Annotated in this window: 48 protein-coding genes and 2 tRNA genes (1 of these 50 cut by a window edge); 28 read left to right on the top strand and 22 right to left on the bottom strand. The window is 62.0% G+C overall.

Translation table 11 applies throughout. The features are described 5' to 3' along the window. Positions 1-493, bottom strand: the 5' portion of a protein-coding gene (locus B7L72_RS04025; RefSeq protein ID WP_016916141.1) for an acyl-CoA thioesterase. 329 nt of this gene lie to the left of the window's left edge; the window shows 493 of its 822 coding nt (coding positions 1-493); the start codon lies at positions 491-493; the stop codon falls past the left edge of the window. A gap of 109 nt (positions 494-602) precedes the next feature. Between B7L72_RS04025 and tadA the strand changes: the two genes are divergently transcribed. Then, positions 603-1,055: a tRNA adenosine(34) deaminase TadA gene (gene tadA, locus B7L72_RS04020; RefSeq protein ID WP_217806039.1), complete on the top strand. Its 453-nt coding sequence runs from the start codon at positions 603-605 to the stop codon at positions 1,053-1,055. Positions 1,056-1,068: 13 nt separating this feature from the next. Here the strand turns inward: tadA and mltF are convergent, their stop codons facing one another. Continuing rightward, positions 1,069-2,535, bottom strand: a complete 1,467-nt coding sequence (mltF, locus tag B7L72_RS04015; protein ID WP_081192684.1) for a membrane-bound lytic murein transglycosylase MltF — start codon at positions 2,533-2,535, stop codon at positions 1,069-1,071. A 175-nt stretch (positions 2,536-2,710) separates the two neighbouring features. On the opposite strand from mltF, the gene purL reads away from it, so the two are divergent. The 8 genes from purL to nadA all read left to right on the top strand — a co-directional run bounded on the left by purL (position 2,711) and on the right by nadA (position 12,837). Then, positions 2,711-6,637, top strand: a complete 3,927-nt coding sequence (gene purL / locus B7L72_RS04010) for a phosphoribosylformylglycinamidine synthase (RefSeq protein ID WP_081192682.1) — start codon at positions 2,711-2,713, stop codon at positions 6,635-6,637. Between the two features lie 30 nt (positions 6,638-6,667). Next, positions 6,668-8,485 (top strand): DEAD/DEAH box helicase, encoded by a 1,818-nt coding sequence (locus B7L72_RS04005; protein WP_081192680.1) that lies wholly within the window; start codon positions 6,668-6,670, stop codon positions 8,483-8,485. A gap of 48 nt (positions 8,486-8,533) precedes the next feature. After that, positions 8,534-9,478: a segregation and condensation protein A gene (locus tag B7L72_RS04000; protein ID WP_081192678.1), complete on the top strand. Its 945-nt coding sequence runs from the start codon at positions 8,534-8,536 to the stop codon at positions 9,476-9,478. Beyond that, positions 9,475-10,263 (top strand): SMC-Scp complex subunit ScpB, encoded by a 789-nt coding sequence (gene scpB / locus B7L72_RS03995; protein ID WP_081192676.1) that lies wholly within the window; start codon positions 9,475-9,477, stop codon positions 10,261-10,263. The genes B7L72_RS04000 and scpB overlap by 4 nt, the downstream gene beginning before the upstream one ends. Further along, positions 10,250-11,119 carry a 23S rRNA pseudouridine(2605) synthase RluB gene (rluB, locus tag B7L72_RS03990; protein ID WP_016916149.1) on the top strand — a complete coding sequence of 290 codons (870 nt, stop codon included), beginning with the start codon at positions 10,250-10,252 and terminating at the stop codon, positions 11,117-11,119. Before scpB ends, rluB begins: the two co-directional genes overlap by 14 nt. 115 nt (positions 11,120-11,234) lie before the next feature. After that, positions 11,235-11,310 (top strand) — tRNA-Lys (locus B7L72_RS03985). 85 nt (positions 11,311-11,395) lie between these two features. Then, positions 11,396-11,471, top strand: a tRNA-Lys gene (locus tag B7L72_RS03980). A 337-nt stretch (positions 11,472-11,808) separates the two neighbouring features. Continuing rightward, entirely contained in the window at positions 11,809-12,837 is a 1,029-nt protein-coding gene (nadA, locus tag B7L72_RS03975) for a quinolinate synthase NadA (protein WP_016916150.1), read from the top strand. Between the two features lie 87 nt (positions 12,838-12,924). On the opposite strand, the gene B7L72_RS03970 is transcribed toward nadA, so the two are convergent. Then, positions 12,925-14,385, bottom strand: a complete 1,461-nt coding sequence (locus B7L72_RS03970) for a M48 family metalloprotease (protein ID WP_081192674.1) — start codon at positions 14,383-14,385, stop codon at positions 12,925-12,927. Between the two features lie 198 nt (positions 14,386-14,583). Here B7L72_RS03970 and B7L72_RS03965 point away from each other — a divergent pair, with 198 nt between their 5' ends. Together B7L72_RS03965 and B7L72_RS03960 are read left to right on the top strand one after the other, a co-directional pair. Beyond that, a complete protein-coding gene (locus tag B7L72_RS03965) occupies positions 14,584-14,862 on the top strand; it encodes a sulfurtransferase TusA family protein (protein ID WP_016916152.1) in 279 nt (92 codons plus the stop codon). Then, positions 14,859-15,959, top strand: coding sequence for an AI-2E family transporter (locus B7L72_RS03960; protein WP_081192672.1), 1,101 nt, complete (start codon positions 14,859-14,861; stop codon positions 15,957-15,959). Before B7L72_RS03965 ends, B7L72_RS03960 begins: the two co-directional genes overlap by 4 nt. 66 nt (positions 15,960-16,025) lie before the next feature. Here the strand turns inward: B7L72_RS03960 and B7L72_RS03955 are convergent, their stop codons facing one another. After that, positions 16,026-16,499: a peroxiredoxin gene (locus B7L72_RS03955; protein ID WP_081192670.1), complete on the bottom strand. Its 474-nt coding sequence runs from the start codon at positions 16,497-16,499 to the stop codon at positions 16,026-16,028. Between the two features lie 271 nt (positions 16,500-16,770). Between B7L72_RS03955 and dapA the strand changes: the two genes are divergently transcribed. The 3 genes from dapA to purC all read left to right on the top strand — a co-directional run bounded on the left by dapA (position 16,771) and on the right by purC (position 19,466). After that, complete coding sequence (dapA, locus tag B7L72_RS03950; protein ID WP_081192668.1) at positions 16,771-17,655, top strand: 4-hydroxy-tetrahydrodipicolinate synthase; 885 nt, start codon at positions 16,771-16,773, stop codon at positions 17,653-17,655. An 82-nt stretch (positions 17,656-17,737) separates the two neighbouring features. Then, positions 17,738-18,718 carry an outer membrane protein assembly factor BamC gene (locus B7L72_RS03945; RefSeq protein ID WP_081192666.1) on the top strand — a complete coding sequence of 327 codons (981 nt, stop codon included), beginning with the start codon at positions 17,738-17,740 and terminating at the stop codon, positions 18,716-18,718. A 31-nt stretch (positions 18,719-18,749) separates the two neighbouring features. Next, positions 18,750-19,466, top strand: coding sequence for a phosphoribosylaminoimidazolesuccinocarboxamide synthase (gene purC, locus B7L72_RS03940; RefSeq protein ID WP_016916157.1), 717 nt, complete (start codon positions 18,750-18,752; stop codon positions 19,464-19,466). Between the two features lie 40 nt (positions 19,467-19,506). Here the strand turns inward: purC and tsaA are convergent, their stop codons facing one another. Further along, positions 19,507-20,247 carry a tRNA (N6-threonylcarbamoyladenosine(37)-N6)-methyltransferase TrmO gene (gene tsaA / locus B7L72_RS03935; RefSeq protein WP_016916158.1) on the bottom strand — a complete coding sequence of 247 codons (741 nt, stop codon included), beginning with the start codon at positions 20,245-20,247 and terminating at the stop codon, positions 19,507-19,509. 174 nt (positions 20,248-20,421) lie between these two features. Here tsaA and B7L72_RS03930 point away from each other — a divergent pair, with 174 nt between their 5' ends. Next, positions 20,422-20,952 (top strand): GNAT family N-acetyltransferase, encoded by a 531-nt coding sequence (locus tag B7L72_RS03930; protein ID WP_081136324.1) that lies wholly within the window; start codon positions 20,422-20,424, stop codon positions 20,950-20,952. A gap of 3 nt (positions 20,953-20,955) precedes the next feature. Here the strand turns inward: B7L72_RS03930 and nadC are convergent, their stop codons facing one another. Next, positions 20,956-21,810 (bottom strand): carboxylating nicotinate-nucleotide diphosphorylase, encoded by an 855-nt coding sequence (gene nadC / locus B7L72_RS03925; RefSeq protein WP_081192664.1) that lies wholly within the window; start codon positions 21,808-21,810, stop codon positions 20,956-20,958. An 83-nt stretch (positions 21,811-21,893) separates the two neighbouring features. On the opposite strand from nadC, the gene ampD reads away from it, so the two are divergent. The 7 genes from ampD (at position 21,894) to B7L72_RS03890 (ending at position 31,191) form a co-directional block, all read left to right on the top strand. Then, entirely contained in the window at positions 21,894-22,493 is a 600-nt protein-coding gene (gene ampD, locus B7L72_RS03920) for a 1,6-anhydro-N-acetylmuramyl-L-alanine amidase AmpD (protein WP_081192662.1), read from the top strand. A gap of 387 nt (positions 22,494-22,880) precedes the next feature. Next, positions 22,881-25,553 (top strand): pyruvate dehydrogenase (acetyl-transferring), homodimeric type, encoded by a 2,673-nt coding sequence (gene aceE / locus B7L72_RS03915; protein WP_081192660.1) that lies wholly within the window; start codon positions 22,881-22,883, stop codon positions 25,551-25,553. 58 nt (positions 25,554-25,611) lie between these two features. Continuing rightward, the gene (gene aceF / locus B7L72_RS03910) at positions 25,612-27,606 is read left to right on the top strand and encodes a pyruvate dehydrogenase complex dihydrolipoyllysine-residue acetyltransferase (protein ID WP_081192658.1); all 1,995 of its coding nucleotides are present in this window, start codon (positions 25,612-25,614) and stop codon (positions 27,604-27,606) included. A gap of 247 nt (positions 27,607-27,853) precedes the next feature. Then, on the top strand, positions 27,854-28,507 hold the full coding sequence (adk, locus tag B7L72_RS03905) for an adenylate kinase (protein ID WP_081136315.1): 654 nt from the start codon (positions 27,854-27,856) through the stop codon (positions 28,505-28,507). Positions 28,508-28,620: 113 nt separating this feature from the next. Beyond that, a complete protein-coding gene (tsaB, locus tag B7L72_RS03900) occupies positions 28,621-29,325 on the top strand; it encodes a tRNA (adenosine(37)-N6)-threonylcarbamoyltransferase complex dimerization subunit type 1 TsaB (RefSeq protein ID WP_081192656.1) in 705 nt (234 codons plus the stop codon). Further along, positions 29,322-30,032: a class I SAM-dependent methyltransferase gene (locus B7L72_RS03895; RefSeq protein ID WP_081136312.1), complete on the top strand. Its 711-nt coding sequence runs from the start codon at positions 29,322-29,324 to the stop codon at positions 30,030-30,032. The genes tsaB and B7L72_RS03895 overlap by 4 nt, the downstream gene beginning before the upstream one ends. Positions 30,033-30,069: 37 nt before the next feature. Next, positions 30,070-31,191, top strand: a complete 1,122-nt coding sequence (locus B7L72_RS03890; RefSeq protein WP_081192654.1) for a phospholipase D-like domain-containing protein — start codon at positions 30,070-30,072, stop codon at positions 31,189-31,191. Between the two features lie 3 nt (positions 31,192-31,194). Here B7L72_RS03890 and B7L72_RS03885 read toward each other — a convergent pair whose 3' ends face one another. Beyond that, the gene (locus tag B7L72_RS03885; RefSeq protein WP_081136309.1) at positions 31,195-31,869 is read right to left on the bottom strand and encodes a YecA/YgfB family protein; all 675 of its coding nucleotides are present in this window, start codon (positions 31,867-31,869) and stop codon (positions 31,195-31,197) included. A gap of 58 nt (positions 31,870-31,927) precedes the next feature. On the opposite strand from B7L72_RS03885, the gene B7L72_RS03880 reads away from it, so the two are divergent. The 3 genes from B7L72_RS03880 (at position 31,928) to B7L72_RS03870 (ending at position 35,528) form a co-directional block, all read left to right on the top strand. After that, positions 31,928-32,464, top strand: coding sequence for a SprT family zinc-dependent metalloprotease (locus B7L72_RS03880; protein WP_081136307.1), 537 nt, complete (start codon positions 31,928-31,930; stop codon positions 32,462-32,464). A gap of 181 nt (positions 32,465-32,645) precedes the next feature. Then, the gene (gene acs / locus B7L72_RS03875) at positions 32,646-34,595 is read left to right on the top strand and encodes an acetate--CoA ligase (RefSeq protein WP_081192652.1); all 1,950 of its coding nucleotides are present in this window, start codon (positions 32,646-32,648) and stop codon (positions 34,593-34,595) included. Between the two features lie 270 nt (positions 34,596-34,865). Beyond that, positions 34,866-35,528, top strand: a complete 663-nt coding sequence (locus tag B7L72_RS03870; RefSeq protein WP_016916171.1) for a LuxR C-terminal-related transcriptional regulator — start codon at positions 34,866-34,868, stop codon at positions 35,526-35,528. An 84-nt stretch (positions 35,529-35,612) separates the two neighbouring features. Here the strand turns inward: B7L72_RS03870 and B7L72_RS03865 are convergent, their stop codons facing one another. From B7L72_RS03865 to B7L72_RS03850, 4 genes are all read right to left on the bottom strand, one after another. Beyond that, positions 35,613-39,554 carry a NahK/ErcS family hybrid sensor histidine kinase/response regulator gene (locus B7L72_RS03865; RefSeq protein ID WP_081192650.1) on the bottom strand — a complete coding sequence of 1,314 codons (3,942 nt, stop codon included), beginning with the start codon at positions 39,552-39,554 and terminating at the stop codon, positions 35,613-35,615. 90 nt (positions 39,555-39,644) lie between these two features. Then, on the bottom strand, positions 39,645-40,172 hold the full coding sequence (locus B7L72_RS03860) for a hypothetical protein (RefSeq protein ID WP_081192648.1): 528 nt from the start codon (positions 40,170-40,172) through the stop codon (positions 39,645-39,647). A gap of 97 nt (positions 40,173-40,269) precedes the next feature. After that, the gene (locus tag B7L72_RS03855; protein WP_081192646.1) at positions 40,270-42,066 is read right to left on the bottom strand and encodes a sodium:solute symporter family protein; all 1,797 of its coding nucleotides are present in this window, start codon (positions 42,064-42,066) and stop codon (positions 40,270-40,272) included. Positions 42,067-42,072: 6 nt separating this feature from the next. After that, complete coding sequence (locus B7L72_RS03850) at positions 42,073-42,333, bottom strand: DUF4212 domain-containing protein (RefSeq protein ID WP_081136299.1); 261 nt, start codon at positions 42,331-42,333, stop codon at positions 42,073-42,075. 620 nt (positions 42,334-42,953) lie between these two features. Here B7L72_RS03850 and B7L72_RS03845 point away from each other — a divergent pair. The 3 genes from B7L72_RS03845 (at position 42,954) to ttcA (ending at position 46,448) form a co-directional block, all read left to right on the top strand. Further along, on the top strand, positions 42,954-44,789 hold the full coding sequence (locus tag B7L72_RS03845; RefSeq protein WP_081192644.1) for a DUF294 nucleotidyltransferase-like domain-containing protein: 1,836 nt from the start codon (positions 42,954-42,956) through the stop codon (positions 44,787-44,789). A 26-nt stretch (positions 44,790-44,815) separates the two neighbouring features. Beyond that, entirely contained in the window at positions 44,816-45,421 is a 606-nt protein-coding gene (locus tag B7L72_RS03840) for a DNA polymerase III subunit epsilon (protein ID WP_446718539.1), read from the top strand. Between the two features lie 115 nt (positions 45,422-45,536). After that, the gene (gene ttcA / locus B7L72_RS03835; RefSeq protein WP_081192640.1) at positions 45,537-46,448 is read left to right on the top strand and encodes a tRNA 2-thiocytidine(32) synthetase TtcA; all 912 of its coding nucleotides are present in this window, start codon (positions 45,537-45,539) and stop codon (positions 46,446-46,448) included. Here ttcA and fnr read toward each other — a convergent pair. From fnr to ccoN, 11 genes are all read right to left on the bottom strand, one after another. After that, complete coding sequence (fnr, locus tag B7L72_RS03830) at positions 46,435-47,187, bottom strand: fumarate/nitrate reduction transcriptional regulator Fnr (RefSeq protein ID WP_016916179.1); 753 nt, start codon at positions 47,185-47,187, stop codon at positions 46,435-46,437. The two genes, ttcA and fnr, sit on opposite strands and share 14 nt — an antisense overlap. 60 nt (positions 47,188-47,247) lie before the next feature. Next, entirely contained in the window at positions 47,248-48,672 is a 1,425-nt protein-coding gene (gene hemN / locus B7L72_RS03825) for an oxygen-independent coproporphyrinogen III oxidase (protein ID WP_081192638.1), read from the bottom strand. Between the two features lie 110 nt (positions 48,673-48,782). Further along, complete coding sequence (locus B7L72_RS03820; protein ID WP_081136290.1) at positions 48,783-49,481, bottom strand: sulfite exporter TauE/SafE family protein; 699 nt, start codon at positions 49,479-49,481, stop codon at positions 48,783-48,785. Continuing rightward, the gene (gene ccoS, locus B7L72_RS03815) at positions 49,478-49,696 is read right to left on the bottom strand and encodes a cbb3-type cytochrome oxidase assembly protein CcoS (RefSeq protein ID WP_016916182.1); all 219 of its coding nucleotides are present in this window, start codon (positions 49,694-49,696) and stop codon (positions 49,478-49,480) included. Before ccoS ends, B7L72_RS03820 begins: the two co-directional genes overlap by 4 nt. Further along, the gene (locus tag B7L72_RS03810; RefSeq protein WP_081192636.1) at positions 49,693-52,146 is read right to left on the bottom strand and encodes a heavy metal translocating P-type ATPase; all 2,454 of its coding nucleotides are present in this window, start codon (positions 52,144-52,146) and stop codon (positions 49,693-49,695) included. Before B7L72_RS03810 ends, ccoS begins: the two co-directional genes overlap by 4 nt. Next, entirely contained in the window at positions 52,143-52,664 is a 522-nt protein-coding gene (locus tag B7L72_RS03805; RefSeq protein WP_081136287.1) for a FixH family protein, read from the bottom strand. The genes B7L72_RS03810 and B7L72_RS03805 overlap by 4 nt, the downstream gene beginning before the upstream one ends. A 6-nt stretch (positions 52,665-52,670) precedes the next feature. Then, a complete protein-coding gene (gene ccoG, locus B7L72_RS03800; protein WP_081192634.1) occupies positions 52,671-54,107 on the bottom strand; it encodes a cytochrome c oxidase accessory protein CcoG in 1,437 nt (478 codons plus the stop codon). Between the two features lie 223 nt (positions 54,108-54,330). Continuing rightward, positions 54,331-55,260, bottom strand: a complete 930-nt coding sequence (gene ccoP / locus B7L72_RS03795) for a cytochrome-c oxidase, cbb3-type subunit III (RefSeq protein WP_081136284.1) — start codon at positions 55,258-55,260, stop codon at positions 54,331-54,333. Further along, positions 55,257-55,481 carry a CcoQ/FixQ family Cbb3-type cytochrome c oxidase assembly chaperone gene (locus B7L72_RS03790; protein WP_039181513.1) on the bottom strand — a complete coding sequence of 75 codons (225 nt, stop codon included), beginning with the start codon at positions 55,479-55,481 and terminating at the stop codon, positions 55,257-55,259. Before B7L72_RS03790 ends, ccoP begins: the two co-directional genes overlap by 4 nt. 3 nt (positions 55,482-55,484) lie before the next feature. Next, a complete protein-coding gene (gene ccoO / locus B7L72_RS03785) occupies positions 55,485-56,093 on the bottom strand; it encodes a cytochrome-c oxidase, cbb3-type subunit II (RefSeq protein ID WP_016916188.1) in 609 nt (202 codons plus the stop codon). A 19-nt stretch (positions 56,094-56,112) separates the two neighbouring features. Beyond that, a complete protein-coding gene (gene ccoN, locus B7L72_RS03780; protein WP_081136282.1) occupies positions 56,113-57,537 on the bottom strand; it encodes a cytochrome-c oxidase, cbb3-type subunit I in 1,425 nt (474 codons plus the stop codon). Positions 57,538-57,671: the final 134 nt, after the last annotated feature.

Raw genomic sequence — 57,671 nt, 5'->3', positions numbered from 1 at the left:
GGCACTGCCCGGCAGGCGAGGCGCTGTCCGGATTGTTCTTCAGGTGCAGGAACTCGATGGGGTGGCCTGGGAAACGAGCATGTTTGGCGTCACCGCTCTCCAGCAGCGCTTCGGGCGTGGGCACGTCAGGCATGGCGCGCTGATGGCTGATGCTCTCTTCAGGGCTTTGAAACGAGGCGCTGCAGAAGAAGATGGGCCGCCCCTTTTGAATGGCGGTGACCCGGCGGGTGGTGAAACTGCCGCCGTCGCGAATGGTATCGACCTGGTAAACCACCGGGCGATGGGGGTCGCCGGGGCGTAGAAAGTAGCCGTGCTGGGAGTGAGGGCGACGCTCCTCGGGGACGGTGCGGGCGGCGGCGGCCAGCGCCTGGCCAAGTACCTGCCCACCGTACAGCTGGGGAAACCCGAGGTCCTGGCTTTGGCCGCGAAACAGCGTCTCTTCCAGGGGTTCCAGCTCCAGCAAGCTAACCAGTGACTTCAGCGCATCGTTCATTCTCGGTATCCTTGGTGCTGTCTGCTTGATCACTGAGGAGGCCGCCCTCAGCGTTTGGCGATCACGCCATTGAAACGATCGTTTCGCTACCTTAACGGAGTTCGTCTTGATACGCAGCGATGAATTTTACATGCACCGCGCGCTGGACCAGGCGCACCTGGCGATGGCCGCCGGAGAGGTACCGGTGGGGGCCGTGGTGGTGGACGCCGGGGGGGAGATCGTCGGGGTGGGCCACAATGCGCCGCTGTCCAGCTGCGACCCCAGTGGTCATGCGGAAGTGCGTGCGCTGCGCGATGCCGGGCAGCGGCTGGGCAACTACCGTCTGGAGGGCTGTACGCTCTACGTGACCCTGGAGCCTTGCATGATGTGCACCGGCACCATGGTGCATGCCCGCATTCAGCGGCTGGTGTACGCTGCCGCCGAGCCACGGGCAGGAATGGTGGAATCAAAGGCCAATCTGCTCGCCCAGCCCTGGTTCAATCACCATATCGACGTCACCGGCGGGGTGCTGGCGGCGCAAGCCAGCAAGCTGCTCAAGCAGTTCTTTGCCGACAAGCGCTAGCGCCGTCCCGGTATCACGGGGTGAGCGGTGGCACGATCTCGAACAGCAGCAGCGGCTCTTCACTGGCCGGTGTCTGCTCCAGTTGGAAAAACTGCTGTCGACTGCGCTCCACGTATTCGATCATTTCGTAGTAACGGCGAATGTTGCGCACGTAGATCACCGGCTCCCCGCCACGGGCGTACCCGTGGCGCGTTTGGCTGTGCCACTCGCGCTGCTGCAGCAGCGGCAGCGCGGCACGCACGTCCTGCCACAGGTTGGGGTCGCCGCCGCGTCGTTCGGCAATGTTGCGGGCATCATACAGGTGGCCAAGCCCCACATTGTAAGCCGCCATGGCCATATAGAGGCGATCTTCGCCGGTGATGCTGTCCGGTAAGCGGTCCTTGATGCTGCGCAGATAGCGGGCACCGCCGTCGATGCTCTGGGCGGCATCGGTGCGGTCCGTGACGCCCATCTCACTGGCCGTGGGGTTGGTCAGCATCATCAGGCCACGCACCCCCGTGGGGGAGACGGCGTTAGGGTCCCAGTGGGACTCCTGGTAGCCCACGGCGGCCAGCAGTTTCCAGTCGAACCCCGTGTCTCGGGCGGCCTGCTTGAAGAGCTCGGTGTAGCGGGGCAGGCGCTCATCCAGATGGTCCAGAAACGTGCGCGTGCCCACGTACTCCAGGTAATCGTCATGGCCAAAATAGCGGCTGATCAGGCGGTCCAGGGTGCCGTTTTCATGCAGCTCCTGCAGGAACTGGTTGGCCGCCTCGAGTAGCCCCAGCCCGCGCCCGCTGGGCAGCGCCCAGACCAGCGAGAGGGGCTCGCCCAGATAAAAGCCGCGCTCGACATTGGGAAAGAACAGCCGGTTCAAACGAAATTGGTGATCGAAGATGATGGCCGCATCCAGGGTACCGTTTTCTACCCTGGCCATCAATTCGGCCACTTCCAGTTCGTTGGACTCTTTCCAGCTCAGGTTGGGATAGTCGCTTTGCAGGGCTTTCAGAGCACCGCTGGTGCCCGCTTCGCTCTGGGTGCCAATGGACAGGCCGACGAGATCTTCGGGTGCGTTGATGCCATAGAGGCCGCGCCGGTAGACCACCAGTGGCTGCATCTCGATGATCGGACGGGTGTAGTGAATGCCGGGGGTATCGGCCATCAGCGGCAGCGACGCCGCCCCCAGGTCGCCCTGTTCGCGAACGGCAGGCAAGACGCCGTCCGGGTGGTGGCTGGCGTTCAGGTTGAGGCTGACCCCCAAGGCGTCTGCAAAACGGTGCATCAGTTCATATTCGAACCCGGTTGGCCCCTGGCGGCCTTCGTAGTAGGTGGTGGGGGTATTGCGGGTATGTACGGTGATGAAGTCTTTGGCCAGCACGCGGGCGAGGTGTTCGCCGTCGGGAAAGGTCGATGGGCGCGGTGTCAAAACCAGCAACAAAGTCGCGATCATCGCGAAATATGCCCGATAAAAGGCGCTAAAATGTCGGCAAATCAATGTCGGCATGGTGTCTTGTCGGCGTGGGACGAGCTGCCACGATACCCAGCCTTTATCGCCGTGTCACCTTGTTGATTTCGTGTGGCCGCCGCTTTCCAGTATCATAGTGCGCAGTCCGTGTGTCGGTCGCTTAGCGGCCCGGTGATTTCCTGCTCGACTCTTCCTGCTTTAGAGGCTTCCAGATATGCTCGAACTTCGAGGCGCGCCCGCCCTTTCTGCCTTCCGCCATGAACGGCTGCTAACGGTGTTGCGTGAATGTGTTCCAGAGGTGGAAGCGTTGTCCGCCCACTACGTCCACTTCATTGACCACCACGAAGAACTCGATACCGCCTCTCAGGAACGGCTGGCCAGGCTGCTCGATTACGGCAGCCGAGCCGCCCAGGAACCCCTCGAACAAGCCCTGCGTTTTCTGGTGGTGCCGCGTCTGGGCACCCAATCGCCCTGGTCTTCCAAAGCCACGGACATCGCCCATAACTGCGGGCTGAGCCAGATCCATCGCATCGAGCGCGGCGTCGACTACCGCGTTGCATTGCGTGGCACGGCCACGGCGGAGCAGTGGGACGCCATCGGCGCACTGCTCCACGACCGCATGACCGAAAACGTGCTGGCCGACACGGCGGCGGCCAGCCAGCTGTTTGCCCACCACTCACCGGCCCCGCTGGGCAGCGTGGATATTCTGGAGGGCGGGCGTGCCGCGCTGGAGGTCGCCAACCGGGAGCTGGGCTTGGCGCTGGCAGACGACGAGATCGACTATCTGGTGGCCGCCTTTGTCGAGCTGGGGCGCAACCCCAGCGACGTGGAGCTGATGATGTTTGCCCAGGCGAACTCGGAGCACTGCCGCCACAAGATTTTCAACGCGGACTGGATCATCGACGGCGAAGCCCAGCGCCATTCGCTGTTCAAAATGATCAAGAACACCTTTGCCACCTCACCGGATAACGTGCTGTCGGCCTACAGTGACAACGCGGCGGTGATCAAGGGCAGCCACGGCGGTCGCTTCTTCCCCACACCGCTGACCGGTGCAGAGGGTGAACGCGCTCACTACGATGCTCATCAGGAGCCCATCCATATCCTGATGAAGGTGGAAACCCACAACCACCCCACGGCGATTGCGCCTTTCCCGGGGGCGGCCACCGGCTCCGGCGGCGAGATTCGCGACGAAGGCGCCACCGGTATCGGCGGCAAGCCGAAGGCGGGCCTGGCGGGCTTCACCGTTTCAAACCTGCGTATCCCCGAGTTCGTGCAGCCCTGGGAGGCCTTCGATTACGGCAAACCCGAGCGCATGCAGTCGGCGCTCAACATCATGCTGGAAGGCCCGATTGGTGGCGCGGCTTTCAATAACGAGTTCGGCCGCCCCAACCTGACCGGCTACTTCCGCACCTACGAGCAGGATGCCCTCAGTGCCAATGGCATCGAGCGTCGCGGTTACCACAAGCCGATCATGATTGCCGGTGGGTACGGCAATATTCGTGCCCAGCACGTCCAGAAAGGCGAGATTCCGGTGGGCGGCAAGCTGATCGTGATGGGCGGCCCGGCGATGCTGATCGGTCTGGGCGGCGGTGCGGCGTCCAGCATGGCGTCGGGGGAGTCGAGCGCCGACCTGGATTTCGCCTCGGTGCAGCGGGAAAACCCGGAAATCGAGCGCCGTGCCCAGGAAGTGATCGACCGCTGCTGGGCAATGGGTGAGAAAAACCCCATTCGCTTCATCCACGACGTGGGTGCCGGTGGCCTCTCCAATGCGTTGCCGGAGCTGGTCAAGGACGGCAACCGTGGCGGCCTGTTCGACCTGCGCGCGGTGCCCAACGCCGAGCCGGGCATGAGCCCGCTGGAAATCTGGTGCAACGAAGCCCAGGAGCGTTACGTGCTGGCCGTGGCCCCGGAAGACCTCGACACCTTCGATGCGCTGTGCAAACGCGAGCGCTGCCCCTATGCGGTGGTGGGCGAAGCTCAGGCAGAGCACCATCTGGAAGTGCGCGATGGCCACTTCGAAACCAAACCCGTCGATTTGCCCATGAGCGTGCTGTTCGGCAAGCCGCCGAAGATGACCCGCTCGTTCGAGCGCCAGACGCCCGAGCTTTCCGGCGTGATGCTCGACAACCTGGACCTGCGCGAAGCCATGGACCGAGTGCTGCGTCTGCCCACGGTGGCCTCGAAAAGCTTTTTGATTACCATCGGCGACCGTTCGATCACAGGCCAGGTGGCTCGTGACCAGATGGTCGGCCCCTGGCAGGTGCCGGTCGCCGACGTGGCAGTGACCACCGCCAGCTTCGATACCCATGCCGGTGAAGCCATGGCCATGGGCGAGCGCCCGCCGGTGGCGCTGATCGACCCGGCTGCCAGCGCCCGTTTGGCGGTGGCAGAGGCGATTACCAATCTGGCCGCCGCGCCGATCGCCAAGCTCTCGGACATCAAGCTCTCCGCCAACTGGATGAGTGCTGCCGACCACCCTGGCGAAAACCAGGCGCTGTACGACGCCGTGCACGCGGTCGGTATGGAGCTGTGTCCGGCGCTGGGGATTGCCGTGCCGGTGGGCAAGGACTCCATGTCGATGCGTACCGCCTGGCAGGAGGGCGACGATGCCGAAGAGAAGAGCATCACCTCGCCGCTGTCGCTGGTGGTCACTGGCTTTGCACCGGTCACCGATGCGCTGGCCACGCTGACCCCACAGATCAACCTGGAGCAGGCTGAGTCGGACCTGATCCTGATCGACCTGGGCAACGGCCAGAATCGCCTGGGCGGCTCGGCGCTGGCCCAGGTGTATGGCCAGGTGGGCGACGAGTGCCCCGACGTGGACGACCCGGAGGACCTGAAAGCGTTCTTCGAGGTCATTCAGGGCCTGAACCGGGATGGCAAGCTGCTGGCCTACCACGACCGCAGCGACGGCGGCCTGCTGGTGACGCTGCTGGAGATGGCCTTTGCGGGTCATGCCGGTCTCGAAATCAAGCTCGACTGGCTGATCGACGAGCCGGTGGAAGCCTTCAATGCGCTGTTTGCAGAAGAGCTGGGGGCGGTGATCCAGGTCAATCGCCAGCACACCGAAGAAGTGCTGACCCAGTTCGCCATGGCCGGTATCGAAACCTGCGGGGTGATTGCCCGCCCGCGCTACGACGATCAGGTTCGCGTGACGCTGTTCGAAGAGCCGCTGCTGGAAACCACCCGTCAGCTGACCCAGCGCACCTGGGCCGAGACCAGCTACCGGTTGCAGGCGCTGCGCGATAACCCCGAATGCGCCAAGAACGAATTCGACAACCTGCTCGATGTGCGTGACCCCGGTCTCAGCGCGGCGCCGACCTTCGATGTCAATGACGACATCAGCGCGCCTTACGTCAACACTGCCAGGCCAGCGGTGGCCGTCCTGCGGGAGCAGGGGGTCAATGGTCAGGTGGAAATGGCCTGGGCCTTCCACAAGGCCGGGTTCGATGCGGTGGATGTGCACATGAGCGACATCCTGGAAGGTCGTGTCTCGCTGGATACCTTCCAGGGCCTGGTGGCCTGTGGGGGCTTCTCCTATGGTGACGTGCTGGGGGCTGGCGGCGGCTGGGCCAAGTCGGTGCTGTTCAACGAACGCGCCCGCGAGCAGTTTGCGACGTTCTTCACCCGAGATGACAGCTTCTCGCTGGGCGTATGCAATGGCTGCCAGATGCTGTCGCAGCTCAAGACGCTGATCCCGGGCGCCGAAAACTGGCCCAGCTTCGTGCGCAACGAATCCGAGCAGTTCGAAGCCCGCGTGGCCATGGTGCGGGTAGAGAAAAGCCCCTCGATTCTGCTGGCCGGCATGGAAGGCTCGACGCTGCCCATCGCTGTGGCCCACGGCGAAGGGCGTGCCGAGTTCCGCGATACGGCGCACCTGCGCAGCATGCAGTCGAGCAGCCAAATTGCCCTGCGCTACATCGACAACTACGGTCAGGTCACCACTCGCTATCCGGCCAACCCCAATGGTTCCCCGTCGGGGATCACGGGGCTGACCACGCCAGATGGCCGTGTGACCATCATGATGCCTCACCCGGAGCGGGTGACGCGGGCAGTGACCAACTCCTGGCATCCGGCAGAGTGGACCGAGGATGGCGCCTGGCTGCGGCTGTTCCGCAATGCGCGGGTATGGCTGGGTTGATGAGCAGGCGCAGCATGAGGCTGGTGTGCCATGACATACCCTGAAAAGGCGGCCTCCGGGCCGCCTTTCTCGCCTGATGCGCCGCCGCAGCTGCGCGCCTACCAGCAGGAAGCGGTCAAGCGGGTGGTTCACCACTTTCGCGCCACCAGCGACCCGGCGGTGGTCGTGCTGCCCACGGGCAGCGGCAAGTCGCTGGTGATTGCCGAGCTGGCGAGGCTGGCCCGTGGGCGGGTGCTGGTACTGGCCCACGTTCGCGAGCTGGTGGAGCAGAACCACGCCAAGTACCAGGCCTATGGCCTGGTCGCGGATATCTTCAGCGCCGGGTTGAAGCGCAAGGAGGCCAGTCGGCAGGTGGTGTTTGGCTCGGTGCAGTCGGTGGTGCGCAACCTGACGCAGTTCAACGACGCCAGCTTCACGCTGCTGGTAATCGACGAGTGCCATCGGGTGTCGTTGGAGGAGGATTCCAGCTACCGCCAGGTGATCGACCATCTGCAGCGCCAAAACCCGCAGCTGAAGATTCTCGGCCTCACCGCCACGCCCTTTCGGCTGGGCCAGGGGTTTATCTACCACCGCCACTACCACGGTATGGTGCGCGGGGGAGAAGAGAGTTTCTTCACCGACTGCGTGTTCGAGCAGCCGCTGCGCCTGATGGTCAAGCAGGGCTTTCTGGCCGCCCCTCGGCGGCTGGACATGGCCATTGAGGGGTACGACTTCTCGGCGCTTGCTCCCTCTTCCAGCGGGCTGTTTCGGGAAGAAGAGCTTAATCGGGTGGTGGCCGGAAGCCGCGCCACGCCGGGCATCATTGCCCAAGTGGTCGAGCAGGCGGCCGACTGCCAGGGCGTGATGATTTTTGCCGCGACGGTCGCCCACGCCGAAGAGATCATGGGGTATCTGCCTGCCGAACAATCCGCGCTGATCACCGGTGCGACGGTCTCCGCCGAGCGCACCGCGCTGATCGATGCGTTCAAGGCGCGCAAGCTCAAGTATCTGGTCAACGTGGCGGTATTGACCACCGGGTTCGATGCTCCCCATGTGGATCTGATCGCGATCCTGCGCCCCACCGAGTCGGTGAGCCTCTATCAGCAGATCGTGGGACGCGGACTGCGCCTCTCGCCGGGGAAGGAGGCGTGCCTGATCCTGGATTATGCGGGCAACCCCTGGGACCTCTATGCCCCTGAGGTAGGCGAGCCGCGTCCCGACAGCGATAGCGAGCCGGTGCAGGTCGAGTGCCCCGAGTGTGGGCATGCCAACCTGTTCTGGGGCAAGCGCGACGGTGAGCTGGTGATCGAGCATTTTGGTCGCCGCTGCCAGGGGCTGGTGGAGGACGACGCCGGACGCCGTAGCCAGTGCACCTTTCGCTTTCGCTTCAAGGTCTGCGATGCGTGCGGGGCAGAGAACGATATCGCTGCCCGGCGCTGCCATGGCTGCGAAAAGCTGCTGGTGGATGCCGATGACAAGCTCAAGGAGGCGCTGCGGCTCAAGGACGCCAAAGTGCTGCGGGTGAGCGGCATGCAGCTGGAGGCGACCACCAACGGGCGCGGCCTGCCGCGCCTCAAAGTGACCTACCATGACGAAGACGGTGCCAGCCTGAGCGAATGGTTTGCCCTGGAAACCGCCGCCCAGCGCCGCGCCTTTTATGCGGTCTTCTTGCGCGCCCACCTGCGCGCGCCGGGCGTGCCGTGGCAGCCAGCAACGCCAGACGACGTGGTGGCTGCCCAGTCCCGCCTGCGCCATCCCGACTTTGTGGTGGGCAGAAAGGTAGGCCGCCACTTTCAAATCCGCGACAAGCTGTTCGACTATCAGGGCCGCTATCGTAAAGCCGCCGAGGCGGCCGAGATGCCGCGTTGATGGAGCGCTGTTACACTGCCGTTTTCAACTGACAAGGACTCGACCCGCGTGAGCGAGACGCCCAGCGCCGTGCCGGATCAAGACGCGATGCCCTCTACGGTGGAGCCCACCGTGGAGGCCCTTGGGCGCCTGTTCGATGAGCCCATTACGCAGCTGCCGGAAGATCTCTATATTCCCCCCGAGGCGCTACGGGTTTTCCTGGAAGCGTTCGAGGGGCCTTTGGATCTGCTGCTGTATCTGATTCGTCGGCAGAATCTCGACATTCTGCGTATCAACGTGGCGGTGATCACCCATCAGTACATCGAGTACGTGGAGATGATGAAGGCCATGGAGATCGAGCTGGCTGGCGAGTACCTGTTGATGGCGGCCATGCTGGCCGAGATAAAATCACGCACGCTGCTGCCGCGCCCCCCCAAGGCGGAAGGCGAGGAAGAAGAGGACCCCCGGGCGGAGCTGATACGCCGCCTGCAGGAGTACGAGCGTCTCAAGGAGGCCGCTGAAGCGCTGGATGCCCTGCCCAGGGTGGGCCGGGACTGGTTCAGCGTGCAGGCGGGCCTGCCACCGCTGGAAACCCGCGTGATTCATCCCGATGTCGAGCTGGACGAGCTGCTGGGCGCGTTGTCGGACATTCTCAAGCGGGCCGAGCTGGCTCAGGCCCACCAGATCAGCCGAGAGGTGCTCTCGACCCGGGAGCGCATGCTGAAGATCATGGAGCGCTTGCACGAAGATGGCACCCATGGGCGCTATACCCCCTTCGAAGCGCTGTTCTCCCTGGAGGAGGGGCGGGCAGGGATCGTCGTGACGTTCATGGCCATTCTGGAGTTGGCCAAGGAGTCGATGATCGAAATCGTCCAGAACGCGCCGCTGTCGCCGATCCATGTGCGTGCTCGGCAGGCGGCGCTGGCCGATGGGGACCAGGACCCCTTTGCGCGGGAAAGTGATGATCCTGCGGACGAAGAGTCTGCCTTCGAACCTGACGAGGAGTCACGGTGAGAGACACCACGTTGGACGATATTGTCGAAGCCGCGCTGCTGGCGGCCGGAGAACCGCTGCCCGTGGAGCGGCTGGAGACGCTGTTTCTGGCGGATGAGTGCCCGTCTCGCAAGGCGCTGCGCGACGCCCTCGCGCGGTTGGCACGGCGCCACGAGGAGGGGGCGCTGGAACTGGTCGAAACGGCCTCGGGCTTTCAGCTGCGCATTCGCCCGCGGCTGTCGCACTGGGTGTCGCGGCTGTGGGATGAGCGCCCCCAGCGCTACTCCCGTGCTCTGCTGGAAACCCTGGCGCTGATTGCCTATCGCCAGCCGGTGACCCGGGGCGATATCGAAGAAGTGCGGGGCGTCAGTGTCAGCAGCTCGATCATTCGCACGCTGATGGAGCGGGGCTGGGTACGCATCGTCGGTCACCGCGACGTGCCGGGGCGTCCCGCGGTGTATGCCACGACGCGCAGTTTTCTGGACGACTTCGGGCTCAAGACGCTGGATGCCTTGCCGCCCATGCACACGCTGGTGGCCGCCGACGAAGCAGCATTGGCTGAGGAACCGCCCGCTGCGACGCATGTCGCACTGGACGAAGCCGTCGAAACCGTGCAGGATGCGCCACCCCAGCAAGATCAGAACACGTCGGCAACGAGTGCCGACCCCCACGCCGAGACGGCGTTAACCCAGCCGCTGAGCTTTGCCGATCTGGAGGCACGGCTTGCGGCACGTGCCCAGCGTCGAGATGAGGACGCGGGCACGCAGACCAACGATGTGAGGTCAGACGACCATGAGTCAGAGTAACAACACCACGCCGCCCACCAGCGAAAAGCTGCAGAAAGTGCTGGCCCGTGCGGGCCTTGGCTCCCGCCGTGAAATGGAAACCGCGATTGCCGATGGCCGGGTGAAGGTGAACAGCCAGGTGGCCAAGCTGGGTGACCGCGTGGAAGCCCGCGACAAGGTCAGCTTCGATGACCGCCCGGTCACGCTGCGTCCGGAAGAAGAAGTGCCACGCCGGGTCATCATGTACAACAAGCCGGAAGGCGAGCTGTGTACCCGCAAGGACCCGGAAGGCCGTCGCACGGTCTTCGAGCGTCTGCCGCGCCTGAAAGGCGAGCGCTGGATTGCCATCGGGCGGCTGGATATCAATACCAGCGGCCTGCTGCTGTTCACCACCGACGGTGAACTGGCCAACCGCTTGATGCACCCCTCCACCCAGGTGGAGCGTGAGTACGCGGTGCGGGTCATGGGCGACGTCAAGCGAGAGCATATCGTCGCCATGGTGGATGGCGTCATGCTGGAAGACGGCCCCGCCCGTTTCACCGACGTGCAGGAGTTTGGTGGCGAAGGCATCAACACCTGGTTCCACGTGGTAATTCTGGAAGGCCGCAACCGCGAAGTACGCCGCTTGTGGGAGTCCCAGGGGCTCACCGTCAGCCGCCTGAAGCGCGTGCGCTACGGTAATATCTTCCTCGACAAGCGTGCCAAGGCAGGCGAGTGGGTCGAGCTTTCCCAGGACGAAGTCGACGATCTGGCGACCCTGGCCCACCTGGAGACCCGCAAGGTGCCCGAGCTGACGCCGGACGAGAAAAACCGCTGGAGTCGCGACAAGCACAAGCGTCGCCCGGTTCAGGCCATGCGCAAGCCCAAGCGTCGTTAAGCGATGCTCGCCGCGCGGTGTGGGGACACCGAGCACCGCGCGGTTTTTTTAGACGAAAGACAAAAAAGGCTTGCTATTGTCGGGTGTGATCCGTACTATATGCATCCGTTCGGACGGGTCGTTAGCTCAGTTGGTAGAGCAGTTGACTTTTAATCAATTGGTCGTAGGTTCGAATCCTACACGACCCACCATTCGAACAGCGGTGATGTTATCAGGTGATACACTACGGTAACGCCGTACAGAGCGGCGAAAGCCCTCAGAAAAGCAGCAGGATTTGGGTCGTTAGCTCAGTTGGTAGAGCAGTTGACTTTTAATCAATTGGTCGTAGGTTCGAATCCTACACGACCCACCAAATTCAACGCCCCTGGTAGCTTGCTGCCAGGGGCGTTCTGCTATGCGCGTTCTGCCCTGGCGATGGGCAGGGTGCATCGGCAAACCATGCCGCACTGCAGCGTGCGGTTCTGCTTGCAGCAGGCAATACTTGTCCACCACAATGGACCTGTAACGATGTGTGGATTTGGCTGTCGATCATGCTCGGCAGCGCTGGCCCGCAGTAGCAGGCCAGATCGGCAACCGGCGAGTGCGACAGACGCAGCGGCCAGTTGCCCCGAGGGCGGCGCATGCGGAGCGCATACGTCGCAACTGGTGTTTAACGGGGGGATTCCCTGTTCGTCACAGTGGTAGACACGATGACTATTCTGACTTCTCAAGTGGCGCTGGAGGCACCGCTTCCCAGCCCGTACTGCCCAACGCGCATCCCGGCGGAAGACGAAGCCCGCGTGGCTGAGATCAAACAGCTGCTCAAGGCCCACAACGCCGTTCTGGTGGCGCACTACTATACCGATGATGCCATTCAACAGCTGGCCGAAGAGACCGGTGGCTGCGTGGCAGACTCCCTCGAAATGGCCCGGTTTGGCGCTCGCCACGACGCCACTACCCTGGTGGTGGCCGGGGTACGCTTCATGGGCGAGACGGCCAAGATCCTCTCCCCGGAAAAGCGGGTGCTGATGCCCACCCTGGAGGCCACCTGCTCACTGGATATCGGCTGCCCCATCGACGAATTCAGCGCGTTCTGTGACGCCCACCCGGATCGCACGGTGGTGGTCTACGCCAACACTTCGGCGGCCGTCAAGGCGCGTGCCGACTGGGTCGTGACCTCCTCGATCGCCGTCGAGGTGATCGAACACCTGCAGGCCAAGGGGGAAAAAATCCTCTGGGCACCCGACAAGCATCTGGGGGGCTACATCCAGAAGAAAACCGGCGCCGACATGCTGATGTGGGATGGCGCCTGCATCGTCCATGAGGAGTTCAAGGCCAGGGGGATCGAGGACCTGAAACGCCTGTACCCCGAAGCAGCCGTGCTGGTGCACCCGGAGTCGCCGGAAGCGGTCGTCAAGCTCGCCGATGTGGCTGGTTCGACCTCGCAATTGATCAAGGCGGCGCAAACGCTGCCCAACGACAAGCTGATCGTGGCCACCGACCGCGGCATCTTCTTCAAGATGCAGCAGGCCGTGCCGGGCAAGACGCTGTTCGAAGCGCCGACCGCAGGCAATGGAGCCACCTGCCGTAGCTGTGCCCACTGCCCGTGGATGGCGATGAACGCGCTGGATAACCTGGCGGGCGCGCTGCGCGAAGGCAGCGGCGAAATTTTCGTCGATGCGGCCTTGCGTCAGCAGGCACTCAAGCCGCTGGAGCGGATGCTGAACTTCAACGCATAGGTTCTGCCTGGTGTGAACGAACAAGGCCCGACGCCCTTTGGCGCCGGGCCTTGGCGTATTTGGCTGAGCGGTGGCTGGGCGGCGTGGCTAAAACTTTTCCAGCGCCTCTCGGTATTCGATGAACGCCTCGCGGCGCTGCTCGATGCGCGCCAGCGCCTGCTGGTCGTTCTCCTGCTGGGCAGCGTCTCGGGCGATGCCCAGCTGGCGAATGCCGCTATCCATTCGGCCGGTGAGCTGCAAATGTTCGGCCCGGGCCAGGTGCCCCCAGCCATTGTGGCCACTGCGGCCAGCCGCTTCCGCCAGCAGGTTGAACCCCTGAGGATTGTCCGGGTGGCGCGCCGTGACTTCTCGCAGCAGCGTGTAGGCTGCCTGGGGGTCGCGCTGCAGCTGCGCTTCTGCCAGGGTGAGCTGAGCGGGCAGGTAGTTGGGCATCAGCCGCAGCAGCCGCTGGCTGCGCTGGATGGCATCGTCATAGCGCTGGGCCTGCAGGGCTACCTGGGCGGCCGAGGCGGGCAGCATGGCGTAGTCCGGCAGCTCGCTGGCCAGCCGATCCAGAGTCTGGAGCGCCTGATCGGTCTGGCCATTCTGCGCATCGATCAGGGCCGAAACATAGCGTAGGGCGGGCTCCTCGGCGCTCTCCTGTTCGAGGCGGGCCGCCGCTTGCTGGGGGCTGTTGCGATGGATGCTGAGCAGTGCTCGGGCACGCATCATGTCGTACAAAGTGTCGCTGGTGTATCGATTGGCGACGCTGAGCTGTGCCGCCCGAGCCTGGGCATCGCTCAAGCGGCTGTCGGAGACCGGGTGGGTCAACAGAAATTCCGGGGGCGTGCCGCCCTGCAGGCGTGCCATGCGCTGCATGGCGCCGAACATGCGCACCATGGCTTCAGGGTCGTAACCGGCGGCGGCCATGGCTTGCAGGCCCACACGGTCGGCTTCCTGCTCGAAGCGCCGCGAGTAGCTGAGCTGGTCCTGAATCAGCGCCGCCTGGGAGCCCATGGCGGTGGCGATACCGGCATCGCCACCGCCGCTGGCGGCAATCAGCATGCCCGCCAGCATGGCGGCCATGGCGGGCAGTTGCGTCTGCTCCGCCCGAGCGCTGCCGCGCGCAAAGTGGCGCTGGGAGAGGTGCCCCAGCTCGTGGGCGATGACCGAAATGAACGCGCCTTCATCCTCGGCAAAGGCAAACAGCCCCGAGTTGATGCCCACCACGCCACCGGGCACGGCAAAAGCGTTGAGCGAGCGGTTATCGACCATTACCGTGGTCGTCTGCAGAGTGCCCAGCTGGCTATGGGGCGCCAGCCTGGCCACCAGGCTCTCCAGGTAGTCGTTGACGATGGGGTCCTGCCACTGGGGTGCCTGGGCCCTGAACTGGCGCAGCCAGGCACGGCCCAGGCGATACTCCTCGTTGCTCACTGAAGTGGAGGCGCCCCCCAGGGTGGGCAGCTGATAGTTGTCACTGCTCTGAGTAGGCGCGCTGAGGCCCACAGTGCCCAACAGTAGGGCCAGTGCGCAGGCCAGGCGTGGCGTAACAGTCTTAAGGTGCGCCATGGCATCCCTCGTGATGGTTCTCGATTCGCACGATCATTACGGTGGTGGATGTTGCAAACACAGGCTGTGACATTGATTCAGGCAAGGAAGTGCCGTTAAATCGAGACAGGCTGGTCATCGTCCGAACAGTGTATGCAACAATACCGTGGTTATGGGTCGTTTCGTTATAGGTACAAGCGCTTTCACAAGGGAGAGGGTATGTCTGAGCAAATAGCATCCGCGCTGGCCGAGGGGGTGGAGCCCGATGCGGTACTGGACGCTACCGGGCTGCACTGCCCGTTGCCGCTGTTGAAGGCCAAGCAGGCGCTAGCCGGGTTATCGGCAGGCCAGTTGCTGGAGATACGTGCCACCGATGCGGGTTCCTGGCGCGATGTCGCTTCCTTCGCCGAGCTGAGTGATCATCGGCTGGAAGCCAGAGTTCAGCAGGGCGAGATCTACGTGTTCTGGCTGCGTAAAGCCGGGGCGGCTCGCTCATGACCATGCGCGCCATTCTCAGAAGCTGGATCGAACGCTATTTCTCCGATGAAGAGGCACTGGTTCTGCTGGTGGTGCTGATCGCGGGGCTGGCAGCCATCGTGCTGTTTGGCCGCATGCTGGCGCCTTTCTTCACCTCATTGGTGCTGGCGTTTTTGCTGCAGGGGCTGGTCAGTGGGCTGACCCGGCGAGGCGTGCCCCACCTGTTGGCGGTCATCATCGTGTTCGTGGCCTTCGTCAGCGTGTTGCTGACCATGGCGTTCATCCTGATGCCGTTGATATGGAACCAGTTGGTGGGGCTGGTGCAGGAGACACCGCGCATGTTTGCCACGGCGCAGATATGGCTGGACGAGCTGCAGGCGCGCTTCCCCAACCTGATCACGCCTGACCAGATGCAGAGCTGGATCGGGGTGGCCGGGCGCGAGATCAGTCAGGTAGGGCAGCGTGCCTTGACGCTGTCGCTGTCGTCGCTGGGTAACGTGATGTCGCTGATCATCTACCTGGTGCTGGTGCCCATTCTGGTGTTTTTCATGCTCAAGGATCGCGAGGTGCTGGTGGGGTTTGCGCTCTCGCTGCTGCCGCAAAAGCGCTCGCTGTTGACGCGTATCTGGCAGGAAATGGATCGCCAGATCGCCAACTACATCCGTGGCAAGGCCATCGAAATCGTCATTGTCGGTACGGTCTCGTACCTGACCTTTGCCCTGTTTGGGCTGCCTTATACGGCGCTGCTGGCCGTGCTGGTGGGCTTCTCCGTGCTGGTGCCTTATATCGGTGCTGCGGTGGCTACCATTCCCGTGGCGGCGGTGGCGGTCTTCCACTTCGGCGTGAGCGAGCAGTTTGCCTACGTGCTGCTGGCCTACGGCATCATCCAGGCCCTGGATGGTAACGTGCTGGCGCCGGTGCTGTTTTCCGAGACCAATAACATCCACCCGGTCTCGATCATCGTGGCCGTGCTGTTCTTTGGCGGCATCTGGGGGTTTTGGGGGGTCTTTTTCGCCATTCCGTTGGCGACTCTGCTCAAGGCGCTGGTCTTTGCCTGGCCCAGAGGGCTGGAGGAGCATCAGGAGCGGCGTGAGCAGATAGAGCTGAAGGCCGATTGACGAGGGCTTGCCAAGTGGCACCGGATGCTGTCCCGGTGCCATGGTTCAACGAGCCTTCAGGGCCGGTTATTCGGCATGCAGTGCCTGAGCGGCTGCCAATACCTCTTCCGCATGACCGGGCACCTTGACGCCACGCCACGCTTTGGCCAGCTTGCCGTCCTTGTCGATGAGAAACGTGCTGCGCTCGACGCCCAGGTGCTCCTTGCCGTACATCTTCTTCAGCTTGATGACGTCAAACAGCTGACAGACCGCTTCGTCCTTATCCGAAATCAGCGCAAAATTGAAGTCCTGCTTCGCCTTGAAACTCTCCTGGGCGCGCAGGCCGTCTCGAGAAATGCCGATGACCACGGTGTTGGCGGCATCGAAGGCCGCCTTGCGGTCACGAAAGTCGCCGCCTTCGGTGGTACAGCCCGGGGTGCTGGCCTTGGGGTAGAAGAAAATCACCACCTGCTGGCCGCGCAGTTCGGACAGCGTGATGGTGGTGTCGCCAGTGGCGCTGGCCGAAAAGTCGGGAACGGGTTGACCGAGTTCGAGTGACATACAAGCTCCTCACAGATAGGGGTTCGCCAAGATTACACGCATGCGCCGCCGTGCTGTCAAAGCGAATCGTTCTGGTTTGGCCCAGCTCAGTGGTAAACTCTGCGTGCTTTACGCTGTACAGGCTCGAATCGCCTGAGTACCATTTGCTGTTTACAGGCGGGGTCATCGTGTTCCTTCGAGGTATCCGCGCCGCGTCTTTTGCTCGATCATGGGCCATGCCACCCCGCCTGGCCGGGCGAGTTCCACTTTTTTGCAGGTGAGGAAAATACGGATGATCACAGGCAGCATTGTCGCCCTGGCGACGCCGATGAAGGTCAATGGCGACATCGACTGGGAGGCGCTTCGTCGCCTGGTGAACTTCCATCTCGAGAACGGTACCGATGCCATCGTGGCCGCAGGCACCACCGGTGAGCCCACCACCATGTCGTTTGCCGAGCACTTCGATGTGATCCGCAGCGTCGTGGAAGAGGTCAATGGGCGTATCCCGGTCATTGCCGGTACCGGCGCGAACGCTACCTCGGAAGCGGTCGAGCTGGCGCGCTATGCCAGCGAAGTAGGCGCCGATTACTGTCTCTCCGTGTGCCCTTACTACAACAAGCCTACTCAGGAAGGCCTGTACCAGCACTTCAAGGCAGTGGCCAAGGGCAGCAAACTGCCGGTCATCCTCTATAACGTGCCGGGACGTACCTGCTCGGATCTCTACAACGAAACCGTGATTCGCCTGGCCGAGGTGGACAACATCATCGGCTTGAAGGATGCCACCGGGAACCTTGAGCGCGCCGAGGATCTAATCTCTCGCCTGAAAGGCAGCGGCTTCATGCTCTACTCCGGTGACGATGCCACGGCCTGTGATTTCATGCTGATGGGCGGACATGGCGACATTTCGGTCACCGCCAATGTGGCGCCCAAGGCGATGCACGAGCTGTGCGCCGCCGCGGTGGCAGGGGATGCCGACAAGGCCCATCAGATCAATACGCGCCTGATGCCGCTGCATACCAATCTGGGTATCGAGTCCAACCCGATCCCCGTCAAATGGGCGCTGAATCGCATGGGTTACATGGAGCAGGGCATTCGTCTGCCGCTGACCTGGCTGTCCGAAAAGTACCACGGTACGGTAAACGAAGCGCTGCAACTGGCGGGTGTGATCAAGGAGTAAGCCCAGGCGCTGCGAACGCATTTGCTACCCGGTGACGATGTACCTGCCGGGTAAATGACCTGATGACTGTTAAGGTGGCTTGATGAGCTCTGTGCTAGAAAAACGTGCGCTGAAATGGATTCCGCTGGCGCTGGCTGCAACCGTCACGCTGGCGGGCTGCGCGCGTGACGGGTACTACCACGACCGTAACCTGGACTACACCGAAGCCGCGCCAGCGCCGCCTCTCGTTTTGCCGGAAACGCGCAATACTCAGCGTTATCGGGATGCCATGCCGGTTCCTCAAGCGGGCCTGCAAGGGTCGCGTGTCGATGAAGTCGCGCGTATCGGTCCGCCACCTTCTCTGGCGCTAGGCAGCGGGCTGGAGCCGGAGTACGTCGAGCGGCGTCAGGCGGGTGACCAGGTCTGGCTGGTGGTCGCTGCAGACCCCGGCGCGGTATGGCCTCAGTTGGAGGGATTCGTGCGCAGTCGCCAACTGGGCGTTCAGGAGAGCAGTGCGACCCAGGGCGTCATCGTGACGCCTCAAGCCACGTTGCGCTTGCAGAGCGCCCTGCGTGCCGGCAGCAGCGAAGTGCGCTGCGAGCAGGGTGGACAGAGCGTCGAGAGCTGTGTGGCGGCGCTGGAGCAGTACCTCGGTGCGCGTAGCGCAACGGCCAGCGCATCCTCCTGGACTGCGCAACGCCTTGCCAGTGAGCAAACGTTGCAAATGCGTCAGCAGGGCGATGAGTGGGAAGTTCTGATTCCGCAGCCCATCGAACGCGTGTGGGCTGAAATGAACCACTACCTGGCACTGGATTTCACCCAGGAAGGCCAGCGTGATCTGCTGGAAGCCTCGGCTGACGACTACGAGTTCCTGGTCGAATACATGACCGAGACCGAGCGTGGACGTAACCCGCTGCAGATCGTGTTCAGCCAGGACGTGCGCCGCATGTCCCAGAATATTCGCCTCGTGCTCCAGCCGGAGGGCAACCAGACCGTGCTGCGTGCCGTCAATGCCAGCGAGCGTGGATTCAGTGCAGATGACCAGCGCGAGTTGCTCGAGCGTGTCTCCGGCTACTTACGTTAACTCTTAGACCTTGATTTTAGACGGAGCCCCCATGGAAAAGCGCCAGGAACTCTATGCCGGTAAGGCAAAATCCGTATACACCACCGACGACCCTGACTTGCTGGTACTGCATTTTCGTGACGATACCAGTGCCTTCGATGGCAAGAAGAAAGAGGCGCTCGCCCGTAAAGGCATGGTGAACAACATCTTCAATGCCTACATCATGCAGCGCCTGGAAGAGGGCGGCATCCCCACCCACTTCGAGCAGCAGATTTCCGACACCGAAAGTCTGGTCAAGAAGATGGAGATGATTCCCGTCGAGTGTGTCGTGCGTAACATTGCCGCGGGTGGGCTGGTGAAGCGTCTGGGCGTGGAAGAGGGCATTGCGCTCAATCCGCCCACCTTCGAACTGTTTCTGAAGAACGACGAGAAGGGCGACCCGATGATCAACGAGTCGCTGGCCGAAACCTTTGGCTGGGCCACGCCGGAACAGCTGAGCAAGATGAAGGCGCTCACGTTCAAGGTGAACCACATCCTCAAGCAGCTGTTCGCCGAGGGCGACATGCTGCTGGTGGACTACAAGCTGGAGTTCGGTCTCTTCAAGGGCGAAGTCGTGCTGGGCGACGAGTTCTCTCCGGATGGCTGCCGCCTGTGGGATGCCAATACCCGTGAGAAGCTCGATAAGGACCGCTTCCGTCAGGGGTTGGGCGGGGTCATCGAGGCCTATGAAGAAGTCGGCCGTCGCCTGGGTATCACCTTCCCCGCCTGATCCGTCAGGCTTGCCATGGGGCCGCTCGCTGGCGCCATGGTCACTTGCGGTCTTCGGGCTCTATCGCCACCACCTCCAGGGTGGTGGCGTCGTTTTCGGCGGCGGTCAGCGCCCGAAAGCGCACATCGACATTGCGCAGGCGCACCCCGTAAAGACGTTCGGCCTGTCCGCCCCGCTGATAAGCAGGGCGGGGGTCCTGGCCCAGCACCTGCTCGATCAGCGCCCGCAGCGACGCGCCATCCTGGCGTAGAGATAGCACGCCGTGAGCCTCTGGCGAGAACACCACGGCCACCGTCTCCGGCGGTTGAGGGGCAAACCCCGCCTGGGCGCTGGGAATGGCCTCTGCCCAGGGCAGGTATGGCTTGATGTCCACCACGGGGGTGCCGCTGACCAGGTCGCAGCCCGCCAGGTGAAGCGTCACGCCGGGCCCGGTCTCGATACCGGAGAGCGCGACCAGCGACAGCCCCAGCCGGTTAGGGCGATGGGTGCTGCGGCTGGCGAAGACGCCCACTTTGCGGTTTCCCCCCAGCCGAGGCGGGCGTACCAGGGGCGACCAGCGTTCGGGGCTTTGGTGAAAGATGAACGATAGCCACAGGTGGCTGAAGTCTTCCAACCCGCGTACGGTCAGTGGGTCGTCGAAAGGGTGGGCCAGTACCAGGCGCGCATGGGCGGCCGGGGCCAAGCCAGGCTGGCGAGGCACGCCAAACTTGTCCGGGTAGTCGCTGATGATATGGCCAATGGGCGTGATCGAAAACGGCCCGTGGCCCCGAGAATCGTGCATGGCACTCCCTTTTGCGTGTCAGCGCGCTTGTGCATGGTGGCATGGCGACGCACGCTCGATGAATTCAAGCTCGGCTGGCACGGGTTGCCCGCCAGGGCGATGAGTATAGACTAGCCAACGGAACCGACACAGCGCTGCGCTTGACGGCCAGCGGTCACCCCATTGAGGCAACGTATGTCCAACATCGACCCTTCTTCACCGGCATCCACGCCAACGGCCCGCGTCACGTATCGCGCGGCGCTGGCCAAGGACGCCGCCGACCAGGCCGAAGTGTTCTATCATGCCGTCATGCAAGGCGCGGCCAACCATTATGGGCTGGCCGAGCGGCGCGCCTGGGCCCATGCGCTGCCCCGTGAAGGCACCGCCTGGGCGGCGCGTCAGGCGCTCTACACGACGCTGGTGGCCGCCTGCGATGGCCGCTGCGTTGGCTTTCTCGAGCTGGACGTGAGCGGTGGGCGCATTGAAACGCTTTACATCTGGCCGTCGCTGGCGGGGCGTGGCATCGGCACCACGCTGTTGATCCATGCCGAGCGCATTCTGCTGGAGCATGGCGTGGCGCAGGTGGAAATCGAGGCCAGCCGGATGCTGCTCGAACGACTGCAGCGCCGTGGCTACGATAACCTCGGCGAGCAGTGGGTCGAGCGCAGTGGTGAGATGCTCCAGCGCTACCGGCTGGTCAAGCAGCTCAGCGCGGTGGAAACCTGACGATCAAACGTTGAAGGTTTGAGTGATGCGCATCGACAGATCGACGGAGGCCACATCCTTGGTGAGGGCGCCGCTGGAAATGCAGTCCACGCCGGTGTCCGCAATGGCTTTCAGCGTCGAGTCATCGACGTTGCCGGAGGCTTCCAGGGTGGCGCGACCCCCATTGATCTCTACCGCTACGTGCAGGTCTTCGATGTCGAAGTTGTCCAGCATGACGATATCGGCGCCCGCCGCCAGCGCCTGGTCCAGCTCTTCGAAGGTTTCGACTTCCACTTCCACCGGTACGTCGCTGGCCAGCTTGCGGGCCTGCGCCACGGCGGCCTGAATGCCACCACAGGCCGCGATGTGATTCTCCTTGATCAAGAAGGCATCCCACAGGCCCAGGCGGTGATTATGGCCACCGCCGCAGGTGACCGCGTACTTTTGTGCCAGGCGTAGCCCCGGCAGCGTTTTGCGGGTGTCCAGCAGGCGCACACTGGTACCCTCGATCAGGTCCACGTAGCGGCGGGTGGCGGTGGCCGTGGCAGACAGCGTCTGCAGAATGTTCAGCGCGGCGCGCTCGCCGGTCAGCAGGCTGCGGGCGGGGCCTTCGAGCTCCAGAAAGCAGTGCTGGGCCTCCAGCAACTCGCCATCGCTGGCCTGCCAGCGTAGCGTGACGCGCTCGTCCAGAGAGCGGAAAATTTCCTCGACCCAGGCAACGCCGCAGAGGACCGCCGGTTCGCGGGTGATCACCTTGGCGGTGGCCCACTGGTTTTCAGGGATCAGCTGTGCGGTGATGTCCCCGGTGCCCAGGTCTTCCGCCAGCCAGCGGGGTACGCAGGTGCGAATCTCTTCATCAAGCGCGGTTTGATAATGCATAGCAGTGGGTTCTCGAAGCGTGATCTTGGGTGAAAGGCATTATAGTGAAACACAACGCGAACGTAGAGGAGCAAGTAAGCCGAATGAACCAGCTCGCATCCCCGGGCCAATGGGCCAAGGCTCGACAGGTCGTGTCACCCAACCAGGATGCGCGGCCCGAGCAGGAAGTGTCGCTGCTGTTGCTTCACGCGATCAGCCTGCCCCCCGGGCAGTTCTCGGGTCACGCCGTCGAGGCGCTGTTCACCAATCGGCTGGTGCCCGACGAGCACCCCTTCTTCGCTACGATTGCGCACCTGCGGGTGTCGGCGCACCTGCTGATTCGCCGCGATGGCGAGTGCGTTCAGTTCGTCGACATCGACCAGCGCGCCTGGCACGCCGGGCAATCGCGCTGGTGGGACCCGGCTGAACAGGCGTGGCGGACACGCTTGAACGACTTCTCCGTAGGAATCGAGCTGGAGGGCGATGACCAGACGCCGTTCAGCGAGGCGCAGTATGTGGCGCTTGCCGAGGCCACGCACTGGCTGATGGCGCGTTACCCGGCGCTGACCGCTGAGCGGATCACCAGTCATGCTCATGTGGCCCCCTTGCGCAAGACCGACCCGGGGCCCGCCTTCGACTGGGCCTATTTCCGCCAGCGCCTGTTTCCGCCAGCGCTTGATGGCACCCACCCAATAGACGGTTAAACGGGGCAAATAAGTGGTTCTTTTAGCAACAAATGAAACGGTAGTTTGGTTACAGGAAGGTATCCTAAGTCGTAGCGACCAAGGTCCTATAAAACGCTTATGTTGCAGTGCAATAGTTTGTTTTCGATGGCTTTTTGCGGCGTGCCGCAATTGGCAGCGTGACGACTTTGCGGTATCTTCGCATATACAAAAGGCTAATTTTTACCAAATACCTGTAGCTTAACTACATTCATGAAAGCGTAGCTCATTGAATGTAGGGTGAAAATCCCCTGCTCGATGCATCGCGTCGGCTATTCACAGGCCTGTGGTGGCCACACACCGCAGCCGCCCCAGGCCCGAAGGGTTGGCGGGGCTCATTGTCATTTATCGTCATTCGGAGAGACCTCTATGAGTCTGGAGACAAGAGAAGATCTCGATCCGGTCGAAACCAAGGAGTGGCTGGAATCCCTGGAATCGGTGCTGGATCGTGAGGGCGAAGATCGCGCCCGCTACCTGATGACCCGCTTGGCGGATCGCCTGCGCCGGGACGGGATGAAGGTGCCCTTCTCGGTGACAACCCCCCACCGCAACACGATACCGGTTCATCGCGAAGCCCCGATGCCTGGCGATCTGTTCATGGAGCGTCGTATTCGCTCCTTGATCCGTTACAACGCCATTGCTCAGGTCATTCGTAACAACCGTGCCAATCCTGGGCTGGGTGGTCACATTGCAAGTTTCATGTCGTCGGCCACGCTGTACGATGTGGGCTTCAACCACTTCTTCCGCGCCCCCAAGGGGGACTTCGAAGGCGACCTGATCTATATCCAGGGCCACGTGGCACCGGGTATCTACGCGCGTTCCTACCTGGAAGGCCGTCTGACCGAAGAGCAGATGGACAAGTTCCGCCGTGAAGTGGATGGTGACGGCCTGTCGTCTTACCCCCATCCCTGGCTGATGCCTGATTACTGGCAGTTCCCCACGGTGTCCATGGGCCTTGGCCCGATCCAGGCCATCTATCAGGCTCACGTGATGAAGTACCTGCATCACCGTGAACTGAAAGACATGAAAGACCGCAAGATCTGGTGCTTCATGGGCGACGGCGAGTGCGACGAGCCGGAATCGCTGGGTGCCATCTCGCTGGCTGGCCGCGAAAATCTGGACAACCTGATCTTCGTCATCAACTGCAACCTGCAGCGTCTGGACGGCCCGGTGCGCGGCAACTCCCGCGTCATGGACGAGTTAGAGGGCGTCTTCCGCGGTGCCGGCTGGAACGTCATCAAGGTAGTGTGGGGGCGTCACTGGGATCCGCTGTTCGAGAAGGACAAGAAAGGCATCCTTCAGAAGCGCATGGACGAAGCGGTCGACGGCGAGTACCAGAACTACAAGGCCAACGGTGGTTCCTATACCCGCGAGCATTTCTTCGGCAAGTACCCGGAAACCGAAGCGATGGTCAAGGACCTCTCCGACGAGGATATCTGGAAGCTCAACCGTGGCGGTCACGACCCGTTCAAGGTCTATGCGGCCTATCACGAAGCGTTCAACACCACCAACGGCAAGCCCACGGTGATCCTGGCGCATACCGTCAAGGGTTACGGTATGGGTAGCGGCGATGGCGAAGCGGCCAACGAAGCGCACCAGGTCAAGAGCATGGAGTACGAAGCGCTGAAGAAATTCCGCGACCGCTTCGGCATTCCGCTGACCGACGAACAGCTCAAGGAAGTCCCGTACTACAAGCCGGAAGAAGACTCTCCCGAGCTCAAGTACATGCACCTGCAGCGCGAGCGTCTCAACGGCTACCTGCCGAGCCGCCGCAGCGATTTCGAAGCGCTGGAAATCCCCGGTCTGGAAGACAAGACGTTTGCTTCCCAGATGGGCGGTTCCAAAGGCCGCGAAATCTCTACCACCATGGCCTTCGTGCGTATCCTGAACGGCCTGGTGAAGGACAAGCAGCTGGGCAAGCAGGTCGTACCGATCATCCCCGACGAAGCGCGTACCTTCGGTATGGAAGGCATGTTCCGTCAGCTGGGTATCTACACCTCGGAAGGTCAGAAGTACGAGCCGGTCGATAAAGGCCAGATCATGTACTACCGCGAGGACCAGAAAGGTCAGGTTCTCGAAGAGGGTATCTCCGAAGCTGGCGCCATGTCCGCGTGGATTGCGGCCGCCACTTCCTACAGCAACAACAACGTCACGCTGCTGCCGTTTTACATCTACTACTCGATGTTCGGCTTCCAGCGTATCGGTGACCTGGCCTGGGCCGCAGGCGACCTGCAGGCACGCGGCTTCATGGTCGGCGGTACCGCCGGGCGCACCACGCTGAACGGCGAAGGTCTGCAGCACCAGGATGGCCACAGCCTGATCCAGGCGTCTACCATCCCCAACTGCCGCAGCTACGACCCGACTTATGCTCACGAAGTCTCGGTCATCGTGCAGGATGGTCTGAAGCGCATGTTCACGGACAAAGAGAAGTGCTTCTACTACCTCACCGTCATGAACGAGAACTACGAGCACCCCGAGCTCGAGAACGTCCCCGTCGACGATATCGTCAAGGGCATGTATCTGCTCAAGGAGACTCAGGGTGACAAAGGCCGCGTTCAGCTGCTGGGGTCGGGCACCATCCTGCGTGAAGTCGAAGCCGCTGCCGAACTGCTGACCAACGACTGGGGCATCGGGGCCGATATCTGGAGCGTCACCAGCTTCAACGAGCTGCGCCGCGAAGCGCTGCTGCTGGAGCGCGAAGCCTTCCTGAACCCGGACGCCGAGGCCAGCAAGCCTCACGTCACCCAGTGCCTGGAAGGTCGTGATGGCCCGGTGATTGCCTCTACCGACTACATGAAGCTGTATGCGGACCAGGTACGCGCCTGGGTGCCCAGCGACTACACCGTGTTGGGCACCGATGGCTTTGGCCGTTCCGATACCCGCGAGAAGCTGCGCTACTTCTTCGAAGTGGATCGCTACTTCGTGACCGTTGCGGCGCTGCGCGCGCTGGCCGATCGCGGTGAGATTGATCGCAAGCACGTTGGTGAAGCGCTGAAGAAGTACGGCATCGATGCCAACAAGCCGAACCCGCTGACCAGCTAAACCGCTGCCCGGCGGGCCACTGCCCGCCGGCTCGATCCGATTTGGAAGGAGCGCGACCTTGAGTAGCGAAATCATCAAAGTTCCCGATATCGGTGGCGATACCGATGTCGAAATCATCGAGATTGCGGTGTCAGAAGGCGACGTCATTGAAGCGGAAGACACCCTGATCACTCTGGAATCCGACAAAGCCAGCATGGATGTACCGGCCCCGACAGGCGGCAAGGTGGTCAAAGTGTTGGTGAAAGAGGGCGACAAGGTCTCCGAGGGAGACGACATCGTCGAGCTGGAAGTGGAAGGCGGCAGCGATGCCGAACCGGAAGCCAAGGCTGACAGTGCCGCCGAGGAAGCGCCTGCGCCCAAGCAGGAAGAGGCCCCTGCACCGGCAGCGAAAAAAGCCAGTGGTGGCAAGCAGACCGTTGATATCAAGGTGCCTGACCTGGGTGGTTCCGACAACGTCGAGATCATCGAAGTGGCCGTTGGCGAAGGCGACGACGTCAACGCCGAAGACACGCTGATCACGCTGGAGTCCGACAAGGCTTCCATGGACGTGCCCAGCCCGCATAGCGGAAAAATCGTCTCCTTGACCGTCAAGGAAGGCGATACCGTGTCGGAAGGCGATGTCATCGGCAAGATGGAAATCGCCGGTGGCGATGACGCTGCCGACGAAGAGCCTGCCAAGGCCGAACAGCCTGCCCCTGCCAGCGAACCCGCCGAAGAAGAAGCGGCTGAAGAAGAGAGTGGCAGCGGTGAGCCAGAGCGCAAGGAGATCCGCGTACCGGATCTTTCCGGCTCTGCAGACGTGCCCATCATCGAGATTGGCGTGTCGGTAGGCGACGAAGTCGACGTCGAAGACCCGCTGATCACCCTGGAGTCCGACAAGGCTTCCATGGACGTGCCCAGCCCTTACAAGGGCAAACTCGTCGAGCTGACTGTCAAGGAGGGCGATACCGTCTCCGAAGGCGACGTGATTGGCTACATGGAAGTGGCGGGCGCCAGGCAGGCCGCGCCGAAGAAAGCGGCGCCTGAAAAGGCATCGCAAAGCAGTGCCAGCGCGGCCAGCGCCAAGCCTGCGGTCAGTGGCGGCTCGCCGAGCCCAGAAGCGCAAATGGCAGCGCACAAGCCCCGTGACGGCAAGCTGGTACATGCTGGCCCGGCGGTACGCATGCTGGCCCGCGAACTGGGTGTCGACCTGGGGCTGGTGAAGCCCAGCGGCCCGAAAGAGCGCGTGCTCAAGGAAGACGTGCAGGCCTACGTCAAGCAGGTGATAGCCAACCAGGGCAGCGCCCAGGCCGCCGCACCAGCAGCGTCAGGTGGCGCGGGTATTCCTGCCGTGCCGGAAGTCGACTTCAGCCAGTTCGGTGAAGTGGAAGAGAAGCCGATGGGCCGCCTGCTCAAGATGGGGGCGACCAATCTGCATCGCAGCTGGCTCAACGTGCCTCACGTCACCCAGTTCGACGAAGCCGATATCACCGAGCTGGAAGACTTCCGCAAGGCGATGAAGGCCGAGGCCGAAGCCCAGGGGGCGAAGCTCACGCCGCTGCCGTTTTTGGTCAAGGCGTGTGCCTTTGCACTGCGCAAGTACCCGCAGTTCAACGTCAGCCTGAAAGGCGACGGCGATACGCTGGTCTGGAAGAAGTACGTGCATATCGGTATCGCGGTGGATACGCCGGATGGCCTGATGGTGCCCGTACTGCGCGATGCCGACAAGAAATCCTTGATCGAGATCGCCAAGGAAATGGCAGAGCTGGGCAAGAAAGCGCAGACCAAGAAGCTCAAGCGCGACGAGATGACCGGTGGCTGCTTCACCATTTCGAGCCTGGGCTCGATCGGTGGCACGGCCTTCACGCCTATCGTCAATGCGCCTGAAGTGGCGATCCTGGGCGTGTCGAAAGCGCAAATGAAGCCGGTGTGGGATGGCAGTGCCTTCCAGCCGCGCTTGATGATGCCGCTGTCGCTCTCCTATGACCACCGGGCGATCAACGGTGCCGATGCGGCACGCTTCACTGCCTTCCTGGCAGACGTGCTCACCGATATCCGTCGTCTGTTGCTGTAATCAGACCACGAGCAAGCCACAAGCGGCGCCCCCATGGGCGCCGCTTGTGTTTCTATGGCGTCAGCAGTAAACCAGCGTGACCAAAGTACTAGCCATCGCCACTTTGCTGTTTTCGCTTGAAAAAACGCAAAATAATCGGCCTTTCAGGCTTTTGGGGAGTTGTGTCGCCTGAACGGCACGGTTATTGTCGATTCATTGATTTATTCGATCACCACCAATCAAGTACGAACATTCAAGGAGCAGTGCCATGCGTTTAATCCTGTTGGGTGCCCCCGGCGCGGGGAAGGGGACTCAAGCTCAGTTTATTTGTGAGCAGTTCAAGATTCCCCAAATTTCCACCGGGGATATGCTGCGCACCGCCATCAAGGACGGCACTGAGCTGGGACTCAAGGTCAAGGAGATCATGAACAGTGGTGGGCTGGTGTCCGACGAAATCATCATCGACCTGGTCAAGGAGCGCATCAGCCAGCCGGACTGCGCCAACGGCTTCCTGTTTGATGGGTTCCCCCGCACCATTCCCCAGGCCGATGCCATGAAAGAAGGCGGCGTGAAGCTCGATCACGTGCTGGAAATCGCCGTGCCGGACGAAGAGATCGTCAGCCGTCTGGCCGGACGCCGCGTTCACCCCGCCTCGGGCCGTGTCTACCACATTGACCACAATCCGCCCAAAGAGCCGGGCAAGGACGATGTCACCGGGGAAGCCCTGATCCAGCGGGAAGACGATCAGGAGTCTACCGTGCGCAACCGTCTGTCGGTGTACCACGAGCAAACGGCTCCGTTGGTGGAGTACTACCAGCAGTGGGCCAAAGAGGACCCGGCCGCTGCACCTCAATACCACCGCGTGGAAGGGGTGGGCAGCGTGGCCGATATCACCCGCCAGGTGAAAGAAGCGCTGAGCTGAGCCTGGTAAAGATTGTCGACTGACGATGGCCCGCAGGTTCCCTGCGGGCCATCGTCGTCAAGGCCGCCAGACGGTATACTGGCGGCCTATTTTTTTCGGAGTGCCACACGGTTATGTCGTCGCGATATCTTCTGGCATTGGATGCCTCCTCCAGTGCCTGCTCTGCCGCGCTGCTGCGTCAGGAGAGTGATCAGTCCGAGTGCCTGGCGCGTTACGAAATGACGCCGCGCGCCCATACCAAACGCTTGATGCCGATGGTCGACGAGCTGCTGGCTACCGCCGCCATTGTGCCCGGGCAGCTGGACGCCGTCGCGTTTGGCCGTGGGCCGGGCTCCTTTACCGGCCTGCGCATTGCCGCCGGAGCGGCCCAGGGGTTGGCCTTCGGCCTGGAGCGCCCGCTGCTGGGTATCTCGACGTTGGAGTCCCTGGCCCTGCAGGTGCATCGCCGCTATCACTTTCGCCATGTGGTGACCGCGCTGGATGCCCGAATGGGTGAAATTTACGTGGCCAGCTGGCACTGCCTGAATGACGTGGTCAGCCCGCAAAGCGATGAGCGAGTACTGGCCCCAGGCGCTTTTAGGCTGCCATCCGATGAAACCGACTGGGTCGGGGTCGGCTCGGGCTTTGCGCTTTGGGACGCTTTCGATGTGGCAGTGCATGTGGGCATGACCCTGCACCTCAGCGACGACCTGGAGCCGCGCGCCGAAGAGATGGCCTGGCTGGCCGCGCGGGACCTGGACGCAGGGTTGGGTGTCGCCGCCCATGAAGCGCAGCCCGTCTACCTGCGTAACGACGTGGCCTGGAAAAAGCCGGCATGAGCTCGGCGCGCCCACCGATAGCGCTGCCCGCGGGGCTGACGCTGGAAGAGCGCGATGGCCGATTGGCGCTGGTCGGTGACGAGCGCCAGTACGGCAAGCCCTTGAGCGTCGATTTCGTGTCCGGCAAGGCGGCCCATCGGCGTCAGTTTGGCGGTGGGCGCGGCCAGCTGGTGGCCAAGGCGTGCGGGCTTTCCAAAGGCGTGACGCCAAGCATCGTGGATGCCACGGCAGGGCTCGGGCGTGACGCGTTCGTGTTGGCCAGCCTGGGTGCCGAGGTGCTGATGGTCGAGCGCGTGCAGGCCATTGCCGCGCTGCTGGAGGATGGCCTGGCCCGGGCGGCCAGGGACGCCGAGACGGCGCCCATCACCGCGCGTATGCAGCTGCGTCATGGCGATGCCTGTGAGGCGCTGGCGGCGCTGGTGGCCAGCGCCGAGTTCACCCCGCAGGTCGTGCATCTGGACCCCATGTTTCCCCATCGCGAGAAATCGGCGCTGGTGAAGAAGGAAATGCGCTTGTTTCGTGAACTGGCCGGAACGGACGATGACGCCCCGCGCTTGCTGGAAGCGGCGCTGGCGGTGGCCACTCACCGGGTGGTGGTCAAGCGCCCGCGCAAGGCACCGCCTATTGCAGGTCCTGCGCCGCAGCATACAATCGAAGGCAAAACCAGCCGCTATGACCTGTATGTTCACCGCTCCTTGAGCCGCTAAGGCGGCCTGCAGGCAGGGCGCAAGAGAAGGAGTCTTTATGCAGTACGCGTGGCGAGAAGGTAACCGTGTGACGCTTCTGCCGGAAGCGTCGCGCTTTCTGCCAGCCATGTTCGACGCCGTCCATCAGGCCCAGCACTATGTTTTCGTAGAGCTTTACCTGATGGAGTCGGGGGCGTTGGCCGACCAGATGATCGATGTACTGGTGGCCGCGGCCGAGCGTGGCGTGCAGGTGTATGTGCTGCTGGATGGCTATGGCGCCATGGGGCTGAAGCGCGAGGATCGTGAACGGCTGCAGGAGGCCGGTGTGGCCTTGCAGCTGTTCAATCCGATTGGCTTCCACTCGCTGGCACGCAACCTGAGCCGTGACCACCGCAAGATCGTGGTGGTGGATGGCGAGGTAGCCTTCACGGGCGGGTTTGGCGCGGTGGATGAATTCCTGGAGGCCTGGTACGAAATCGCCGCCCGGATCCAGGGGCCCGTGGTGGCCGATTGGGAGGCGCTGTTTCGTCACTTGTGGCGCTCACGGCTGACCCGCTATGCGTCCCCGCAAGGGCCGCGTCTGGCACTGCCGGAGGCGCGGGTAGCCAAGCCGCACGAAGAGGGCGTCAGGGGCAGGGTCATCTCGGGCCGTGGCTATCGCTATCAGGCCATTCGGCACTCACTCTACGCGCGGGTCCACCAATCTCGCCAACGGCTGTGGCTATGTACGCCCTATTTCGTGCCGACCTTTTCGCTGCGTCGGCGGCTGGTGCGCGCGGCCAGACGCGGGGTGGACGTTCGCCTGCTGCTACCCGGTCCCAAACATGACCACCCCGGCGTACGTTACGCAGGCCAGCGCTTTTATCACAGCCTGCTGAAGGCGGGTGTGCGTATCTTCGAGTTCCAGCCCACCTTTATTCATGCCAAGTTTGCTTTGGCAGACGACTGGGTGAGCCTGGGCTCCTGCAACTTTGACCACTGGAACCTGCACTGGAACCTGGAGGCCAATCAGGAGGTGGAAGATGCTGCCTTCGCCAACGACGTGCGCGAGCTGTTCGAGCGCAATTTTGCTGCCAGTGACGAGGTGGATGCCCAGGCCTGGGCCGCGCGGCCCTGGTGGCAGCGCGCCCGGGAGTGGGTGTATGGCGCGCTGGATGGCCTGGTGACGCGGCTCAAGTAGCGGCTACTTGCGTTTTTTGCCCTTGGCAGGGGTTTTCTTGCGGGGCTTGGGTTTGGGCGTCTCGGGGGGCACGCGGTAGTGCAGGTAGAGGTCGAGCACCAGTTCGGGTAGCTGGGCCACCAGCGCTTCCTGATTGGCCTGGTCGCTGGCCATCTCGGCCATGTCGGGTTCGTCATCAAACAGACCCGAGAGCAGCATGAAGGGCAGCAGCAGGGTGGCCGCAGCCTCTTCGTCCTCCTGGAACCAGGCGCTTTCGTCGCTGAACACGCCTTCCATGAAGCCTGCGCACCAGTCTCCGATGGGGGTCTCTTCGGCGGGCAGACCATCCAGGGTCAGCTCGAAGGGCAGCTCTGGTAGACCGCCTTGCTCCAGCACCGCCATGGCGTTATCACGCAGCAGGCAGAGGAGGTGCGTGACCTCGTCGCGTTCGGCGTCGTTCTGGTAGTTGGGCTCGCCCTGAAAGAGCTCGGCAAGCCACGCATCGCGGGGCTGTTCGCTGGGCGCCACGGCCAGGGCCACCAGGAAGCCATGGGCCGAGATCAGGTCCAGGGCATCTTCGCCCACGCGGTCCGAATCGAGAAAGTCGTCCAGCCTGTCCAGCTGCTCATCTTCCAGCAGCGGCTGGGGTGGCACGCTGTCGGAAGCGGTTGCGGGGGGCTCGTTGTTGCGCTCTGCCATGAAAAGCCTCATCGGGTATCTTGAATCGAACAACATCTTGACGGTTAGTTTATCACTAATGAACACCACACCACTGCCTTCCTGGCCTGCTGATGAGCTGGAAGCGTTGTCACCACCCGCGCTGGCTTCCGCCGCCCGTGAACGGGTCGCGGAAGCGCTGGCCCGCTGTCGGGAAGTGTATCCGACGCTACCGACCCCCGGGGTCTGGTTCGACCTGAAGGGCGCAGGGGCTGGGCAGGCCCACTGGGGCAGACAAGGGCTGCGCTTCAATCCCGTGCTGATGGCGGCCAACCGCATGGCCTTCTTCGACGAGGTGATCCCCCATGAAATGGCCCACTGGCTGGTCTTTCACTTGGCCAACGGCACCCGTTTGAAACCCCATGGCCGGGAGTGGCAAACTGTCATGCGTGACCTGTTTGGGCTGGAACCCCGGGTTACCCACCGTTTCGATATCGGCCAGGCGCAGTCGCGGCCCTACCGCTACCAGTGCGCCTGCCAGACCCACGCCTTTACGGCCAGACGTCATGCCTTAGTGGTAAAAGGGCAGCGGTATCGCTGCCGACATTGTCATCAGACCTTGGTCTACAGTGCTTGATGAATCCTGGAAACATGTTTTAAGTGCATGTTTTTTAAAATAAAAATGTTAATACCAATGTCTAAGGGGAAGCCGTCATCGGGAGGTTTATGCTAGGTAAAGATTAGCCGGGTCGGTGCCACCAATAACAAGACCGACACAACTTCCACGAGAGTGCATTTTCACGGACAGAGGCAATTTCATGAGCGAGCATCAGAACGTCTATCCAGTGCGCGATAGCATCGCAGCCAAGGCATGGGCCGACAAAGACAAGTATGCGGCAATGTATCAGCAGTCCATGGAGGACCCTGAAGGCTTCTGGGCCGAGCAAGCCAAGCGTCTCGACTGGATCAAGACCCCCAGCAAGATCAAGAACACCTCGTTCGCCCGCGACAACGTCGATATTCGCTGGTTCGAAGATGGCGAGCTGAACGTCAGCGCCAACTGCCTGGACCGCCATCTGGCCACGCGTGGCGACCAGACGGCGATCATCTGGGAAGGCGATGATCCCAGTGAATCCAAACACATCACCTACCGTGAGCTGTACGAGCGTACCAACCAGCTGGCCAATGGCCTGAAATCGCTGGGCATCCAGAAAGGCGATACGGTCACGCTGTATATGCCAATGATTCCCGAAGCCGCCATGGCCATGCTGGCCTGTGCGCGGATCGGCGCAGTGCACTCGGTGGTCTTTGGTGGCTTCTCCCCGGATGCCGTGGCTCAGCGCGTCATTGGTGCGGACTCCAAGCTGGTGATCACCGCCGATGAATCAGTGCGCGGTGGCAAGCATGTGCCGCTGAAAGAGAACGTCGACTCGGCGCTGACCCGTGATGGCACCGACGTGTGCAAGAACGTGCTGGTCGTCAAACGCACCGGGGGCGATATCGACTGGCAGGCAGGCCGTGACCTGTGGTTCGACGAGCTGGTCGATCAGCAGTCGACCGAGTGCCCGGCCGAACCCATGAACGCAGAAGATCCGCTGTTCATTCTGTATACCTCAGGCTCTACCGGCGCGCCGAAAGGGCTGAAGCATACCACTGGCGGCTACCTGACCTATGCCGCCATGACCCATCAATATATTTTCGACTACCAGGACGGCGAGATCTACTGGTGTACCGCCGACGTGGGCTGGGTCACCGGGCATAGCTATATCGTGTACGGGCCGCTGGCCAACGGCGCCACGACGCTGATGTTCGAAGGCGTGCCCAGCTATCCGACCCATGGCCGGATGGGCGACATCGTCGACAAGCACCAGGTCAACATCCTCTATACCGCACCGACCGCCGTCCGTGCGCTGATGGCCCATGGTGACCGCGTGATGGATTCCAGCAAGCGCGACTCGCTGCGCCTGCTGGGCTCGGTGGGTGAGCCGATCAACCCGGAAGCCTGGGAGTGGTTCTACCGGGTCATCGGCAACGAGAAGTGTCCCATCGTGGATACCTGGTGGCAGACCGAGACGGGCGGCATCATGATTGCGCCGCTGCCGGGGGCTACCGACCTCAAGCCGGGCTCGGCCACGACACCGTTCTTCGGGGTCAAGCCCGCACTGGTGGACAACGAGGGCCAGACGCTGGAAGGGGCCAGCGAGGGCAACCTGGTGATTCTCGACTCCTGGCCGGGGCAGGCGCGCTCCATCTGGGGGGATCACGAGCGCTTCGTGCAGACCTACTTCTCCACCTACGACGGCATGTACTTCACCGGTGACGGCTGCCGCCGCGACGAGGACGGCTACTACTGGATCACCGGCCGTGTGGACGACGTGCTCAACGTCTCTGGCCACCGCATGGGCACCGCCGAAATCGAGTCGTCGCTGGTCGCTCATTCCGCCGTGGCCGAGGCCGCCGTGGTGGGCTTCCCCCATGACATCAAGGGTCAGGGTATCTATATCTACGTGACTTTGAACGATGGTGTGGACCCTACCGACGAACTGAAGAAAGAGCTGACCCAGTGGGTGCGTAAAGATATCGGCCCCATTGCGTCGCCGGACGTCATCCAGTGGGCGCCGGGGCTGCCCAAGACCCGTTCGGGCAAGATCATGCGACGCATCCTGCGCAAGATCGCGGCCAACGAGTGTGATGGGCTGGGCGATACCAGTACGCTGGCAGACCCGTCGGTGGTCGATGATCTGATCGAACATCGTGCCAACCAGTAAGGGAAGCACCCCCATGAATCGTCTTGTGGGGGCTGCTTTCAATGACCAGCGTCACGCCTGGATTTATTAAATCAGGGCAAACTGCGTTAGTCTGTTGCGGTGCCGGCCATGAGCCGGCACCGCTGTTTCTGTTTGAATGACGTTCCAATGACAAATTGTGCATGTGATGCTTGGGCATGATGAAGCCCATGGGGTACCATGCCTCAACCGTATGAGCCTAGCGTCGCGGCGGCAGGCAACCCCGCTGCTCGAGGAACCGGAGGAAAATCCATGGCAGTAGCCCATAAGTTTATCGTCGCTGACGACCATCCGCTGTTTCGCGCAGCGCTTACCCAAGCGTTGCGCCAGTTGGCCCCCCAGGCCGAGATCGTCGAAGCCGACACCATGGAAGCCACCACAGAGGTCGTCAACCGACATCCCGATGCGGATTTGATCCTGCTGGATCTGCACATGCCGGGAGCCCACGGCTTTTCGGGGTTGATTCAGCTGCGCGGGCAGATGCCCGATATTCCCGTTGCCGTGGTGTCCGGCAGCGATGAGCCTTACGTGGTGCGGCGCGCCATCGACTACGGGGCGTCCGGGTTCATCCCCAAATCCTCCTCACTGCAGCTGATTGCCGAAGCCGTGGGCGAAATTCTGCAGGGGGAAGTCTGGTTGCCTGAAGCGCTGGCCAACGTATTGGAAGAGACCAGCGAAGAGGAGTCGCGTTTTGCCGAAGCGATTGCGTCGCTGACTCCCCAGCAGTTCCGGGTATTGAACATGCTCACCGAAGGTCTGCTCAACAAGCAGATTGCCTATGAGCTGAATGTCTCGGAAGCCACGATCAAGGCGCACGTCACGGCAATTCTGCGCAAGCTGGGCGTTCACTCGCGCACCCAGGCGGTCATCGCCGCGCAAAAGCTGGAAGTGGAGCCGCCCAAAGTCGAGTCCTGATCGCGACGGTAGGCAACCAAAACGCCGCGCCTGGAATTCTCCAGGCGCGGCGTTTTGTTAGCTGTGGCTTTGTCAGGGGCAGGGTCAGAGTTTGGCCCGACTGGCCTGCAGGGTGCGTGTCAGCAGAGCACGCAGGGCGGCGGGTTTCACGGGTTTCAGGAGCATGTGGTACCCCGCCCGCTTGATCTCCTCGGCCACGGTTTCGGTGCGGTCAGCGGTGATCACGATGCCCGGCACGGCCCCTTCGAAGCGCTCGCTGAGGGCTTCCAGAGCCATCAGGCCGGTGACTTCGTTATCCAGATGGTAATCCGCCAGAATGGCATCCGGGTCGCCATCCATGTTGCGCAGAATCGACTTGGCCCCTCCGATGCTGGTGGCGGTGAAGACCTCACAGCCCCAGCCGTTCAGCATGGCGGTCATGCCCTCCAGAATCAGGGTTTCATTGTCGATACAGACGATGCGGGTGCCCGCCAGCTTGTTGCCACTGCGGCGATGGCCAGCCTCTTGCTCTATCGGCGCCATCTCCTTGGCCGCCACGATGGGCACGCTCACCGAAAAGACCGTCCCGACGCCTTCCCAGGAGCGTACCTTGATGGGGTGGTCCAGCACGCGACTCATGCGGTCAGCGATGGACAGTCCCAGCCCCAGCCCTTTTTCGCTCTCCTTGTGACGCGACACCTGATCGAGACGACGAAACTCCTGGAAAATCTCGGTGAGCTTGGACTCGGGAATGCCGGGGCCGCTATCCCATACCTCGATCAGCAGCCGTTCGCTCTGGCGGCGGCAGCCCAGCAACACGCGCCCTTCCTGAGTGTAGCGAATGGCGTTGGAGAGGAAGTTCTGCACGATACGGCGCAGCATTTGCGGGTCAGAGTCGACCCACTTCTGGGTGGGGACGACGTCCAGGTCCAGGCCGCGGTCGTCGGCCATGACTTCGAACTCGGCCCGCAGCGGGCGGAAGATGTCGGCCAGCGCGAAGTGGCTGCGGCGTGGGGTCAGCGCGCCCGCATCCAGCTTGGAGATATCCAGCAGCGTACCCAGCAGCTCTTCGGCGGCCTGCAGCGAGTTGTCGATATGCCCAATGGTGCGCTGGGTATCGCTGGCGGTGACGTTTTGCATCAGCGCCGAGGTAAACAGGCGCGCAGCGTTCAGCGGCTGCAGCAGATCGTGGCTGGCAGCGGCCAAAAAGCGCGTTTTCGAGGCGTTGGCATCCTCGGCCAGCAGCTTGGCCTGGCGCAGCGCTTGCTCCGCTTCTGCGCGCACCCGGTTCTCCTGGCGCAGAGCGGCGTTGGCCTCTGAAAGCGCCTGAGTGCGCTCTCTGACGCGCTCCTCCAGGGTTTCATTGGTCTCCTTGAGCGCAATCTCGGCCTGGCGGCGTTCGGTAATATCCTGATACAGCGCAAAAAAGCCTAAAATCGACTGGCTGTCGCCAAAGTGGGGTGTATAGGTCACCAGCATGTAACGCATGGCATCATTGACGCGCATGGAGACTTCGAAGCTGACACGCTCACCGGCCAGCGTTCGCTGTACCCAGGGCAGCCGCTCTTCGGCCTGATTGACCGGCAGGACGTCTTCATAGCGACGCCCGATGACCGCGTTACGATCAATGCTGAAGGCCTGCTCGTAGGCGCGGTTGGTGAACAGGTAGCGGCTCTCCTTATCGAAGTAGGCAATCAGCGCCGGTACGTTATCGGTATAGATACGGATATTGTTTTCAGAGCGAATCAGCGCCTCTTCGATGCGCTTTTGCTGGGTAATGTCCTGATAGGTGTAGACGAAGCCGCCTCCGGGCATGGGGTTGCCCTGCACTTCCAGCACGCTGCCATCCTGGCGGTAACGCACGTAGCGGTGGGGCTGGCCTGCTCGGATGTTGTCGAGCAGCAGTTGGACATGCTCCTCCGGGTCGCCGGGGCCATACTCGCCATTATGGGCGTTGTAACGGAAGATGCGGTCCATGGGGGCGCCGACTCGAATCAGGTGGTCGGGGAAGCGAAACAGCTCCAGATAGCGCTGGTTCCACACCACCAGTCGCAGGTTCTGGTCGACCACGCTGATGCCCTGGTTGATGTTTTCGATGGTCGCCTGCAGCAGGGCGCGGTTGAACTCCAGCACCTGGGAGGCTTCATCGACGATGGAGATCACATCGGAAATGCCGATGCCGCGCCCCTGCAGCGCCGAGTTCACCACGATACGCGCCGACGAGGCGCCCAGCACCGACGCCAGGAAGCGTTCGGTGAACTGGATGACGTCAATGGACGCGCGGGTGCCGTCGTCCAGCGGTTTGCCCGCCCGGCGGGCGTAGTCTTCGAAGGCGCGGTCCACCTGGCCTGCCCCGAGGAAGCGCTCACACAGTACCTTCAAGTCGCCTACCGTGGTCGCGCCCGTCCAGGGGCGGTTCACCGAGGTCTGGCGGGTCTCGACGCTATCGACGAACAGCGACGCCTGAATGCGCTCGACCACGCGCTGGGAGGTGATCTGCGAGACGAAGATATAGCAGAACAGATTGATGCCCAGCGAGAGCATCACCCCGTGGGTGAACGGGTCGCCCAGGTTGAGGCCGAACAGGGCTGTGGGCGAGAGCCAGGAGATGCCCAGTGGCCCGCCTAACAGCCATGCCTGGGGCAGCACGTCGGCGTTGATCATGGCCGGCATCAGCAGGCTGTAGGCCCAGATGGCAAAGCCGGCATTCATGCCGATGACGACGCCCAGCCGGTTGCCGCGTTTCCAGTACAGCCCGCCGATCAAGGCAGGCGCAAATTGCCCGGCCGCGGCAAACGAGAGCATGCCGATGGAAGCCAGCGAGGTGAACTCGCCAATCAGCTGATAGAAACCGTAGGCCATGGCCAGCACGGCGATGATGGTCAGGCGGCGGGCGCGCAGTACCAACCGCCCGTAGTCTCGGGCCTTGGTGTCGAACCAGCGCAGCCGGAACAGGGCCGGAATGACGATTTCATTGGAGATCATGATGGACACCGCCACTGCGGCCACGATAACCATGCCGGTGGCTGCGGAAAAACCGCCAATGAAGGTCAGCAGGGTCAGCCACTGCTGGCCGGAGGCCATGGAGAGCGCCAGCACGTAAGTGTCGGGCTCGACGCCGCTTTCCGAGAATAGCATCAGTCCCGCGGCGGCCAACGGCACCACGAAGAAGGCAATGGCCAGCAGGTAGAGCGGGAATAGCCAGCGCGACTTACTGGCGTCGTCCGGGTGAATGTTTTCGACTACCGCCACGTGAAACTGACGTGGCAGGCAGAGGATGGCCAGCATGGCCAGTAGTGTCTGTGCCCAGAAGCTCTGGCCGAAATCCTGGTTAGCCAACTGGCGCTGCAGCTCCAGCTGACTTTCCGCATGACCCATCAACTCACCCAGCCCGCCGAACATGCCCCAGGTGACGAAGGCCCCCAGCGCCAGGAAGGCCAGCAGCTTGACCAGCGACTCGAAGGCGACCGCATGAATCAGCCCCTCATGGTGCTCGGTGGCATCGGTATGGCGCGTACCAAACAGGATGGCAAAGATCGCCATGACGATGGCCACATAAAACGCCGTATCGGCAAACAGCGGGGTGTGGGTGAGGTCCTGTGCATCGGTCAACACGCTGAAGCTGGTCGAGACGGCTTTTAGCTGCAGGGCGATATAGGGCAGCGTACCGATCAGCGCCACCAGGCTGGCAAAGGCGGCCAGCGACTGCGTCTTGCCGTAACGCGACGCAATGAAGTCGGCAATGGAGGTGACGTTCTGGTGCTTGGCAACGCGAATCATTTTGGCCAGTACCGGCCAGAACAGCAGGAACGTCAGAATTGGCCCGACGAAAATGCTGGCAAACGACCAGCCTGCCGTGGCGGCTTGGCCCACCGCGCCGTAAAACGTCCAGGACGTACAGTAAATTGCCAGCGCCAGGCTGTAGATGATGGGGCGGCGGCGGCTGGCGCCATGGGTGCGCGCCCGGCGGTCGCCGTACCAGGCAATGCCGAACAGCACGGCAATATAGAGTAGTGATACGGCTACCAGCAGCCCGCCGTGAAACATGCTTCTCTCCCTGTCTTGTTATCTGCGCCCCATGCGGCGGTGCGTTCAGTGAGGCTCCATTCTAGGGGAATTGCCCTCCAGCGCCAGTGCTCAAGATGAATGAGCAGGCTCGGCGCAGGCTTGCTCGAGCAGCGTGGAGGCGGTGCGCAACGTGCGGATGCCGGTGATGTCCGGCGAACGGGTGTCGATATCCACCGGCACCAGCTCACGGCTGCTGCAGTTCAAGAGGTAGGCCTGGGGAATCACCAGGTCCGTATGGTGGCGCTCGAAGTGGTAGAGCATGAACTCGGCCAGCGTGGCGCCTTCGTGCTGGGTGCGCTGCAGGCTGTCGTGGTCGAGCACGCTGAAGCGCGTGGTCATGGGAAACACGAAGGTCCATGGGCGCCATATTTCGGTGCCGGTACTGCTGTCCACGACCACCGCCGAGGCGGGCAGCTGCTGCTGCTTGTGATCGAACCAGGAGTACTCCACGTGAATCTGGTAGCTCAGCATGCCGAGTCCGGCAAAGACAGGCACGATCCATTTGGGCAGACGGCGTCCTGACAGGTGGCGCAGTATCAGGGCAATACCCGCCGCCGCCAGGGCGGCGAAGACAGCGGCAATCAAGTGCCAGATCATAACGATGTTTCCTAAAACAGCTCGGGCTTCCCATGGGAAGCCCGATGCGTGATGGGTTCCAGGACTAGCCCGTTGGCTAGCCAGGAACGATTATGGCTTAGTGATCGACAGCGACACCAGCCCCTTTCGGGTAACGCACGCTCTCGACAAGCTCTTGAATCTCCTTGGGCGGCGCTGCCGTGACGCTGGAGACAGCGAAGGCGACCGCAAAGTTGATCAGCGCGCCGACGGCACCGAAGGAGAGCGGGGAAATGCCGAGGAACCAGTTGTCAGGCGTGTTCGGCAGCATGTTGGTACCGGGGATGAAGAACCAGCCCAGGTAGGTGAAGATGTACAGCAGGGTCGCCACCAGGCCCGCCAGCATGCCGCAGATCGCGCCAGCGCTGTTCATGCGGGTGGAGAAGATACCCATCATCAGCACGGGGAACAGCGAGGCTGCCGCGATACCGAAGGCCAGGGCGACCGTCTGTGCCGCAAACCCGGGAGGGTTCAAGCCCAGATAGGTGGCCAGCAGAATGGCACCCCCCATCGAGATCCGTGCCGCCAGCATCTCGTTTTTCTCGGAAATGTTGGGGTTGATGGTGTTCTTGATCAAGTCATGACTGATGGCCGAGGAGATCGCCAGCAGCAAGCCTGCGGCCGTGGAAAGGGCTGCGGCGATACCCCCTGCCGCGATCAAACCGATGACCCAGCCGGGCAGGTTGGCAATCTCCGGGTTGGCCAATACCAGAATGTCATTGTTGACGTTCAGCTCGTTACCTTCCCAGCCGCGTGCTTCGGCGGTGGCTGCAAACTCCGTGTTGCTGTCGTTGTAGAACTGGATACGGCCATCGTTGTTCAAGTCATTGAAGGTGATGAGGCCGGTATCTTCCCAGGTTCTGAACCAGGTGGGACGGTCTTCGTACAGCAGAGGCTCGGCCGCTGCCATTTCGTAATCCTCTACCTGTCCGGTCATCTCGGGATAGACGGTGGTCATCAGGTTCAGACGTGCCATGGAGGCCACCGCAGGCGCGGTGAGGTAGAGCAGGGCGATGAATACCAATGCCCAGCCAGCCGACCAGCGCGCGTCAGCCACCTTGGGCACCGTGAAGAAGCGAATGATGACGTGGGGAAGGCCCGCCGTACCGATCATCAACGACAGGGTGAACAGCACCATGTTCAGCTTGTTGTCCACATCTGCGGTGTAGTCGCGGAAGCCCAGCGCGTTGACGACGTCATCCAGCTTTTGCAGCAAAGGAACGCCCGACTCGGTGTGGGTACTGAACATGCCGAACATCGGGATCGGGTTGCCGGTCAGCTGCATGGCGATGAACACCGCCGGAATGGTGTAGGCCACGATCAGTACGATGTACTGAGCCACCTGGGTGTAGGTGATGCCTTTCATGCCGCCAAACACGGCGTACAGGAAAACGATCGCTGCGGCGATCCAGATTCCCCAGGTACTGGGCACTTCGAGGAAGCGAGAGAACGCCACGCCAGCGCCGGTCATCTGGCCGATAACGTAGGTCACTGACGCGATGATCAGACACACCACCGCTACCACGCGGGCGGTGCGGCTGTAGAAGCGCTCACCGATGAAATCCGGCACGGTAAACTTGCCGAACTTGCGTAGGTAAGGTGCCAGCAGCATCGCCAGGATAACGAAGCCGCCCGTCCAACCCATCAGGAAGGTGGAGTTGGCGTAGCCACCCGAGGCAATCAGGCCGGCCATGGAGATGAACGACGCGGCAGACATCCAGTCGGCGGCCGTGGCCATACCGTTGGTCACGGGGTGAACACCTCCCCCCGCCACGTAAAAGTCCTTGGTAGACCCGGCCCGCGCCCATATCGCAATGCCGATATAGAGCGCGAACGATGCGCCTACGAACAGAAGGTTAATGGCAAATTGGCTCATGCTTGCTTACTCCCCCAGGCCAAATTTCTTGTCGAGCTGATTCATTCTCCAGGCATAGAAGAAAATCAGGCCGATAAAGGTAAGAATGGAGCCTTGCTGAGCGAACCAGAAGCCCAGGTCCGTACCGCCAACGGAAATGCTGGTCAGCAGTGGGCGGAAGAGGATGGCGCATCCGTAAGAGACGAAGGCCCAAACGATCATGCACCCAAAGATCAGGCGTACGTTGGCCTTCCAGTACTCAGCAGCATTGGTCTTGTCGTCTGCCATTGTGTTGCTCTCCAGTTGTGATTTTTAGGGGTGGAAAGTGAACTCAAGATAGCGTGTGATCCATCAGGGCAACGTAGACAAGAGATCCTGTCGGTGGTGGATTCCTTGAATGGCGTTACCAGGCACGTCACCTTATTATTGTTAAGCCGTCAGCGTTGAGGTGTTCTCGAGTGATTGTCAGCGGCTCTGGATACATGGCTAGGGTGGTGTGCTTTAACCCTGTATGACTCGCTAATAATACTGGGCAATAAATACAAAAAAATAAATCCCAGACTTTGGTATCACGCCTTGGCAAGGGCTTTTTTTGGCCCTGTGTTGTTTTTATATCTTACTGTTTTTTAGAGAATAATCGAGGTTTTTTGCAAGCTGGGGCATGACGATAGGACAATGGTCTATGGCTCTGGCTAAACCAATGTTTGCTACCCTGGTAAAAGTGACCAAAGAGCTTTAAAGAAGAAATGGAAAAGCGCGACTTTAGTCGCTAAACCAAGGTCGTTAAGACGTTAGCTTTATAGCGTAAAGTAGCAGGTTGCAAAGCAGGTCAAAGAGAGTGACAGGTTAATAATAATCACAAAAGCCATTGCGTGGCGCGATACAAGGCGCTTGATCGAGGTTGCTACATGGTAGAAGTAGAGCTGTCTCAACTGCCCTTCACCCTGCTGGACGAGGAGGGTCGGGATCACGTGCGCCGGGGCATGGACCTGGCCTATTTCGAACGTGATGAGGTCATTCTGGAAATGGGCCAGCCTGGCGCCTCGGTGTTCTTGATCCACAAGGGCGAGGTGGCCGAGCTGGACCCCTCACTGCCGGCTGCCAGTGCGCGTATCGGCCACTATACGGCGGGTGACCTGTTTGGTGCGATCAGCATCCTGAATGGCAAGAGCCGCTACCGCTTTCAGGCCGAAGACGAGTGTCTGTGTTACGTCATGCCCAAGGTGCTGTTCAGCCAGCTGTGCCGACACTACCCGGCGTTCGAGCAGTTTTTCAAGCAGTCGCTGTCTCACAAGGCGCGCCTGTTGACCGAGAAGCGTGCCGATGGGGGAGTCACCATGGCGGGGTTCATGCTGGCCCGAGTGAGCGAGTGCATGCGTTTGCCGCTGATGATGGATGCCCAGTCCTCTATTCAACAGGCCGTCCAGCAGTTGAAAGACAGCCATGCCGATAGCCTGCTGGTGGCCACCGAAGGCGGGCCGGGCATGGTCACCAAGACGGACTTGCTCAATGGCCTGGTGCTCGAAAACGCCTCGTTGGAGACCCCGGTGGCGTCACTGGCCAATCGGTCACTGGTCACCGTTGCTCCTGGGCAGTACCTGTTTGACGCCTTGATCACCATGACCCGCCATCAGGTATCGCGGGTGGTGGTGATGGAAGAGGCTCAGGTGCAAGGGGTGGTGGAGCTGACGGATGTATTGGGGTTCTTCTCCAGCCGTAGCTATGTGGTCAGCTTGCAAGTGGAGCAAGCCGATAGCCTGCCTGCCCTGGCATCGGCTAGTCAGCGCACGCCCGAGCTGGTCAAGGCGCTCATGGCCCAGGGCGTCAAGCTGCGTTTTGCCATGGACCTGCTGGCCGCGTTGAATGGCCGCATCATGAGCAAGGCGTGGACCTTGACCGTGCCCGAGCAGTACCACCCGCAAAGCTGCCTGATGGTCATGGGCAGTGAGGGGCGTGGCGAGCAGATTCTCAAAACCGATCAGGACAACGGGTTGATCCTGGCTGACGATTGCCAGTGGCCGGACGTGGCCGAGTGCATGAACGCCCTGTCAGAGACGCTGGTGCAGCTGGGCTACCCGCCATGCCCTGGCAACATCATGGTGTGTAACCCTGAGTGGGTGGGAACGGTGTCGACGTGGGAGTCGAACATCGCCAGGTGGGTGTCGGCCCGGGATGGCGACAGTCTGATGAAGCTGGCCATTTTGCTGGATGCCCACGGCGTCGCGGGCAACCCTGCGCTGCTGGACCGTGTGCGTGAGGCGCTGTTTGCGCGCTGTTCCCATGATGAGCTGCTGCTCTCCTATTTCGCCCGCGCAGCGCTGCGTTTCTCGACGCCGTTGACGCTGTTTGGTTCGCTGAAAAAGCCCCAGCACGGCATCGATATCAAGAAAGGCGGCATTTTTCCGATTGTTCATGGGGTGCGCACCATGGCGCTGGAGCGGCGCATCAAGGCGACCTCTACGCTGGATCGGCTCGATGCGCTGGCCGCCGATGGCCGTCTGGACCGCCGCTTTGCCGACGACCTGGGTGAGGCGCTGGCGCTGTTTACCGAGCTGCGTCTGAAGCAGCAGTTGCAGGAGCTGAAAAGCGCGGGCGCCCGCGATGCCGATACCGGCAAACGCACCAACCGAGTCGTGGTCCAGGAGCTTTCATCGCTGGAGCGTGACCTGCTACGCGAAGCGCTGCACATCGTCAAGGACTTCAAGCAGCGGCTGTCCCATCGTTATCATCTGGAGTATTCGTGAGTGGAATGCGGCTATTGGATAGGCACGTGGGTCTCTTGAGCGGCTCACTGAGAACCCTGGTGCAGCGTGAAAGCGATCGACGGCGGTTCGCGGACACGCCGCATGGCTGGCTGTTCCAGCCTTATATGGGCGAAGAAGCAGTGGCGTTGGCGTGTCGTGAAAGCCAGGCTCGCCCGGGCGAGCTGCGCGTGGCCGCTGTCGTATTGACGCCGCGCCGGGTGTTGACCAGCCATGCCTGGAGCGACACGCTGGCCATGGTCGACGAGCCCTTGTCTCATCGTCAGGAGCAGGGCGCTGTGCCGGTTGCCTTGGCAGCCCGAGTCGAAGCGTTGGCGGAGTTCATCGGCAATCGGCCAGTGGTGGGGTGGCAGCTGGATACCTTGCTGGCGCCGCTTGGTCGGATGTTCAAAGCCACGCTGGGGTTTGGGCTACCCAATGCCCAAGTCGATCTGGCCAGGCTGCACGCTCGTCAGCTACGCCGCTTGCATCCCCAGGCAGAGGTCGGCCCGAGCATCAACGAAGCGCTGTCATGCTGGTCTTTGCCGCTGGCCTGGCCCTCGGTGCACAGCGAGGCCACGGCGGCGGCGCTGCTCTATCAGCGCCTGCAGAGTGAGCGCCTTTTCACGGTGTGAGCCGACGCGCTGCCGCTCGGTGTGGCCAGAGGCCGACGATGGGTTTGTATTGGGTCGCGCCTGCGAGTCTTGTAGAATAGCCGCTGCTCCTTCACCCATCGGCAGTACAACGACCATGTTATCACCTGACTTTTTCGACCCCTCCTCGGCGACGCGTGCCACCAATGCGGCGCCTGAACAGCAGCCTGAACTTCAGGATGCCAAACAGAAGCGCGAATTCAACAAGTTGCAGAAGCGTCTTCGTCGTGAAGTGGGCAACGCCATCATCGATTACAACATGATCGATGAGGGTGATCGGGTCATGGTATGCCTGTCGGGTGGCAAGGACAGCTACACCATGCTGGAAATCCTGCGCAATCTGCAGCGCAATGCGCCGGTCAACTTTTCCCTGGTGGCAGTCAATCTCGACCAGAAACAGCCGGGCTTTCCCGAGCACGTGTTGCCCCGTTACCTTGATAAGCTGGGTGTGGAGTACCACATTCTGGAGCGGGATACCTATTCGGTGGTGAAGGAGAAAACCCCGGAAGGCAAGACCACCTGCGCGCTCTGCTCGCGGCTGCGTCGCGGGTCACTTTACGGGTTTGCCGAGGAGATCGGCGCCAACAAGATTGCCCTGGGTCACCACCGGGAAGACATCCTCGAGACGCTGTTTCTCAACATGTTCTTTGGCGGGACCTTGAAGGCCATGCCGCCCAAGCTGCTGTCCGACGACGGCAAGAACATCGTGATCCGCCCCCTGGCCTACTGCAAGGAAGCGGACATTGCCGAATTCTCACGGCTGATGGAGTTTCCGATCATTCCCTGCAACCTGTGCGGGTCGCAGCCCAACATGCAGCGTCAGATCGTCAAGGACATGCTGGCCGAATGGGACAAGAAGCACCCGGGTCGCTTGGAAAGCATGTTCAAGGCCGTCACCAATGTGGCGCCTTCCCAATTGGCCGACCGGGCGCTGTTCGACTTCGTCGGGCTGGAAGCCAAACAGGCGGCGCTGATGGAAGGGCGTATTCAGGCGTTCAACGTGAGCTGATCGCCTGCTCCTCTTCTTCGGCCAGGGTGATGAGCCGCTGCAGGTCGAGAATATTGACCTCTCGGCCCGAGACGGCCACCACGTTCTGCTGCTGAAAGCGGCTCAGGATACGGCTGACGGTCTCGACGGCCAAGCCCAGGTAGTTCCCCATATCGGCGCGGGACATGGAGAGCCGGAAGCTGTAGGGCGAGTAGCCGCGCCGCCGGAAGCGGTCGGAGAGGGTAATCAGGAAGCTGGCCAGCCGCTGGTCGGCGGTCTTGCGCGATAGCAGGCGCATCATGCGCCGATCGTCACGCAGCTCCTTGCTCATGCTGCGGTAAAGCTGGCCGCGCAGCTCCGGCAGCTCTTCCGATAGGGTGTCCAGGCGGTCGAAAGGAATCTCGCACACCGTGGTGGTTTCCAGGGCGATCACGCTGCCGGGATACTGCTCTTCATCGATACCATCCAACCCCACCAGCTCGCTGGGCAGATAGAAGTTGGTCAACTGATCGTTGCCGTTGCCTTCGCTGGTCACCTGTTTCAGGCTGCCGGAACGTACCGCATAGACGCTGGTGAACGCATCGCCCTGGCGAAACAGCGGTTCGCCCTTCTTGAGCGGTGCGCGGCGGCGGATGATGGCGTCGAACTGGCTCATATCCTCCAGCTCCAGAGCGAGCGGTAGGCACAGCGAGCTGAGGCTGCAGGTCTGGCAGCGCGCCTCTTGCAGCAGTGAACGTCGTTGGCTGGCAGGATATGGCATGTTGTTCTCCCTTTTCATTAGCCATCATAGGGTCAGGGGGTGGATATCTCAAGGTGCCGTTTATACGATCTTCGAGTAGCGTTGCGATGACTGGCTTGGCAGGCGCGCATCGAACGCCATGGCCAGGTGGCGAATCAGCAGCCGCCCGGTCGGTGTTGCCCGCAGGCGGTTCCCTTCGCGCTGCAGCAGGCCATCCCGCTCGGCGGGCTGCAGGCGCTCCAGCGCGCTGGCGAAGTAGGCGGGCGCGTCGATGTGCCAACGTTGGCCAACGCTGGCCAGGTCAATTTCCATATCGCACATCAGGCGCTCGATGACGTCTCTCCGCATTAGGTCGTCCTTATTTAAACGTACTCCTTTGACGGTTGCCAGCCGACCTTCATCCAATGCCGCTTCATACGCGGCCAGCTGGGTGGGGTTCTGGGCATACAGATCATCGATACGGGAAATGGCCGAAACGCCCAAGCCAATCAGGTCGCACTGGGCGTGGCTGGAGTAGCCCTGGAAGTTACGCTGCAGAGTGCCTTGGCGCTGGGCCTGGGCGAGGCTGTCGTCCGGGCGGGCAAAGTGGTCCATGCCGATATGCACATAGCCTGCCTGAGTGAGCATCTCGATGGTGGTGCGCAGGATCGCCAGCTTCTCGTCGGCGCTGGGCAGGTCTGTCTCGCTGATGCGCCGCTGGGGGGCAAAGCGGCTGGGCATGTGGGCGTAATTGAACACCGACAAGCGGGCCGGGTTGAGGTCGATGACCTGGCCAAGCGTGTCGGCAAAGCTCTGCTCGGTCTGAAACGGTAGCCCGTAAATCAGATCCAGATTGAGGGAGCGAAAGCCCAGCCGATGTGCTTCGTCCATCAGGGTTTCGGTCATGACCTTGGGCTGCACGCGGTTGATGGCCGCCTGTACCCTAGGGTTCAGGTCCTGGACGCCCAGACTGAGGCGATTGAAACCCAGCGACTGCAGGTGGCGCAGGGTAAAGACATCTGCTTCACGGGGGTCGATCTCGATGGCGTAATCGCGGTCAGGAGCGTTGGAGAGCCCAAACCTCGCGTCCAACCTGTCTACCAGGTCGCTCATTTGCGCCAGGGTCAGGAACGTTGGGGTGCCACCGCCCCAGTGCAGTTGCTGCACGGGCCGCCGAGTATCCAGATGGCGCGAGGTCAACACCATTTCACGATCGAGGCGCGATAGGTAGGGTTCGGCCAGCTGGGTATTCTTGGTGGCGATCTTGTTGCAGGCGCAGTAGAAGCAGATCTTGCGGCAAAAGGGCACGTGCACGTACAGGGAGAGCGGTCGCTGGCTGGCATTGCTGCGCGCCAGGGCTTCAGTGACGTCGTCGGCACCGATGTCTGCGTCAAAGGAGAGTGCCGTAGGGTAGGACGTATAGCGTGGGCCGCTGGTGTCGTAACGGCGCAGCAGGGCCTCGTCCCAGGCAGGGGTCTCGGCCGCTGCGAGGTGAGGAGGTACGGTGGCAGCAGAGGCAAGGGGCATGAAGAGACGCTCCGTGGTAACAGGGCAAAGTAGCCAGGTGGTGGGCCACCGGCCGACATATGCCTGCATGCTAAGGCATCGAAGCGGGCAAAGCGTTGAGCTATATCAAGCTATGGGTGGAGGGCCGTCGGCAGCAGCGACCACAGTTGCCACAGGGCAAAGCCGATGATGGTCAAGGCGGCCACGGTACGCGTGGCGGGGTGGCGAATGAGCTGGCCCATCTGGCGAGCCGCCAGGCCGGTGGCCAGCAGGGCTGGCAGGGTGCCCAGTCCGAAGGCACCCATCAGCAACGCGCCCTGCTGCGGGTCGGCCGTGGCCAGACTCCAGGCCAGCATGGAGTACACCAGCCCACAGGGTAGCCAGCCCCAGATTGCACCCAGGGCAAAAGCCTGGGGCAGGTGCACGACAGGCATCAACCGTCGGCCCAGGGGTTCGAGATAGCGCCACAGGTAGCGTCCGGCGGCCTCGACCCGGAGCAGACCTTTCCACCAGTTGGCGATGTACAGCGCCATCAGAATCAGCATGACCGCCGCCACCACCTGCAGGCTCACTCCGGCGGCCGGGGAGAGCGAGACCAGTGTGCCCAGCGCAGCCACTAGCGCTCCGGCCACCATGTAGCTGAGAATACGCCCCAGGTTGTAGCTCATCAGCAGCCCGCCCAGGCGAGCAGGGTGGCGCATGCTGGGCGGCACGGCGAAGGTGAGGGCGCTCATGATGCCACCGCACATGCCGATGCAGTGCGCCCCGCCCATGAGGCCAAATACCCAGGCCGCCAGCAGCGGCGGCAGGTCCAGCCCGGTCGGGTTCATGGCGGGGGCTCTTGGTCGCGAGGCGGCCTGGCCCTGTTTTTTCGCTCGGCGCGCTGTTCAGGCGTCAGGTCGTTTTCGTCGTCATCGAACAGGATGCGGTGGGCAGGGCCTTCCAGGTCTTCGAACTGGTCGTGCTTCACCGCCCAGAAGAAGGCCCAGACCGCGAGGCCGAGCAGGATCAGCGATAGCGGAATCAACAGGTACAGAATGCTCATGCAGTCACCGGTTTGGTGGGGGCGATGCTGGGGGTTGGAGCACTGCGCCAACGCGATAGACGCAAGGCGTTGCCCACCACCACCAGCGAGCTCAGCGACATGCCGATGGCGGCCAGCCAGGGCGGAATGAGCCCCATGGCGGCCAGCGGCAAGGCCGAGAAGTTGTAGCACACCGACCAGATCATGTTTTGCCGCATGATGCGGCGGGTGGCCTGGGCAATATCCACGGCATCGTGGATACGCATCAGGCGTGGGCTCATCAGTACCGCATCGGCGCGGGTACGCGCCAGGTCGGTGGCACTGTTCATGGCAATCGCGACATCGGCCCCCGCCAGCACGGGCACATCGTTGATGCCATCGCCAATCATTACCACCCGTTCGCCCTGGGCCTGCAGCTCGCGCAGCCGGTTCAGCTTGTCCTCGGGGGACTGGCCCGCGTGCCAGGTCTCGATATTGAGCTGATCGGCCAGGCTTTCCACGGCTTCCCGGGTATCCCCGGAGAGCAGCTCCACCGCCAGACCGCGTGCTTGCAGGGCCGCCACGGTTTGCGCGGCGTCTTCCCGAATGCCGTCATGCAGCTTGAACCAGGCGCGCGGCTGGTGATCTTCGCTCAGCAGCAGCCACTGCCCGCTGCCCGGCACCGCGATGCTTTGCTGGCTGGCGAAGTCGGGCTTGCCCAACCGCCAGACGGCTCCATCGAGGGTGCCCTCCAGGCCGCTACCGGTATGGCTCTTGACATGGCGTGCCTGAAGCGTGGCATCGCGGAAGGGGCGGAAGGCGCGGGCGATAGGATGCTCGGAGTGGGCCTCCAGCGCGGCGGCAATGGCGCGTAGATGCTCGCTATCGTGATGCCCCAGCGGTTGGGTCTGGGTGAGCTGCATTTCACCGCGGGTCAGCGTGCCGGTCTTGTCGAAGATGACGCGGGTAACGTTGGACAGCGACTCGATGGCATCGGCGCGGGTAATCAGCACGCCCCGCTGGCGCAGCTGGCCGTGGCCGGCGGTCAGCGCCGTGGGCGTGGCCAGAGCCAGTGCACAGGGGCAGGTGACCACCAGTACCGATATCATGATCCAGAGCACTCTCGACGGGTCGATGATCCACCAGGTGATGGTGACACAGGCCGTCACCAGCAGTAGCCGAAGGACGAACAGGTGGGCCATGCGGGCGGCCATTTGCGCCAGGCGGGGGCGGCTGGCAAAGGCGCGATCGGTCAGGTCGACGATGCCTGCTACCCGAGCCGTATTGCCAGGGTGGGTGACGCGCATGGTCAGCGGGTTTTCCATGTTCTGGCTGCCGCCCACCACGCTATCGCCGATGCGCCGGGTCACCGGCAAGTACTCGCCGGTCAGCATGGATTCGTCGAGGCTGGATTCGCCCTCTTCGATCACGCCATCGGCAGGGACGCCGTGGCCTGGCTTGATCAATACGCGGTCGCCAATCGCCAGTTCGCTGGCAGGCAGAATACGCTCACTGCCATCCGCCTCCAGACGAATGGCCGAGACCGGCAGTACGCCGCTCAGCGCATTGCCGCTGTGGCCGCTACGGCGCCGCGCGCGGCCCTCCACGTAGCGGCCAAACAGCAGAAAGAAGGTGAACATGGCCACGGAGTCGAAATACACCTCGCCGACATCGAACAGTACCGCGTAGCTGCTGGCCAGGTAAGCGCCGCCAATGGCCAGCGAGACCGGCACGTCCATGCCCAGCACGCCGCTTTTCAGGTCGCGCAGGGCATTGCGGAAAAAGGGCTGTGCCGAAAACAGCACCACTGGCGTTGCCAGCGCAAACGAAAGCCAGTGGAACAGGGCATAGAAGTCGGCGCTCAGCTCCCCCGGGTCCGACACATAGATCGGTATCGAGAACATCATCACCTGCATCATGCCCACGGCGGCTACGATCAGACGGCGTACGTTCATGCGCTCTTCGTGCTGCAGGCGCGCCTGGGCCTGGTCGGGCTCGTAGGGTTGGGCGCTGTAGCCAATGCTGGCCAGCTCGGCAAACAGCTGGGAGAGCTTGATACGTGTCGGGTCCCAGCACACGCGCAGGCGGTGGTGAGACAGGTTGACCGCGCTGGAGCTGACGCCCTCCAGGGCGTTCAGACGGTGTTCGATGAGCCAGGCGCAGGCGGCGCAGGTAATCCCCTCTACGGCCAGGGTTGCCCGCAGGTGGCCTTCATCCCCTTCCGGGTGGGTGAACTGGGCCTGCAGCGCGGGGTCGTCGAACACCGACCAGGTGTCTGATTTGCTGGCCTGACGCTCGTCGGGGCGCTCCGGTAGCTCGGTGCGGTAGCGGTAGTAGCTCTCCAGGCCGCCTTCCACAATGGCGTGGGCGACCGCTTCGCAGCCGGGGCAGCAAAGCGGCTGGGGCGCTTCGTCAATGATGATCTTCCATGGTGCCCCATCAGGCACCGCGCTGCCGCAGTGGTAACAGCTGGCTAGAGATGCATTACTCATTCGCTCTGCGTGCGGCCTCCGGGTAGAAGGGCGACACTCTCTTCATTGGGGAAGCGCGCCTCACCGATCAGCCGCCAGTCGGCTTCGGTTTGCTGGGGCTGCAGCTGAATGTACCAGCGGTAGCGCAGGTTGTCGGGGCCCTGGGTGATGTAGCGGCCTTCGCGCACGTGCTGCAGCACGAACTCCTGATCACGGTCATCCTGGGTCGGGAAGATCAGCGTCAGGTAGAGGGTCTCCGGGCGGTCGTCGCCGGTCAGGTCCAGCACGATATCGCTGGTGAGCGGATCGATGCGCAGCTCGGCGGAAAGCCCCAGCTCGTTGGCACGCTCCTGCTTGGCCAAAATCATGTTGATGGCCTTGCCGTGTTCGTAGTAATCCTCCTGGACCACCATGCCGTCGGCAGTCTTGACCGACAGTACGGCAAAGGTAGTGCTGACCACGATGGACGAGGAGAGCAGTGCCAGCAGGAACCATGGCCAGAACTGCTTGTACCAGGGCTGAATCGGGGTGTCGGACATGGGGGCTTATCTCCTAACGTCGCCCAGGAAACGTGTCTCACGCTCCGAGCGAATGGTGTTGTCTTGCTGAGACTGCAAGATAAAGGTAATCGATTGGCTGGGCTCTCGCAGCTCAGCGGGGTCGGCCAGGACGGTCACGATCTGGGTGCGTGTCTCACCGGCAGGCACTTCGATCGATGTGCGGTCCAGGGAGAGCGTCTCGAGCCCGGTCACGCTCAGCTGATAGGTGTGGGCCCTATTGTCCAGATTGCGAATCGTCAGGTTGTAGACGTTGCTGACCTGACCTTCTCGCGTGATCTGGTAAAGCTGGGTGCGCTCCCGCTCGGCCTCGAAGCCCAGCGGCATGCGGTCGTTCACCGCCCAGGCAAACGTGGCGATCATGACCAGCAGCGCGGCCAGATAGCCCAGCAGGCGGGGGCGCAACACATGACTCTTCTTGCCTTCCAGCGCATTTTCCGTGGTATAGCGAACCAGCCCGCGCGGGTAGCCCATGCGATCCATGACGCTGTCGCAGGCATCGATACAGGCGGCGCAGGTGATGCATTCGTACTGAAGGCCGTCGCGAATATCGATCCCCGTGGGGCACACCTGCACGCACAGCTCGCAGTCGATACAGTCACCGTATCCTGCCGCCTGAGCCTGGGAATGGGTGAGGGTTTTCTTGCGGCTGCCGCGCGGTTCTCCCCGGGTGGCGTCGTAAGAAACGATCAGCGTATCACGGTCGAACATGACCGACTGAAAGCGGGCGTAGGGGCACATGTAGATACACACCTGCTCACGCAACCAGCCCGCATTCAGGTAAGTGAACACCAGGAAGAAGCCGACCCAGAAGTAGGACCAGCCGTGGGCCTCCAGTGTGGGCAGTTCGACCACCAGTGAACGAATGGGCGTGAAATAGCCCACGAAGGTCACGCCGGTGGCCAGAGCGATCAGCAGCCAGGCGCTGTGCTTGGCGGTCTTGCGCCACGCCTTGCTGGCGTCCATGGCCTGTTGGTCCAGCTTGATGCGCTGATGGCGGCTGCCTTCGATACGGTGTTCCAGCCAGATGTACAGGAAGGTCCAGACGCTCTGTGGGCAGGTATAGCCGCACCAGACACGACCGGCAAACACCGTGATGAAAAACAGCCCAAAGGCACAGATGATCAATAGCCACGAGAGCAGCACGAACTCTTGCGGGTAGAAAGTCGCCGCAAAGATATGAAACTCACGCCCGGGCAGGTCGAACCATATGGCCGGTCGCTCTCCCCAGTTCAACCAGGGAAGTAGAAAAAAGGCCATCATCAGCGCCCAGTTGGCGCTGCGCCGAACCTTTTGAAACAGACCTTTGATTTCACGCACGTAGATATGCCGCCGCTTGGCGTACAGCTCTTGGGTCTCGTTCTGGCCAGGCGTGTGGTGCCCAACGGTTGGCGGCGTAATATCGTGGCTAGGTATTTTTTCCATGGCGGTGATCGCAGCTCAGTGAGGCAGACGTGGGCGGCAGCCGAGTGGTGGTTGCGGGCGTTGTAGCGTTATGCCGTGTCGCTAAATCTGTTTCGATAAATCTGTGTCGATAAACAATAGTGTAACGGATCGCCGAACGGCTGAGCGGTTGCTGGATGTAGAAAGGGTGCGGTATGAGACCGCACCCTTCGTGCACGCTGGCGTCAAACGCCTGATAACGGGATCAGTCGCGGAAGCGCAGGCTGTACACGTACGCGGCCACCAGGTGGACGCGCTCTTCACCAATGTACGCCGCTTGAGCAGGCATGTGGCCGTTACGACCATTGCGCAGCGTTTGGCGAATGGAGTCGGCAACGCTCTGACCCGGTGCCTGATACAGCCAGATATCGTTGGTCAGGTTGGGCGCGCCGAGTGCCGTGTTGCCGGTGCCGCTAGGTGCGTGACAGGCAGCACAGGCGGCCAGATACGTGCTTTCACCGCTGGCGGCGCGCTCTTCGTCGTGCTCCAGGTTGGAGAGCGACAGCACGTACTGGGTCAGGTTCTCGATGTTGTTTTCACCAAGCTGCTGCCAGGAGGGCATCAGGCCGTTACGACCATTGTTCAGGGTCGCGAGAATGTTCTCGGGCTCGCCGCCATACAGCCAGTCGTCGTTGGTCAGGTTCGGGAAGCCGTAGCCGCCCTGGGCGTTGGAGCCGTGACACACCGCGCAGTTGTTCAGGTAAATGCGCTCGGCTACCTGCATGGCCTCGGCATCCTGTGCCAGCTCGGGGATCGGCACTTCCTGGTACTGAGCAAAGATCGGTGTGAAGCGCTCGTTGGCCTGCGCCACTTCCTCTTCCCACTGACCTTCCTGGGTCCAGCCCAGCACGCCCGCATAGTTGCCCAGGCCTGGATAGAGCACCAGATAGCCCAGCGCAAAGACCACGGTCAGGATGAAGAGCTTGAACCACCACTGGGGCAGGGGATTGTCGTACTCTTCGATGCCGTCAGCCGCGTGGCCAGTGGTCTCTACATTGCCATCAGCATCCGGGGTCTTGTCGGTGCGGCGGTTGGTCATGAGGATCCAAACGCTCAGCGCAATCGTGCCCAGAGTGATGACGATGATCCAGGCGCTCCAGAAGCTGGATAGGGAGTCACCCCATAAGTTATTCATCTATTCTTATCTCCCCTGTCGTGGCGGGAATCCGCTTCGCCCTCTGGCGAAGCATGCTTGTCACGGGTCGGTTGCTTATCGTTTTCATCGTCGGCAAAGGGCAGGTTGGCCGCTTCATCGAAGTCGGGTTTACGCCGCTTGGAGTAGGCCCAGAAGAAGATGCCTACGAAAGCGACAATGAGAATGAACGTGATAAGTCCGCGGAAAGTTCCCGTATCCATAACTTAACGAGTGCCCTCGAGCACGGTTCCTAGCTGTTGTAGATAGGCCACCAGTGCAGTGATTTCCTGCTGGCCGCGTACTTCGGCGGTAGCGTTGGCGATATCTTCATCGGTGTAGGGAACGCCCAGCTGACGCAGCACGCGCATCTTGCGCGGCGTTGCTTCGCCATCCAGGGTGCGCTCGAACAGCCAGGGGTAAGCCGGCATGATGGACTCGGGCACGACATCGCGTGGGTTGTACATATGGGCGCGGTGCCAGTCATCGCTGTAGCGGCCGCCTACGCGCGCCAGGTCTGGCCCCGTACGCTTGGACCCCCACAAGAAGTTGTGCTCGTACACCTGCTCACCGGCCACGTTGTAGTGACCGTAGCGCTCGGTTTCGGCGCGGAACGGGCGAATCATCTGTGAGTGGCAGCCCACGCAGCCTTCGCGGCGGTAGATGTCTCGACCTTCCAGCTCCAGAGCGCTAAGCGGGCGCAGCCCTTCCACGGGCTCCGTCGTATCCTTTTGAAAGAACAGTGGCACGACTTCGGCCAGGCCGCCAAAGCTGATCGCAACCAGGATCAAGACGGCGAGTAGGCCAACGTTCTTTTCGACAATCTCATGTTTCATTGGTCTGAACTTCCCCGGTTTAAGCGGCTTGTGGTGCCGAGTAGCTGATGGCTTCACGACGCTTGACGGTCATGTACACGTTGAATGCCATGATCAGCATGCCGACGATCCAGAACAGGCCGCCTATCAGGCGAACGAAGTAGCCTGGCCCGCTGGCCTCGACAGACTCAACGAAGGTGTACATCAGCGTGCCGTCGGCGTTGATGGCGCGCCACATCAAGCCCTGCATGATGCCGTTGACCCACATGGCGGCGATGTACAGTACGGTACCGATGGTGGCCAGCCAGAAGTGCACGGCGATCAGGCTGGTGGAGTACATTTCGGTGCGACCGAAGACCCGCGGGATCAGGTGGTACATGGAGCCAATGGTGATCATCGCTACCCAGCCCAGCGCCCCGGAGTGCACGTGGCCGATGGTCCAGTCGGTGTAGTGAGACAGCGCGTTGACGGTCTTGATGGCCATCATCGGGCCTTCGAAGGTCGACATGCCGTAGAACGACAGGGCCACGACCAGAAAGCGCAGGGTCGGGTCGGTGCGCAGCTTATGCCAGGCGCCCGATAGGGTCATCATGCCGTTGATCATGCCGCCCCAGGAGGGAGCCAGCAGGATGATCGACATGATCATGCCCAGCGACTGCGCCCAGTTGGGCAGGGCCGTATAGTGAAGGTGGTGTGGCCCTGCCCACATGTAGATCATGATCAGCGACCAGAAGTGAACGATGGACAGACGGTAGGAGTAGATTGGACGCTCGGCCTGTTTCGGCACGAAGTAGTACATCATGCCCAAAAAGCCTGCCGTCAGGAAGAAGCCCACCGCGTTGTGGCCGTACCACCACTGCACCATGGCGTCCACGGCGCCCGCATAGATCGAGGTGGAGTACATCATGGTGACGGGAATGGCGGCGTTATTGACGATGTGCAGCACGGCAACGGTCAGGATGAACGCAGCAAAGAACCAGTTGGCCACATAAATATGTGACGTGGAGCGCTTCTTGACCGTCATCAGGAACACGATGGCATAGCTGATCCAGACAACGGCAATCAGAATATTGATCGGCCATTCCAGCTCAGCGTACTCTTTCGTGGTGGTGTAACCCAGTGGCAGAGTCACCACGGCGGAAAGAATCACCGCCTGCCAACCCCAGAAGGTGAACGCGGCGAGCTTGTCAGAGAACAGTCGCGTCTGACAGGTACGCTGAACGACGTAATAGGACGTCGCGAACAGCGCCGAGCCACCGAAGGCAAAGATGACGGCGTTAGTGTGTAACGGACGAAGACGCCCGAAGCTAGTCCAAGGTAAGCCGAGGTTCAGTTGCGGCCAAACCAGCTGTGCGGCGAGGATGACGCCAATCGTCATGCCTACGATGCCCCACACAACGGTCATGATCGCGAACTGCCGAACTACCTTGTAATTGTAGGTCGGGTGTTCCAGTGCTGTGCTCATTTCATGTTCCCATCGAACGCGGTTAGGGGGTAACCCGTAGCAGTGTGCATGCGCATTTTGCCCGGGTGCGGCCACCCGCTTGATGATGCAGGTCAAGATCCGGTCTAGATTCTAGCGCAGCCGAGGCATAAGCT

Origin of the sequence: Halomonas sp. BC1, assembly GCF_002078135.1 — a bacterium.
Classification (GTDB): domain Bacteria; phylum Pseudomonadota; class Gammaproteobacteria; order Pseudomonadales; family Halomonadaceae; genus Vreelandella; species Vreelandella stevensii.
The sequence above is the reverse complement of the archived record's forward strand: the minus strand, read 5'-3'. Positions and strand labels throughout refer to the sequence as shown.

Bases quoted from the DNA above. Each gene is read 5' to 3' on its own strand.
- mltF (WP_081192684.1), bottom strand. From the start codon at position 2,535: ATGCCGACATTGATTTGCCGACATTTTAGCGCCTTTTATCGGGCATAT.
- purL (WP_081192682.1), top strand. From the start codon at position 2,711: ATGCTCGAACTTCGAGGCGCGCCCGCCCTTTCTGCCTTCCGCCATGAA.
- B7L72_RS04005 (WP_081192680.1), top strand. From the start codon at position 6,668: ATGACATACCCTGAAAAGGCGGCCTCCGGGCCGCCTTTCTCGCCTGAT.
- rluB (WP_016916149.1), top strand. From the start codon at position 10,250: ATGAGTCAGAGTAACAACACCACGCCGCCCACCAGCGAAAAGCTGCAG.
- nadA (WP_016916150.1), top strand. From the start codon at position 11,809: ATGACTATTCTGACTTCTCAAGTGGCGCTGGAGGCACCGCTTCCCAGC.
- B7L72_RS03970 (WP_081192674.1), bottom strand. From the start codon at position 14,385: ATGGCGCACCTTAAGACTGTTACGCCACGCCTGGCCTGCGCACTGGCC.
- B7L72_RS03965 (WP_016916152.1), top strand. From the start codon at position 14,584: ATGTCTGAGCAAATAGCATCCGCGCTGGCCGAGGGGGTGGAGCCCGAT.
- B7L72_RS03960 (WP_081192672.1), top strand. From the start codon at position 14,859: ATGACCATGCGCGCCATTCTCAGAAGCTGGATCGAACGCTATTTCTCC.
- B7L72_RS03955 (WP_081192670.1), bottom strand. From the start codon at position 16,499: ATGTCACTCGAACTCGGTCAACCCGTTCCCGACTTTTCGGCCAGCGCC.
- dapA (WP_081192668.1), top strand. From the start codon at position 16,771: ATGATCACAGGCAGCATTGTCGCCCTGGCGACGCCGATGAAGGTCAAT.
- B7L72_RS03945 (WP_081192666.1), top strand. From the start codon at position 17,738: ATGAGCTCTGTGCTAGAAAAACGTGCGCTGAAATGGATTCCGCTGGCG.
- purC (WP_016916157.1), top strand. From the start codon at position 18,750: ATGGAAAAGCGCCAGGAACTCTATGCCGGTAAGGCAAAATCCGTATAC.
- tsaA (WP_016916158.1), bottom strand. From the start codon at position 20,247: ATGCACGATTCTCGGGGCCACGGGCCGTTTTCGATCACGCCCATTGGC.
- B7L72_RS03930 (WP_081136324.1), top strand. From the start codon at position 20,422: ATGTCCAACATCGACCCTTCTTCACCGGCATCCACGCCAACGGCCCGC.
- nadC (WP_081192664.1), bottom strand. From the start codon at position 21,810: ATGCATTATCAAACCGCGCTTGATGAAGAGATTCGCACCTGCGTACCC.
- ampD (WP_081192662.1), top strand. From the start codon at position 21,894: ATGAACCAGCTCGCATCCCCGGGCCAATGGGCCAAGGCTCGACAGGTC.
- aceE (WP_081192660.1), top strand. From the start codon at position 22,881: ATGAGTCTGGAGACAAGAGAAGATCTCGATCCGGTCGAAACCAAGGAG.
- adk (WP_081136315.1), top strand. From the start codon at position 27,854: ATGCGTTTAATCCTGTTGGGTGCCCCCGGCGCGGGGAAGGGGACTCAA.
- tsaB (WP_081192656.1), top strand. From the start codon at position 28,621: ATGTCGTCGCGATATCTTCTGGCATTGGATGCCTCCTCCAGTGCCTGC.
- B7L72_RS03895 (WP_081136312.1), top strand. From the start codon at position 29,322: ATGAGCTCGGCGCGCCCACCGATAGCGCTGCCCGCGGGGCTGACGCTG.
- B7L72_RS03890 (WP_081192654.1), top strand. From the start codon at position 30,070: ATGCAGTACGCGTGGCGAGAAGGTAACCGTGTGACGCTTCTGCCGGAA.
- B7L72_RS03885 (WP_081136309.1), bottom strand. From the start codon at position 31,869: ATGGCAGAGCGCAACAACGAGCCCCCCGCAACCGCTTCCGACAGCGTG.
- B7L72_RS03880 (WP_081136307.1), top strand. From the start codon at position 31,928: ATGAACACCACACCACTGCCTTCCTGGCCTGCTGATGAGCTGGAAGCG.
- acs (WP_081192652.1), top strand. From the start codon at position 32,646: ATGAGCGAGCATCAGAACGTCTATCCAGTGCGCGATAGCATCGCAGCC.
- B7L72_RS03870 (WP_016916171.1), top strand. From the start codon at position 34,866: ATGGCAGTAGCCCATAAGTTTATCGTCGCTGACGACCATCCGCTGTTT.
- B7L72_RS03865 (WP_081192650.1), bottom strand. From the start codon at position 39,554: ATGTTTCACGGCGGGCTGCTGGTAGCCGTATCACTACTCTATATTGCC.
- B7L72_RS03860 (WP_081192648.1), bottom strand. From the start codon at position 40,172: ATGATCTGGCACTTGATTGCCGCTGTCTTCGCCGCCCTGGCGGCGGCG.
- B7L72_RS03855 (WP_081192646.1), bottom strand. From the start codon at position 42,066: ATGAGCCAATTTGCCATTAACCTTCTGTTCGTAGGCGCATCGTTCGCG.
- B7L72_RS03850 (WP_081136299.1), bottom strand. From the start codon at position 42,333: ATGGCAGACGACAAGACCAATGCTGCTGAGTACTGGAAGGCCAACGTA.
- B7L72_RS03845 (WP_081192644.1), top strand. From the start codon at position 42,954: ATGGTAGAAGTAGAGCTGTCTCAACTGCCCTTCACCCTGCTGGACGAG.
- ttcA (WP_081192640.1), top strand. From the start codon at position 45,537: ATGTTATCACCTGACTTTTTCGACCCCTCCTCGGCGACGCGTGCCACC.
- fnr (WP_016916179.1), bottom strand. From the start codon at position 47,187: ATGCCATATCCTGCCAGCCAACGACGTTCACTGCTGCAAGAGGCGCGC.
- hemN (WP_081192638.1), bottom strand. From the start codon at position 48,672: ATGCCCCTTGCCTCTGCTGCCACCGTACCTCCTCACCTCGCAGCGGCC.
- B7L72_RS03820 (WP_081136290.1), bottom strand. From the start codon at position 49,481: ATGAACCCGACCGGGCTGGACCTGCCGCCGCTGCTGGCGGCCTGGGTA.
- ccoS (WP_016916182.1), bottom strand. From the start codon at position 49,696: ATGAGCATTCTGTACCTGTTGATTCCGCTATCGCTGATCCTGCTCGGC.
- B7L72_RS03810 (WP_081192636.1), bottom strand. From the start codon at position 52,146: ATGAGTAATGCATCTCTAGCCAGCTGTTACCACTGCGGCAGCGCGGTG.
- B7L72_RS03805 (WP_081136287.1), bottom strand. From the start codon at position 52,664: ATGTCCGACACCCCGATTCAGCCCTGGTACAAGCAGTTCTGGCCATGG.
- ccoG (WP_081192634.1), bottom strand. From the start codon at position 54,107: ATGGAAAAAATACCTAGCCACGATATTACGCCGCCAACCGTTGGGCAC.
- ccoP (WP_081136284.1), bottom strand. From the start codon at position 55,260: ATGAATAACTTATGGGGTGACTCCCTATCCAGCTTCTGGAGCGCCTGG.
- B7L72_RS03790 (WP_039181513.1), bottom strand. From the start codon at position 55,481: ATGGATACGGGAACTTTCCGCGGACTTATCACGTTCATTCTCATTGTC.
- ccoO (WP_016916188.1), bottom strand. From the start codon at position 56,093: ATGAAACATGAGATTGTCGAAAAGAACGTTGGCCTACTCGCCGTCTTG.
- ccoN (WP_081136282.1), bottom strand. From the start codon at position 57,537: ATGAGCACAGCACTGGAACACCCGACCTACAATTACAAGGTAGTTCGG.